39 protein-coding genes and 1 tRNA gene (1 of these 40 only partly in view) are annotated in these 42503 nt (G+C 27.9%); 27 read left to right on the top strand and 13 right to left on the bottom strand.

From position 1 onward, the window contains the following. The 6 genes from ABIN73_02270 to ABIN73_02245 form a co-directional block, all read left to right on the top strand. The coding region (locus ABIN73_02270; GenBank protein MEO0268550.1) for a hypothetical protein at positions 1–1546 on the top strand (1546 nt) is incomplete at its 5' end. Positions 1547–1779: 233 nt separating this feature from the next. Beyond that, positions 1780–2196: a hypothetical protein gene (locus ABIN73_02265; GenBank protein ID MEO0268549.1), complete on the top strand. Its 417-nt coding sequence runs from the start codon at positions 1780–1782 to the stop codon at positions 2194–2196. A 2-nt stretch (positions 2197–2198) separates the two neighbouring features. Next, positions 2199–3293 carry a M20/M25/M40 family metallo-hydrolase gene (locus ABIN73_02260; GenBank protein MEO0268548.1) on the top strand — a complete coding sequence of 365 codons (1095 nt, stop codon included), beginning with the start codon at positions 2199–2201 and terminating at the stop codon, positions 3291–3293. After that, positions 3290–4126: a nitrilase-related carbon-nitrogen hydrolase gene (locus tag ABIN73_02255; GenBank protein MEO0268547.1), complete on the top strand. Its 837-nt coding sequence runs from the start codon at positions 3290–3292 to the stop codon at positions 4124–4126. Before ABIN73_02260 ends, ABIN73_02255 begins: the two co-directional genes overlap by 4 nt. Beyond that, on the top strand, positions 4113–4955 hold the full coding sequence (locus tag ABIN73_02250) for an NAD+ synthase (protein ID MEO0268546.1): 843 nt from the start codon (positions 4113–4115) through the stop codon (positions 4953–4955). Before ABIN73_02255 ends, ABIN73_02250 begins: the two co-directional genes overlap by 14 nt. Then, on the top strand, positions 4942–6063 hold the full coding sequence (locus tag ABIN73_02245) for a radical SAM protein (protein MEO0268545.1): 1122 nt from the start codon (positions 4942–4944) through the stop codon (positions 6061–6063). The genes ABIN73_02250 and ABIN73_02245 overlap by 14 nt, the downstream gene beginning before the upstream one ends. On the opposite strand, the gene ABIN73_02240 is transcribed toward ABIN73_02245, so the two are convergent. Beyond that, a complete protein-coding gene (locus ABIN73_02240; protein MEO0268544.1) occupies positions 6060–6473 on the bottom strand; it encodes a CPBP family intramembrane glutamic endopeptidase in 414 nt (137 codons plus the stop codon). The genes ABIN73_02245 and ABIN73_02240 overlap by 4 nt on opposite strands. A 230-nt stretch (positions 6474–6703) precedes the next feature. Between ABIN73_02240 and rpsP the strand changes: the two genes are divergently transcribed. The 16 genes from rpsP to lnt all read left to right on the top strand — a co-directional run bounded on the left by rpsP (position 6704) and on the right by lnt (position 21156). Further along, complete coding sequence (rpsP, locus tag ABIN73_02235; protein ID MEO0268543.1) at positions 6704–6958, top strand: 30S ribosomal protein S16; 255 nt, start codon at positions 6704–6706, stop codon at positions 6956–6958. 56 nt (positions 6959–7014) lie between these two features. After that, positions 7015–7287: a KH domain-containing protein gene (locus tag ABIN73_02230; protein MEO0268542.1), complete on the top strand. Its 273-nt coding sequence runs from the start codon at positions 7015–7017 to the stop codon at positions 7285–7287. A 5-nt stretch (positions 7288–7292) separates the two neighbouring features. Continuing rightward, a complete protein-coding gene (locus ABIN73_02225; GenBank protein ID MEO0268541.1) occupies positions 7293–7775 on the top strand; it encodes a hypothetical protein in 483 nt (160 codons plus the stop codon). Positions 7776–7778: 3 nt separating this feature from the next. Continuing rightward, complete coding sequence (gene trmD, locus ABIN73_02220) at positions 7779–8507, top strand: tRNA (guanosine(37)-N1)-methyltransferase TrmD (GenBank protein MEO0268540.1); 729 nt, start codon at positions 7779–7781, stop codon at positions 8505–8507. Positions 8508–8569: 62 nt separating this feature from the next. After that, positions 8570–8944, top strand: coding sequence for a 50S ribosomal protein L19 (gene rplS / locus ABIN73_02215; GenBank protein MEO0268539.1), 375 nt, complete (start codon positions 8570–8572; stop codon positions 8942–8944). 1 nt (position 8945) lies between these two features. Further along, entirely contained in the window at positions 8946–9566 is a 621-nt protein-coding gene (locus tag ABIN73_02210) for a ribonuclease HII (GenBank protein ID MEO0268538.1), read from the top strand. Further along, the gene (gene tpiA, locus ABIN73_02205; GenBank protein ID MEO0268537.1) at positions 9563–10318 is read left to right on the top strand and encodes a triose-phosphate isomerase; all 756 of its coding nucleotides are present in this window, start codon (positions 9563–9565) and stop codon (positions 10316–10318) included. Before ABIN73_02210 ends, tpiA begins: the two co-directional genes overlap by 4 nt. Next, a complete protein-coding gene (gene secG, locus ABIN73_02200; protein ID MEO0268536.1) occupies positions 10315–10677 on the top strand; it encodes a preprotein translocase subunit SecG in 363 nt (120 codons plus the stop codon). Before tpiA ends, secG begins: the two co-directional genes overlap by 4 nt. 37 nt (positions 10678–10714) lie before the next feature. Further along, entirely contained in the window at positions 10715–11026 is a 312-nt protein-coding gene (locus ABIN73_02195; protein ID MEO0268535.1) for an MTH1187 family thiamine-binding protein, read from the top strand. Positions 11027–11061: 35 nt separating this feature from the next. Next, complete coding sequence (locus ABIN73_02190; protein MEO0268534.1) at positions 11062–12255, top strand: pyridoxal phosphate-dependent aminotransferase; 1194 nt, start codon at positions 11062–11064, stop codon at positions 12253–12255. Continuing rightward, positions 12256–13404 carry a glycosyltransferase family 4 protein gene (locus tag ABIN73_02185; GenBank protein ID MEO0268533.1) on the top strand — a complete coding sequence of 383 codons (1149 nt, stop codon included), beginning with the start codon at positions 12256–12258 and terminating at the stop codon, positions 13402–13404. Next, entirely contained in the window at positions 13394–14659 is a 1266-nt protein-coding gene (locus ABIN73_02180; GenBank protein MEO0268532.1) for an MFS transporter, read from the top strand. The genes ABIN73_02185 and ABIN73_02180 overlap by 11 nt, the downstream gene beginning before the upstream one ends. Continuing rightward, the gene (gene topA, locus ABIN73_02175; protein ID MEO0268531.1) at positions 14656–16701 is read left to right on the top strand and encodes a type I DNA topoisomerase; all 2046 of its coding nucleotides are present in this window, start codon (positions 14656–14658) and stop codon (positions 16699–16701) included. The genes ABIN73_02180 and topA overlap by 4 nt, the downstream gene beginning before the upstream one ends. Positions 16702–16717: 16 nt before the next feature. Further along, the gene (locus tag ABIN73_02170; protein MEO0268530.1) at positions 16718–18715 is read left to right on the top strand and encodes a methyl-accepting chemotaxis protein; all 1998 of its coding nucleotides are present in this window, start codon (positions 16718–16720) and stop codon (positions 18713–18715) included. Further along, entirely contained in the window at positions 18708–19688 is a 981-nt protein-coding gene (locus tag ABIN73_02165; protein MEO0268529.1) for a Gfo/Idh/MocA family oxidoreductase, read from the top strand. Before ABIN73_02170 ends, ABIN73_02165 begins: the two co-directional genes overlap by 8 nt. Continuing rightward, positions 19660–21156: an apolipoprotein N-acyltransferase gene (lnt, locus tag ABIN73_02160; GenBank protein MEO0268528.1), complete on the top strand. Its 1497-nt coding sequence runs from the start codon at positions 19660–19662 to the stop codon at positions 21154–21156. The genes ABIN73_02165 and lnt overlap by 29 nt, the downstream gene beginning before the upstream one ends. Here the strand turns inward: lnt and ABIN73_02155 are convergent. Beyond that, positions 21089–22075 (bottom strand): glycosyltransferase family 9 protein, encoded by a 987-nt coding sequence (locus ABIN73_02155; GenBank protein MEO0268527.1) that lies wholly within the window; start codon positions 22073–22075, stop codon positions 21089–21091. The genes lnt and ABIN73_02155 overlap by 68 nt on opposite strands. Positions 22076–22101: 26 nt before the next feature. Between ABIN73_02155 and ABIN73_02150 the strand changes: the two genes are divergently transcribed. Continuing rightward, positions 22102–23622: a hypothetical protein gene (locus ABIN73_02150; GenBank protein MEO0268526.1), complete on the top strand. Its 1521-nt coding sequence runs from the start codon at positions 22102–22104 to the stop codon at positions 23620–23622. Here the strand turns inward: ABIN73_02150 and ABIN73_02145 are convergent, their stop codons facing one another. Further along, positions 23623–23769 carry a hypothetical protein gene (locus ABIN73_02145; GenBank protein ID MEO0268525.1) on the bottom strand — a complete coding sequence of 49 codons (147 nt, stop codon included), beginning with the start codon at positions 23767–23769 and terminating at the stop codon, positions 23623–23625. It lies immediately after the preceding gene. A gap of 868 nt (positions 23770–24637) precedes the next feature. On the opposite strand from ABIN73_02145, the gene ABIN73_02140 reads away from it, so the two are divergent. From ABIN73_02140 to asnB, 4 genes are read left to right on the top strand one after another with little or no spacing between them, the layout of a single operon-like run. Further along, positions 24638–26173: a hypothetical protein gene (locus ABIN73_02140; GenBank protein MEO0268524.1), complete on the top strand. Its 1536-nt coding sequence runs from the start codon at positions 24638–24640 to the stop codon at positions 26171–26173. Positions 26174–26190: 17 nt separating this feature from the next. Beyond that, positions 26191–27144 carry an NAD-dependent epimerase/dehydratase family protein gene (locus tag ABIN73_02135; protein MEO0268523.1) on the top strand — a complete coding sequence of 318 codons (954 nt, stop codon included), beginning with the start codon at positions 26191–26193 and terminating at the stop codon, positions 27142–27144. After that, entirely contained in the window at positions 27145–28095 is a 951-nt protein-coding gene (locus ABIN73_02130) for a glycosyltransferase family 2 protein (GenBank protein ID MEO0268522.1), read from the top strand. Positions 28096–28098: 3 nt separating this feature from the next. Beyond that, positions 28099–29949, top strand: coding sequence for an asparagine synthase (glutamine-hydrolyzing) (gene asnB / locus ABIN73_02125; protein MEO0268521.1), 1851 nt, complete (start codon positions 28099–28101; stop codon positions 29947–29949). Here asnB and ABIN73_02120 read toward each other — a convergent pair. The 10 genes from ABIN73_02120 to ABIN73_02075 all read right to left on the bottom strand — a co-directional run. Then, positions 29939–32656 carry a T9SS type A sorting domain-containing protein gene (locus ABIN73_02120; protein MEO0268520.1) on the bottom strand — a complete coding sequence of 906 codons (2718 nt, stop codon included), beginning with the start codon at positions 32654–32656 and terminating at the stop codon, positions 29939–29941. The two genes, asnB and ABIN73_02120, sit on opposite strands and share 11 nt — an antisense overlap. Positions 32657–32688: 32 nt before the next feature. After that, complete coding sequence (locus ABIN73_02115) at positions 32689–33714, bottom strand: glycosyltransferase family 4 protein (GenBank protein MEO0268519.1); 1026 nt, start codon at positions 33712–33714, stop codon at positions 32689–32691. Beyond that, positions 33692–34297: an FkbM family methyltransferase gene (locus ABIN73_02110; GenBank protein ID MEO0268518.1), complete on the bottom strand. Its 606-nt coding sequence runs from the start codon at positions 34295–34297 to the stop codon at positions 33692–33694. The genes ABIN73_02115 and ABIN73_02110 overlap by 23 nt, the downstream gene beginning before the upstream one ends. A gap of 123 nt (positions 34298–34420) precedes the next feature. Further along, positions 34421–34492, bottom strand: a tRNA-Gly gene (locus tag ABIN73_02105). A gap of 51 nt (positions 34493–34543) precedes the next feature. Then, on the bottom strand, positions 34544–35980 hold the full coding sequence (locus ABIN73_02100) for a hypothetical protein (GenBank protein ID MEO0268517.1): 1437 nt from the start codon (positions 35978–35980) through the stop codon (positions 34544–34546). Positions 35981–37301: 1321 nt separating this feature from the next. Beyond that, positions 37302–38780: a hypothetical protein gene (locus ABIN73_02095; protein MEO0268516.1), complete on the bottom strand. Its 1479-nt coding sequence runs from the start codon at positions 38778–38780 to the stop codon at positions 37302–37304. Further along, the gene (locus ABIN73_02090) at positions 38753–40174 is read right to left on the bottom strand and encodes a hypothetical protein (protein MEO0268515.1); all 1422 of its coding nucleotides are present in this window, start codon (positions 40172–40174) and stop codon (positions 38753–38755) included. Before ABIN73_02090 ends, ABIN73_02095 begins: the two co-directional genes overlap by 28 nt. Then, positions 40153–41238 carry a glycosyltransferase family 4 protein gene (locus ABIN73_02085; protein ID MEO0268514.1) on the bottom strand — a complete coding sequence of 362 codons (1086 nt, stop codon included), beginning with the start codon at positions 41236–41238 and terminating at the stop codon, positions 40153–40155. The genes ABIN73_02090 and ABIN73_02085 overlap by 22 nt, the downstream gene beginning before the upstream one ends. After that, positions 41235–42368, bottom strand: coding sequence for an FAD-binding oxidoreductase (locus ABIN73_02080; GenBank protein ID MEO0268513.1), 1134 nt, complete (start codon positions 42366–42368; stop codon positions 41235–41237). The genes ABIN73_02085 and ABIN73_02080 overlap by 4 nt, the downstream gene beginning before the upstream one ends. After that, positions 42365–42503, bottom strand: the end of a protein-coding gene (locus ABIN73_02075; GenBank protein ID MEO0268512.1) for an aminotransferase class I/II-fold pyridoxal phosphate-dependent enzyme. Its footprint extends 1043 nt past the window's final position; only the last 139 of its 1182 coding nucleotides appear in the window; its start codon lies off the right edge, out of view; the stop codon is at positions 42365–42367. Before ABIN73_02075 ends, ABIN73_02080 begins: the two co-directional genes overlap by 4 nt.

Here is a 42503-nt window from a genome sequence, read left to right as displayed (position 1 = left end):
TGAAAGAATTTATTCAAAAGAAAAAAGAAATGATTTTATTCCCTATTTGATTAGTTCTCAAACTGGAATAAGGGATAGCATAAATTACAAAAATGAAAATGTTAGATTTAATCTTGGTTTATCTGGAAAAACAAGGATTTATCAGAATTTAGTTTTAGATTATGCATTAAATCCTGATTTTGCCCAAATTGAAACAGATATTCCTCAGATAGATATAAATACAACTTATGCACTATATTATCCTGAAAAAAGACCTTTATTTATGGAAGGTTCCCAGTATATCAATATGCCGATAAATTTATTTTACACAAGGATGATAAATAATCCACTTTATGCATTAAAATTAACAGGTGAAATTTCAATTTTTGACATTTATTTTCTTTCTTCTTATGATGAAAATACTCCATTTATTTTACCTTTTGAAGATGCAAGTTTTAGTTTTGGAAGTGATAAAAAAAGTTTTATAAATCTTTTAAGGGTTCGTTCTGATTTTTTAAATAAAGAATCATATATAGGATTTTTAATAGGGGATAGAGAGTTAAAAAGAGATAATTTTGATAATGGTTATGGAAGGATTTTTGGGTTAGATGCTGGAATAAAATTTTTTAAACATTTTTTAATAAATTATCAAGGAGGATATTCTATTATAAAAGAGCCTGAGGATACAAATTTATTCAGAGGGATAGGGATAAATTTTAAAGATTATACAGACAGGTTTGATGGTGAAAAGTTCTCTGGATATGCAAATAGATTAAGTTTTTCCTATTATATTAGAAATTTAAGTTTAGATTTATTTTACAAAGAAAATTCAGAGGGTTTTCGTTCTGATATTGGGTATATAGGGAGAAATAATTTTAAAAAGAGGGGGTTTGGGGTAACACCTATTTTTTATCCAAACAAATTTGGGGTGTCGCAATTTTCTTTTCATATAGATTATTCAAAAGAAACTAATTTTGAAGGGATATTTAAGGAAGAGTGGATAGGTGGCTTTTCAAATATCAATTTTTCTTTCGCTCAACTTTCTTTAGGAGCAAGTTATTCCCTTTCAAATACAAATACATTTAACTTTTATTTTCAACATTATTCAAGATTTAATGGCATTTATCATTATTCTTTCTGGTTAATGGCAAATCCTTATAAATTCCTGTATTTCAATGTAACTTATGCAGGAGGTAAAAGCATATTCTATCAATATGACACCCTAGCTTATCAAACTTCTATATTCGGCTCTTTGAGTTTAATTTTTACAAAACTAACTTTAAATTTTTGGTTTAACAAAGCAATATATCATTTAGAAAAAGAAAATATTGAAGCCACAGTTTTCAGCCATACCTTGCAATACAGTTTTACAGATAAAATTTCTTCAAGAGTAATGATTACTTATTATAAAAAACAAGTTGGCATTTATCCTTTATTTTCTTACGAATTAACTCCCTTTACAGTTTTTTATCTTGGAGCAAATATAAATACAATGAAATATCCTGATAAAATGGAGGGTAAAGATCATCAAGTATTTTTAAAGTTTCAGTATGTTTTTAAAATTTAAATAAATATTCCAAATTTCAAAAATTTATGCAAATTTAATTAAGTGGATATTTATATTCTGGGTAGGACAAATAGGTGTTATAACTGTCATACTTTTTATTTTTTTAAAATTTGTAAGATAAATTTTTACCCTGAAAAATTGGTTCTATCCCGAACACAGGGATAAATTCAAAAGGAGTTAAAATGAATTAAAAACTTGATTTTTTTATTACTTTTAATTAAAATTTTTAAACAATGAAAAAAATTTTTCTCTTAATTTTCATCTTTTTCTATTTCTGTGAAAGGAAAGTTGAAACAATAAGAGAAATTGTTTTTCCTGAAGGGCCATTTATAGTTGAAAGTGTTTTATGCACTAAGGTTGTTGATGGAAATCCCTACGGTATTACAAATCAATTTTTTATCGGTGATACAGTAAACTTATGGATTTACTGGATGGGAATGAAAGGTAAGCATAAAATAAGTTGTTTCTGGGTCAAGCCTGATGGACAGGATTTTGCCCGTGATTCCATTCTTGTTGATTCTGATTCTACAAAACTTATTACTGTATTTTCTGTGGTTACAAGGAGTTATGACCCTATAGGGGAGTGGTCCTGTGAAATTTACCTTGATAAAAAATTTCAGAGGAGCTTATTATTTTATCTTTCTCAATAAATTTGGAAAGTTTAAAAAATATACTTTTTGATTTGATAAGGATACCTTCAGAAAGTAACAATTTAAAGGCTCTTAAAGAAATAGTCGATTATGTTGAAAATATTTTCAAGTATAAACCCATTTTTATAGAGAGAATTGAGGTTAATAATAAACCTTCAATTTATTTATCTTTTGAGAAAAATTATAATCCTTCAGTTTTATTTTCAGGTCATCTTGATGTTGTTCCCCCTGATTCTCCAGAACAGTTTGTCCCTTATGAAAAGGATGGAAAAATTTATGGAAGGGGTTCTTTTGATATGAAAGGTTCCTGTGCTTCAATGATTGTTCTTTTACTTGAACTTATTGAGAAAAAAATTAAAAAAAATATTGCTTTTCTTTTTACAACAGATGAAGAGGTTGGTTCAAAGGATGGTGTTGAATACTGGGTGAAAAATAAAAATTTACTTCCAGATTTTGCAATAATCCCTGATGGTGGTTTTAATTTCAAGATAATGAATGAGGGTAAGGGGGTATTGCATGTTAAATTTAAGGCATTTGGAAAATCAGCTCATGGTTCAACACCATGGGAAGGAGAAAATGCTGCTGATAAATTAATCAATCTATATAAAGAGTATAAACTCTGGGTTGATTCTGAAAAAGGTCCACCTGAGGAACCAACCTGGAAAATTACCCTATCCCTTGGAAAGTTTAATGCAGGAAAAGCAGTTAATATTGTTCCAAGTGAGGCAGAAATGGAGCTTGATTTCAGATTTCCTCCACCCTGGAGGGCAAAGGATTTTGAGAATAAATTAAAAGAATTTTTGAAGGATAAAAAGGGTATAGAAATGGAAGTTAAAAGTTATGGAGAGCCTGTTTATACTGATAGGGAAAATCCTTACTTAAAAAAATTTGCAGAATCTGTTAAGAAAATAAAGGGAAAGGTGGAATATGGAAGGATATATGGTGCTACTGATGGAAGATTTTTTGCAGAAAAAGGGGTTCCGGTTCTTATGATTTATGGAATTGGTGATGGAATACATGGAAGAGATGAATGGGTTGATTTAAAATCCCTTTATGATTTAAAGGAAATATTTTTGGACTTTTTAAATAGAATATGAAGAAAGTAAAAGTTTTTCTTGCTCAACTTTCAACTCAACTTGGTGATGTTAAGGGAAATGAGGAAAAGATTTTGAAGGCAATAGAAATGGCGAAAAAGGAAAAGGCATATATTTTTGTTACTCCAGAACTTTCAACTCTCGGTTACGGAAGCGGTGATATATACCTTGATAAGGTGGATGAAAATTTAATTTCCCTTGATAGAATAAGGAAAGAAGTTGATGATTTTTATGCAATAATAGGTTATGTTGAAAAGGATAGTTACGGTTTCTTTTACAACTCAGCTTGTTTGATACATGATAAAAAAATTATAGGAAATTACAGAAAGGTTCAACTTGTGAATTACAGATTGTTTGATGAAAAAAGATACTTTAAAAGAGGAACAAAATTAGATGTATTTAATATAGGGGGGATAAAGATAGGGATTCTTATATGTGAGGATGTTTGGTTTCCTGAGCCTTCAAGAGCAATGGCTTTAAGGGGAGCTGATTTACTCATTGTTCTTGGGGCTTCACCCTATGAAAGATTTAAAAAGGAAATATGGGAAGATTTTTTAGTTCAAAGGGCAAGGGATAATATAATTCCCCTTGTATTCTGCAATCAGGCAGGATGTCAGGATGGAGTTACATATCTTGGATATTCAATGTATGTTTCAGCATCTGGAAATATTTTAAAAACAGGAAAATTACTTGAAGAGGATTATGTTATAGCCATAGTTGATCTTGAAGAAGCAAAAAGGTTGAGAAGGAGAGATACAAGGTTGAGGGAATTAAGAAAGGATATTCTTGAGGAATTGTTAAAAGCGTACGAGGAGATGGAAAATGGTGGAAGTTAAATTTAAGGAGGAAGAGTTAGAACTTGTAAAGAAAGCAATTGTAAATTCAATAAGGGAAAGGGTTAAAAAATTTAATTTTAAAGGTGCTGTTATAAATCTTTCAGGTGGTGTTGATTCTTCTCTTGTTTTAAAATTGGTAAGTCTTGCTATTGGGAATAAAAAGACCTATGCCCTTATATTGCCTGAGGAAGGTATTACTCCAAAAGAAGATGTTGAAGATGCTTTAAAACTCTGTAAGGAACTTAAAGTTAATTATGAAATTATACCTATAAATAAGCCTCTTTCAGCCTTTAAGGAGACTTTAAAGGATATAAAAGGGGATATAGATTGGGGTTTAACAAATTTAAAACCAAGAGTCAGAATGATCTATGCTTATTTTTATGCAAATGCAAAAAAATTGCTTGTGGTAGGGACTTCAAATAAAACTGAGCTTCTTTTAGGTTATGGAACAAAGTATGGAGATCTTGGTGCTGATATTTACCCTATAGGAGACCTTTATAAAACCCAGGTCTGGCAACTTGCTGAATATATAAGTATTCCAACTGATATTGTTAAAAAAACGCCCTCTGCAGGCCTCTGGAAAGGTCAAACTGATGAGGAAGAGCTTGGTTTTACATATTATCAGATAGATAGAGTTTTATACTGTCTTGTTGATCTTGAGTTATCTGTTAGAGAAACATCTGAACTTTTAAATATTAGTGAAAATGCTGTAATGGATTTATATGAAAGGATAGTTAAAAATGAGCATAAAAGGAGACCGCCAACAATAACAAAAATTTCAAGAATGTGTCTTGATAAGGATTGGCGTTATCCTGTTGAGAGATTTTAAATTAGTGGAAAGTTTTCCAGGGCTTAATATTAAAAAAGAGGGTATAGTATTAACAGGAAGTGATAAGAGTCTTTTTTTTATTGATAAAGAGGGAAGAATTCTTTATGTTTTTTTAGAAGATAAGGGTTATAGGATTGGACTTTCAGGTGAGATTATAGAGAAAAAGAGAAAAAATGGAGAAAAAGTAATAAATAGATTTAAATCTTTAAGGTTTTTAAAAAAAATTTATGAAAGGGCAGAAAATATTCTTGAAGATGAATTTTTTAAAGAAAACAGAGATTTTTTAAAGGATTTTTTGAAAAAGGGTTATGAAAATTTTAAAAGCACAATAAATAGTTTTAAAGAAGTTTATGGAAAGGTTCCAATAGTTCCACCTGATATGTATTTATCTCTTTATATTCAAGTAACAAGGGGTTGTTCTTATAATAAATGCACTTTCTGTAATTTCTATAAAGGAGAAAAATTTAGAATTTTGAGCAAGGAGGAATTAATTTTACATATTAATAAGGTAAAAAAATTTTTTGGTAAAGGTATAAAAACAAGAAAAAACATTTTTCTTGGTGATGCTGATGCTCTTTTATTGACAGAGGATAGGATTTTTGAGTATGTTAAATTAATAAAGGATAGTTTTAAGGAGGAAAGTTTGAGTAAAATTTCTTCTTTTTTAGATGTTTGGACAGGAAAGAAAAAAAATTTAAGCTTCTGGCAAACTTTAAAGGAATTTTCCCTTTTCAGGGTATATATAGGTCTTGAATCAGGAAGTGAAAATTTATTAAAGAGACTTAATAAACCCTTTAATCCTGAGGAGTTTATTTTTTTAGTGGAAAATTTGAAAAAGGCGGGTATTTCAGTGGGTGTAATTATTCTTCTTGGTATAGCGGGTGATTTAGAGGAAGAGCATAAATCAAAAACTTATGATTTATTAAAAAATTTAAGTCTTGATAAAAGTGACATTTTATATCTTTCTCCTTATTATCCCTTTAAGGGTTTGTACCCTGAGAAAGCTAGTTATGAGGAAATAAAAAGGGAGATAGATTTTTTTAAATTACTTTTCTCTGAGAAAAAAATCAGGGTTTCAGTTTATGATATCAGGGAATTTGTTTATTAAATTTTATTTACCTCTAAAAACCTTATAAGATCAAGGGTAAAGGCACAGGAAAAGTGGAGTAGTGTTGGGGTAAAAATGGATTTATCTTTATAGGCAATATATCCAAGAACTAATCCGGCAATGAAGGAACCGTATATTTCAGGGACAGGTTTTCCAAAATGGACGAGAACATAAGGAAAATTACTTATTAATATTGATTTTATTCCAAAAAATCTTGAAAGCCCGATAACAAGAACACCTCTAAAGAAAACTTCAGTTGATAAATATGTGAAAAAATTTATAATTTCATAAATTGTAAAAATTCTTAAAGATAAAAGTGCTTTTTTATATTCTGGATAATATTTTTTAAAATCAGGTCTTTCAGATGCATAGATTAAAAGGGGAAGCATTAAAAGGTAACCTAAAACCATAATCAGAGAATTTTGTTTTAAAAATTAAAATTAGGAGAAAGGGAAAAAGAAAATCAGGAAGATAGATTAGAATTTCTTTCAAGAAATAGGATTTAGCCATAAGATTGTTGATGAACTCAAAGGAAATACCCATATACCGGGTAAATGTTAAAATAAGAGGGGCAAAAATAAGTATAAATACATCTTCCATAGGACTTGAAAAATAAAATTAAATCTCTTATAATTATTACATGCTGAAAATAAGACTTGCAAGATTTGGTAAAAATAAAGAACCCAGGTACCGAATTGTGGTTATGGATTCAAGAAATAAAAGGGAAGGAAGGGTTATTGATATAATTGGACATTATGACCCGAAAAGAGATTCTGATTTCAAGATTGATTTACAAAAAATTGAGGAATGGACTTCTAAAGGTGCTAAAATGACTGAAAGGGTTATTTCCCTTGTTAAGAGAGCAAAAAGAGAATCCCCCGCGTCTTCAAACTGAAAAATTAAACTTGTGGGTTCAAGTCCCTCAAATGCCTAAACCTGTGGAGGTAAAAAATGAAAGGAGAACAGGTTGAACTCAAAGACCTAATAGAATATATCGTAAAACATCTTGTGGATGAACCTAATGCTGTAGAGGTTAAAGAGGTTTCAGGAGAAAGAGCTGTTATATATGAACTCAGAGTTAGACCCACAGATGTGGGAAAGATAATTGGAAAGGGTGGTAGAACTGCCCAGGCTCTAAGAACCCTTGTTAGTGCTGTTGGAGCTAAAAAGGGTAAAAGAGCTCTTCTTGACATTATAGAACCTGGTTCAAGTGGTAGTTTTTAATTTGAGTGCAAAATTTTTATATCTTAAAAATTCTAAAGAGTTATGGAAAAGAAGGAAGAGTTTTAGCGAAACTTCTTATAGATAATGAAAAAATTTTGCAAAGAGGTAAAAAGTTATTTTTCTATTATAAAGGTGAAGAAAGATTCTTCTTTTTAAAAGGGTTTGAAAGACGCGGGGGAAAATCTTATATAATAACTTTAAGTTCCATTGACTCAAAAGAAAAAGCTGATTCTTTAAAGGGAACTTATCTTTATATAAAAAAAAGAGAAAAAAGAGATGAAGAAAATATAACGGGTTACAGGGTTTATGATGTTAAAAGGGGGTACTTAGGTAAAATTGATTTTGTTGAAAAAACATTTTTTCTAAAAAGACTATATATTAAAACAGAAGAGGGCAAAGAAATTATTTTACCATGGGTAGAGGATTTTGTTAAAGGTATTGATAAAAAAAAGAAATTAATAAAAGTTAATGCAGAAAATTTAATTTAAAAAATGAATATCTATTGTATCACACTTTTCCCTGATTTTTTTGAAAAGATTAAAGAATTTGGTCCAATAAAAAGGGCAATAATATCGGGTTCGCTTTTACTTAAAGCAATTGATTTAAGAAAATTTGCAGAAGGTCCAAAGGAGGTAGACGATAGACCCTACGGTGGGGGAGGAGGAATGGTTATAAGGGTTGATGTTACTGTAAAGGCTTTGAAAAGTATAAAGGAAAATACTTATAAAATTCTACTTGATCCAAGAGGCAGGGTTCTGAATCAAAAAATAGTTCACGATTTATCAAAAAAAGAAAGTATAACAATTATATGTGGAAGATATAAGGGAATTGATGAAAGGATAAGAGATTATGTGGATGATGAAATTTCCATTGGTGATTATGTTATATCAGGAGGGGAACCAGCAGCATATGTTCTCATTGACGCAGTTTCAAGACTTTTACCCGGCTCAATGGGAGATAAGGATTCAAGAGAAGAAGATTCTTTTGAGAAGGGAATCCTTGGCTACCCTGTTTACACAAAGCCAAGAGAATTTGAAGGAAAAAAAGTTCCAGAAATTTTGATTTCAGGGAATCATGAAGAAGTAAGAAAGTATTTAAAAAAAGAAGCTCTTAAAGAAACACTTCTGAAGAGAAAAGACCTTATTGAAAAGGCAAATTTAGAGGAAGAGGATAAAATTCTCTTAAAAGAGATTGAAAAGGAATTAAAAGAAAAGGTATAATTAATTTTTCAAAGAGTTTATCCCAGGGAGTTCAATTCTCCTTTTAAAAATTTTTTTAAGAAATGGAGACTCTCATAAAAAAAGTTGAAGAGAAATTTATGAAAAAGGATATTCCTGATTTCAGGGCAGGTGATACTGTAAGGGTTCATGTTAAGATTACAGAATTAAAGGAAGATCCAAAAACAAAGAAGCTTATAGAGAAGACAAGAATTCAGCCTTTTGAAGGTATTGTTCTTGAAAGAAGAGGGAGTGGATTATCAGAAACTTTTACGGTTAGAAGAGTTACTCAGGGAATTGGTGTTGAAAGGACATTTCCTCTCCATTCACCTTTTATTGAAAAAATAGAAGTTGTTAGAAGGGGTAAGGTAAGAAAGGCGAAAATTTTCTGGATAAGGGAGAAAAAAGGTAAAAAGGCAAGAATTAAGGAGTTAAAGTAATTTGGAGAGTGTTTACAGGTTTTTAGATTATATTAATATAAAGGCAAAAAAACCAGTTGGAGTAGACGAAGCAGGAAGAGGTCCACTTGCAGGTCCGATAGTTGCTTGTGCCTTATATGTTCCAGAAGGAGAAAATATTTCTTTTGTAAGGGATTCAAAAATTTTAACTTATGAGAAAAGAAGAGAGTTTTTAGAAAGGTTATTAGAAAAAAATATTAAATTTGGTTTAGGATTTGTTTTTCCAGAAGAGATTGATAGGATTGGTATTCAGGAAGCAAATTATCTTGCTATGAAAAGAGCGATAAGAAATTTAAGAATAAAGCCTGACCTTGTTCTTGTTGATGGATTTAAAATAAGGTCTTTAAAAAAGAGACAGGTGGTAGTTATAAAAGGTGATAAAAGAATTGATGTAATAGCAGGAGCAAGTATAATAGCAAAGGTAACAAGGGATATGTGGATGGAGGCTATGCATGAAATTTTTCCTGATTATAGATTTGATATAAATAAAGGATATTATTCTGATTTTCATGTTGAAATGATAAGGAAAAAGGGGATTTCTCCTTTACACAGGAAAACTTTTGAACCTGTTAAAACAATTTTAAAAGAAAGGGGGATTTTATGAAAAAATTTATATTTGGAAACTGGAAAATGAATATGTTAAAGGAAGATATTAAAAAGTGGAGAGAGGATTTTTTGAAGGAGTATAGTGATAAAAATGAAAAAATTGAAATAGCAGTTTTTGTTCCTTTTACTCACATAAGTTATGCAAAAAGGATTCTGTCAAAAATAAATGTTGAAGTTGGTGCTCAAAATGTGTATTTTGAGGAAAAGGGTGCTTTTACAGGTGAGATTTCTCCTTTACATCTTAAAGATTTAAAAGTAAAAAGAGTAATAATAGGGCATTCAGAAAGGAGAAAAATTTTTAAAGAAGATGATGATTTACTGGCAAAAAAATTAAAAAAGGCAATTGAATTTGGATTTAAACCCGTTTTCTGTGTTGGTGAAACTCTTGAAGAAAGAGAAAAAGGAGAAATAGAGAAAGTTCTTGAAAAACAGATAAGGGAAGGTTTTAAGCTTCTTCAAAAAGAAGAAATAAAAAAAATAATAATAGCCTATGAACCAGTTTGGGCAATAGGAACAGGAAGGGTAGCAACTCCTGATGAAGCACTTTTAGCTCATAAGTTTATAATTGAATTTATGGAAAAAAATTTTGGTGTAAAAGTTCCTGTATTATATGGAGGAAGTATAACCCCTGAGAATTTTGACCCTCTTATTTCAAAGGAAGAGATTTCAGGTGGTCTTGTTGGAGGAACCTCCTTGAAAGGAGATTTATTTGCAAAACTGATAAAAATTGCTTTAAATTATACTCTATGATAGGGCTTTTAATTTTTTTACATGTATTCTTTGTAATAATTTTAATTGCAGTTATTCTTGTTCAGCAGCCAAGGGGAAGGGGGCTTGGTGCTTTTTTTGGCGGAGGTGCTCAGGACCTTCTTGGTGTTAGGGGTACTCCAACTTTTTTCCAGAAATTGACCTGGGGACTTGCTGCTTTTATAGGGCTTCTTGCTATTTTAATTGCAATTTTCTCAAAATCCAGTTCACCTGAAAATAGAGCTCGTATTAGAGAAAGTCCTGGTATTTATAATATTATTCCATTATTTTCAGAAGAATCAAAAGGAGAAAGTTCACCTCTTCCCTTACAAGAAGAGAAGGGAAAGGAAGAGAAAAAATAATTTACTTTTAAAATCTTTTAAAAGTATAATCATAAATATGAAAAAAGTAATTGTTGCTGTTAGTATTACACCTATTGGCACAGGAAGCGCCTCAGTTTCAGAGTTTATAGCAGAAAGTTTGAAAGTTCTTGATAAATATCCTGATATAAAGTATGAGATAGATCCAATGTTTACAATTCTTTATGGTGATAAAGAAAAAATTTTTAAGGCTATAATTAAAATGCAGGAGGCTATGTTTAAAAAGGGAGCAATGAGAGTTTCAACGGTAATAAAGATTGATGAAAGGAGGGATAAAGAGCAGAGTCCTCTCGATAAGATTGAGTCCCTTAAAAAACATTTTAAAAAATAAATATGGTTCAAACCCAATTTTTTAAAATTTAAAAAATGAAAATATCAAAAAGAATTCAAGAGGCTCAATATTCTCCTATAAGAAAGTTTTATACCTTTGCTAATGAAGCAAAAAAGAAGGGTATAGAAGTTTTTCATCTTAACATTGGAGAACCTGATGTTAAACCACCTGAAACCTTTTTTAGAGCAATAAGGGAATTTAATAAAGAGATAATTGGATATGGACCCTCTGATGGTATTCCTGAACTCAAAGATGCCTGGTACAGATATTATTTAAGAAGAGGATATAAAATTGAACCAGAAGATGTCCTTGTAACAATAGCAGGCAGTGAAGCACTTATTTTTTCTTTTTTCAGCACTGCTGATGAAGGAGAAGAAATAATTGTATTTGAGCCCTTTTATACAAATTATAATACTTTTGCCAAAATTGCAGGTGTTAAACTTGTTCCAATTCCGACCTCTATAAAGAACAATTTCTTACTACCTCCTGAAAAGGAAATAGAGAAATATATTAATAAGAAAACAAGGGCTATTGTTTACGCAAATCCCAACAATCCAACTGGAAAAGTTTACTCTAAGGAGGAAATAGAGGTTTTAATCAGGTTAGCAAAAAAACACAATCTTTTTATAATAGCCGATGAAGTATACAGGGAATTTGTATATGGAGATTATAAACATTATTCAATTCTTGAATTTGAGGATATTTATGATTTAGCAATTGTGGCTGACTCAGTATCCAAAAGGTATTCTCTCTGTGGAGCAAGAATTGGTGCCATTGTTACACGAAATAAAAAATTAAGGGAAAATATTTTAAAACTAATGCAGGCAAGGCTTTCTCCTCCCCTTGTTGAACAGTATGCCTGTGCAGAAGTTATTAATAAGGAGGATAAATTTATAGAAGAATGTAGGAAAGAGTATGAAAAGAGAATAAAACTGGGAATGAAAATATTAATGAGTTCAAATTATATTTTTTCCTTTGAACCACACGGTGCCTTTTATACGATGGTTGATTTAAAGGATATTAACAGTGAAAAGTATACAGAGTTTTTATTAAGGGATTTTGAAATAGAAAGGAAAACTGTAATGGTGGCACCTGGAAATGGATTTTATGTTTCAAAAGGAAAAGGTGAAAATGAAGTAAGAATAGCTTTTGTTTTAAATTCAAATAAACTGAAAATTGCACTAAACATATTTTTAGAGGGAATTAAGAAATTTAAAGAAAAAAAATAAATGAAAAATTTAAAGATTCTATTTGCCTCTGATTTTTATTATCCTTATGTAGGAGGAATTTCCGAGCATATTTATCATTTAAAAAAAGAGTTAGAAAAAAGGGGTCACGATGTTTATGTTTTAACATGTGGTTATAGTAAAGATGATTTTCCTGATTACAAAGATGATGAGAAGACAATAAGGATAGGAAAATCAATTCCGATTCTTTTTAATAAATCCGTTGGCAGAGTTACTTTTTCAGCAAGAGGTGGAAAAAAAATAAAGGAAATAATTGAAAAAGGTAAATTTGATATTATTCATACTCATGGTCCCCTTGCCCCCATGATGCCCTATTATGCTTTAAAGTATTCCAATACTTTAAATTTTTCTACATTTCACGCTGCTCACGACCCTTCAAAACTTTATGAAATATTTAAAAGACATTTGATTAAAATTTTTGAAAAAATTCACGGGAAGATCGCAGTTTCTCCAGTTGCAAGAGACTCAATAAAGAGACATTTCGGAGGTGAATATAGGATTATCCCGAATGGAGTAGATGTTGAAAGATTCAGTCCTTCAAACAGAGGAAAAAGCATTTTACCGAAGGATAAAAAAATTGTTCTCTTTGTTGGAAGGTTTGAACAGAGAAAGGGTTTTAAATATTTAAGAAAAGCTTTTAAAAAGGTATTGAAAGAAGTGAAGGATGCTCATCTTGTGGCTGTTGGAACAGGTCCTCTTTTAAGAATTGAAAAAGAAAAAGCAAAATTTGAATTGAAGGATAATGTTACATTTCTTGGGAGAGTTTCCTTTGAAGATTTACCTAAAATTTACGCTAATTCACATGTTTTTTGTTCCCCTGCTATAGGTTACGAATCTCAGGGGATTGTTTTACTTGAAGCAATGGCATCATCTGTTCCTGTTGTAGCTTCAAATATAGAGGGGTATAGATTCGTTTTGGAAGATGGGAAAGAAGGTTTTCTTGTGGAGCCCAAGAATCCTGAGGATATTGCTGATAAGTTAATTTATCTTTTAAAAAATGAGGATTTAAGATTAAGTATGGGTAATAGGGGTAGAAAAAAGGCTATAGAAGAATTTTCATGGGATAAGATTGCTTCTGAAGTTGAGTCCTATTATTTTGAAATTAAGGAGAAAATAAAAATTGAAAGATAAGGGAATTACAAAAGTTTTTAAAAACAGGAATTTTCTTTTATATTCCCTTGCTCAAACAATTTCCCTTATAGGAGATAAACTTGACCATATGGCTTTAATAGCACTTGTTAGAGCTTACGCTTATGGACATTCGGTTGCCTTTTCACATCTTGCTTTCTTTTTTACCATTCCAGGTGTTATTTTCGGACCAATTGCAGGTATAATTGCTGACAGGATGAATAGAAAAAAAATACTTATTTTTGGTGATTTTGCAAGAGCTTTACTTGTTATTATGATACCTCTTCTCGTTTTATACTTCAGACATATATTCCCTATGTATTTTATAGTGTTTTTTGTTTTCCTTATTGGTGTTCTTTATAATGCAACAAAAATGGCTATAATACCAGGGCTTTTAAAATCAAGTGATGAAATTTTAGCAGCTAATTCAACTATAACTTTAGCTGGAAGACTTGCAACAGTTCTTGGACTTTTTTTTGGAGGACTTATTGTGGACTGGGAAATATGGAAAAATTTTGGTATTGAAGGATGGCAAGCGGGTTTTTATCTTGATGGAATCACTTTTTTCATTTCGGGCTTTTTTTTAATTTTTATTTTTATTCCTGACCACAGAACACATAAAAAAGAAGAACTTGCAAAATTAATAATTGAGGAGGAAAAAAATTATTTTCAAAAAACTGTTTCTGATTTAAAAGACGCCCTCTCATTGATAAAGAAAGATAAAAATGTATCCTTTGTTCTTTTTTCAATTTTATTTCTTGTATTTGTAGGTGCAAATGTATATGTTTTAATTGTTATTTTAGTTCAACAGTTTCTTGGATATGGAACGACTGGAGTGGGAAAACTTGGAGCTTTAACTGCTTTTGGAATGGCTTCAGGTGCTTTTATACTGGGTTTTCTTGGTGATAAATGGGACAGAAAAAATGTTATCATATATTCCTTTCTTATAATTTCAGCTTTACTTATAATTTTTCCCTTTTTTAAAAAATTTGCCTATATAGGTCTTTTCTCCTTTTTAGGTGGTCTTTTACTTTCACCTGTTATGATTTCTCAGGATACACTTTTACATGAAAATGTTCCCTCAGAATTCAGGGGAAGAATATTTGCAAGTAAGGAGTTAATTATAAATGGTATATTTCTTATTTTATCCTATATTTTTGGGATTCTTGCTGAATGGATTTATCCAGCCAAAATTATATTTTTTAACGGTTTAATTTTACTGTTTTTTACTGTATTTTTTCTTTTAAAAACAAAATGAAAAAGAAAAATATTCTTATAGTGGAATCTCCGTCAAAGGCAAAGACAATTGAAAAATATCTAAAAGGTGAATTTAAAGTTCTTGCCTCAAGGGGTCATGTTAAGGATTTACCAGAAAATAAGTTTGGCGTTGATATAAAAAAAGATTTTGAGCCAGAATTTGAAATAATAAAAAATAAGAAAAAGATTTTAGAAGAGTTAAAAAAAGAAGCAAAAGATGCTGAAAAAATTTTATTGGGCTTAGATCCTGATAGAGAAGGGGAGGCAATTGCTTTTCATATAAAGGAGATAATTAAAAGAAGTGATGCCAAAAGAGTGCTTTTTTACGAAATAACAGAAGAGGAAGTTAAAAAAGGAATAGAGAATCCTATTGAAATTGATATGAATAAAGTGGAATCACAATTTTCAAGAAGAATCCTTGATAGAATTGTAGGTTATAAGGTTTCTCCTTTACTTTGGAAATTGATAAAAAGGGGACTATCTGCAGGGAGAGTTCAGACTGTTGCTTTGAGATTATTGGTAGAAAGAGAAAGGGAAATAGAGAATTTTATTCCAGAAAAATATTTTAAGGTTGAGGTTATTTTTTTAAAAGATGGAGTAGAGTTTAAAGGTGAGATAAAAAAATATAAGGGGAAGGATGTAAGCAAAATAAAGGAAAGAGATCTTGCAGAAGAAATAAAAAATAAAGTTTTAAATTCTCTTATAAAGGTAGAAAATGTAGAAAGTAAAATTAGAGAAATAACTCCACCTGAACCTTTCAAAACAAGCACTTTACAGGAAAGTGCTTCTAAGACTCTTTCTTTTTCACCTGGCAAAACAATGCAGATAGCACAGAGATTATTTGAAGGACTTGAAACTCCTGAAGGAAGAATAGGGCTTATAACATATCACAGAACAGATTCTGTTAGAATAAGTGAGAAAGTAATACCTGAGATTAAAAAGAAGATAAAAGAAATTTTTGGTGAGGAATACGTTAGAAAAAAGGAAAGAGTATTTAAGGAAAAAGGGAAAATTCAAGGAGCACATGAGGGAATAAGACCTACAAAGTTAAACTTAAAACCAGAAGATCTTTTAAATTATTTAAATGAGGATGAACTTAAACTTTATGAAATTATATATTTAAGAACCCTTTCATCTTTTTCTGAAAATGCAAAAGTTGAGGATAAAAAAATAAAGTTTATAAATGGCGAAGTTGAAGGAGAAATAAAGGGTAAGAAGATAGTTTTTGATGGGTTTATGAAAATAATAGGAAAAGATTTTGAGGAAATCTATATTCCTCAGCTTTTAAAAGGGGAAACATTAAAAATAAAGGATGTAAATATTTTAGAGAAAGAAACAAATCCACCTGAAAGATATACAGAGGCTGAACTTATTAAGACTTTAGAAAAACTCGGAATTGGTAGACCTTCAACATATGCGCCGATAATTGAAATTCTCTATCAGAGAAATTATGTGGAAAAAAGAGGTAAAACTCTATTTCCTACTGAACTTGGTAAAAAAGTTTGTGATATACTTGTAAAAGAATTTCCTGAAATTTTTAATGTTGAATTTACTAAGAAAATGGAAGATTTGCTTGATGAAATTGAAGAAGGAAATTTAAAGAGGAGGGAATTTCTCAAAAATTTCTGGGAAGAATTTAGTAAAGTTCTATTTAAAGTAGAGGAAAATCTTTATGGTTTGAAAAAGGAATATCTTGAGGAATATCTTGAGGAGCGATGTCCTGAGTGTGGAGAAAGGCTTTTAGTAAAATGGGGTAAATATGGTAAATTTATTTCCTGTTCAAACTTTCCTGAATGTAAATATAAAAGGGACTATATTGAAAAGAAATTTTTGTGTCCTGAATGTAAAGAGGGTTATTTAGTTAAAAGAAAAAGCAAAAAAATTTTTTATGGTTGTTCCCGTTATCCAGAATGTAAATTTGTATCAACTTTTCCTCCTGTTGAAAAAAAGTGTCCCTATTGTTCTTTTGATTTTTCTTTTAAAATTTATAAAAATAAAAAGACTTTTTATAGATGTCCCTCTTGTGGAAAATTTTTTAAATGATAACTTAAAATAATTTATGGTTTTATTAAGTATTATTCATTTAATTTTAAGTTTATTTTTTTCTTTCTTGCATTACAGGTTATTAACATTTTCAGGAGAAAAGTTTTTTTCCCTTCCTTTTTTTGTTATAACTTTTCTTCTTATGTTTTTTTTTAGATTTTTCAGATTTCCAATAAGAAACTTTTATTTTTTTTCCTTTTGTCCAGTAATATCTGCTTTTTTTTCTTACCTATCACCCTTTTCAGGAGCTTTTGCTTCATTCTTTTCAGTATTTTTATTTGGATATTTCATTTTAAAGGATAGTATAGAGAGTGCCCTTTATGGTTCTTCTTCCTATCTATCAGGAGCATTATTTTTAAGTCTTATTAGATATCTAAATTTTTCGATTAATTTAAAATTGCTTATTTTTCTTATAATTACCTCTTTTTTATATCCTCTTTTTTTCTATTTTCCTCTAATATTAAATTCAAGATTTTCATTTAAGAAACATTTATATATTCTTTCAAGAGAGATTGTTTTTCTTTTCTTTTATACTTCTTTAATTTTCTTTATTTTTAATTTCTTAAGGGATAAGAACATTTATGGTTTTATTATACTTATTCCTGTTATTTTTATAAGTGTATTGATTCTCAGAGATTCTCTAAAACTTGATAGACTTTCTCTTTTACATAAAATAGAGGAAAGTCTTTCCGGTGTTTTTTCCCTTGAGAAAGCCTTTCAAAATGTTAAGAACATACTTCTTGATTATATTCCTTTTGATTACATGAAAGTTTTTGTTAAAGAGAATGAAAATTTTAAGTGTATTTTTTCTGATGATAAAGATTATGCTGGGGAGATTTTTTCTTTTAATCTCTTTAATGATTTATTAAAAAAGGAAAGAATTTATATTAAAAAAAAGGAAAAGGATTATAAATTTATTTCAAAAGATACTCTTTCCTTTTATGCGATATCTCTTTACAGGGATAATAAATTATCAGGTTTGATTATATTTGAATCTAAACTAGAAGATAATTTTTCTGAAGATGATAGAGAAAGGCTTTTAACTGTTTCTTATTTAGTGAGCAGAATAATTGGAAGTTATCTTTCAATTCAGGAATTACCCAATCTTTCTGAAACTATTATGGAGAGAACATCAAGAGTTATAGAAATGTTAAAGAATTTTGCTTCATATACGTCAAGATTTGGTCTTTCCCTTTCTCATGTTGAGGGTTCTTTTAGGGATATACAGGATAAAATAAGTAAAAATTTTGATATTCTTGAAAATATAGCTCGTGAATTTGAAAAAGGCTCTTCTGAACTTTCTTCTTTTGTTTCCTTCTTTAGAAGTAAAAGATCTTTAGTAGAGATGATGATTTATTCCTTGAAAATTGCTGAGGAAAGTTTTGAAAAGTTAATGGGTGAATTTAAAAAGTTAAAGGATAACATTTTTATGGTTGTATCTTTACTTGAAAAAATACAGGGTTTTGTTGAATTTATGAAAGATTATGCTTCTAAGACAAGACTTTTATCCCTTAATGCCTCTATTGAAGCAACAAGGATGGGTGAGGAAGCGAAGGGATTTTCCATAATAGCAGAAGAAATCGGAACACTTGCTCAATCAGTGGAAAATGTTATTGCAAAATTGACCCATGAATTTTCTTCTACAAGCGAAATACTTGAAAATACCAAAAACTTTATTGTTGAATATGAAAAATTAATTGAAAGTTATAAAGGAAAATTTATTGAATCTGGTGAAAAGGAAAAAGAACTTTTGATTAATACTCTTGATCTATTACCAAAAATTGAGAATTTACCTTTGTTTTTTGAAACTACTGTATTCAAGCTTACAGAAGTTATAAAGCTGATAGGTGAGGAATTACAGGAAACTGAAACCGGTAATCAGAAAATGAAAGAGATATTAGATGAACTCAAAGAAATTAATTATCTACTTGAAAAAATTGAGAATGGAATAAATGAATGTAAGCTTATCTCTGATAGAATGAAAATTCTTGAGGAAGAGATAAGAAGTGGTTGATAACAAAAGAATAAACATTGGAATAATAGGTGTTGGTCATATTTCCCAGATAGGGTATATTCCCTCAATTAAAAGATTAAGAGATAAAATAAAATTATATGCCTTATGTGATCTTGATGAAGCAAAGTTATATAAAGCAAAGGAAATATATGGTGCTGAAGCAATTTATACTGATTTTGAAGATTTACTTTCTGATAAAAATGTTGATGCTGTTATTATAACAACTCCAAATCATCTTCATTATCCAATTGCACTTGCTGCTCTTACTTATGGAAAACATATTCTCTGTGAATTACCTGTATCAATAAGACTGGAAGAGGCTTATGAGTTAAAAAAGAAAATTGTTGATACTCAAAGAATTTATATGCCTGCGATGAATTATTCTTTAAGGCCTGATATTTTAAAAATAAAGGAAATTGTTTTTGATAAAAAAGTTCTGGGTAATATCATTCATGTTAAATTTATAAGGAGAAGGAAAAGATTTGAATTCTCAGGTCCTCTATGGATGCAGGATCCAAATTCAGCTGGTTCAATTTTTCATTCAACTCTCATTCATATTTTTGAAATATATTATACATATTTTAAAACTGAACCCTTAAAGTTTTTAAAAGTTTTCAAAAAAAACGAGAATGGGATTGAATGGGAGGGGACCCTTTATTTAGAACTAAAAGATAATATCGGTGTTTTAATAGAAATTTTATGGGATCCTTTTATTGATAGTGATAAATTTCAGATTGAAATATACTGTGAAAAGGGAAATGCTTATCTTTCACCTTTTAAAATAGTTCAGAAACATTTTGGACAACTTATAGATATAACACCAAGAATAACAGAGGAAAAAAGTTTTTATAGACTTTCCTTTGATTTACTCCTTGAACATTTTGTTAACTCTATAACAGGAACTGAAACCCCTAAATTCAGAATCGATGAAGGAATCAGGATTCTTGAAATTATTGAAAAAATCAGAAGTTAAAAATATTTTTTTATTTATTTTATCCTTAATTTTGCTTTTATTTTCCTTTCCTCCTTTTTATTTTTTCCCTTTTGCTTTTTTCTCCTTTATTCCCCTTTTCATTTTATTAAAAAGGATTAAAAGAAGTTTTCTGACAGGCTTTTTATATGGCACTATTTTTTCTTTTTGCGAGTTGAACTGGATTTTTAACTTAACTCAGATTGAAAAGGAAGCAAGTTTTTGGATAACTCTTGGAACCTTTTTAATATTTTTAGCCCATGGAGTTTATTTTGGTGTCTTTACTTATTTTTTTAAAAAATTTTATAAAGAAAATTTTTCTTTTCTTTTAGTGCCCTTAATCTATACCCTTCTTGAAATAATCCGTTCGAAATCAGAGATAGGTTTTCCCTGGGTAGTTCTTTTTTTATCACAGAAAAATAATTTACCTTTAATTCAGATAATTGAAATTACAGGTCCATTTTTTATAACTTTCTTGATTGTTTTTTTTAATTTTTTAATTTTCACTTTAAAAAAATCATACTTAGCTTTTTCTATTTTTTTAATTCTTTTAATTCATATTTTCGGATTTTATCTTTTGAAAAAAGAAAATAGGGAATTTAGAAAAATTGATATAGCTATTTATCAACCTCACATACCTCTCAATTATTCTCAGAAAGAGGAATTTAAAATAGCAGAGAAAATATATGATTCTCTTTCTGTTAAAGGGGTTTTAATTTCTATATTCCCTGAATCTTCTATTCCTTCTTTTGCAAGATATGATACAAATGTATTGAAAATTGTAAGTAATTTTACAAAAAAGACTGAAAGTTATCTTATTTTTGGTAATGCTGATGCAATAAAAATTAAAGGAAAATACAGATTTTTTAATACTGCTTTTCTTGTAAATAAAAAAGGAGAGCTTATTGATTATTACCATAAAACCCATCTTACACCTTTTGGTGAGGCTTTACCCTATGATGAGATTTTTCCTGTTTTAAGAAAACTTGATTTCGGACAGGGAAATTATTCAAGGGGGAAAACTTTGAGGTTGTTTAGAATTGAAGACTTTTTAGTATTTGTTCCGATATGTTTTGAATCAATTTTTACAGAAATTTCAAGGGAAGCTGTTAAGAAAGGTGCTAATTTACTTGTCAATATAACAAGTGATGGTTGGTTTGGAAAATCGCTTGGTCCGAAAGTTCATAAGGACCTTGCAATCTTCAGGGCAATAGAAACAAGAAGGTATCTTGTAAGGTCAGCAAGAAGCGGGATAAGTTGTGTTATTGATGAAAAGGGAAGAATTCTAAAGGAACTTCCGCTCTTTAAAAGGGGTGTTATAAAAAGTGAAGTTAAAATTTTTACTCATAAGACTTTTTATGTTAAATATGGTTATTTAATTGATGTTCTATATTTTGTTTTATTTATTTTTTTAATAATTCTAAGGAGATTTCAAAAATTTTTTCAGGTTCAAAAAGACTTAAACATTTAAAATCTTTTCTTTTACAGTAATTTAAATTTTTTATTTCACAGGGATGACATTCAATAGGAGGTGTTATAAACTTATGATTTTCAAAATCAGGTGGTGTCCAGTTTAAGGGATTTGTATGTGTAAAAAGTGTTAAGGTTTTAGTTTTCTGTGATACTGCTATATGTTTAGGACCTGTATCAGGACCTATATAAAGTTTTGAGTGCTTTAATATAAAAATGAGTTCCCTTAAATTTGGTGAAAATATAAATTCTGGTTCTATTTTACATAATTTTTTAATTTCTAAAAATTTATTTTCTCCCATTCTATCAAATATAAAAAAAACATTAAATCCTTTCTCTTTAAATCTATCATTTAAAAAGGAAAAAATGTAGGAGGGAAAATCTCTTACCTTGCCTCTTGCGTAAGGGAAAATGGTGATATAATCTTTTTTTAATAAGTCTTTGAATTTCTTTTTAAAAACTTCCTCTTCCTCCTTATAAAGATAGGTTTCTGGCAATGGATTTTCAGGCTCGTTTTCTATATTTAAAAGTTTTAAAAGTTTTAATCTATGTTTAACTGTATAAGTAGGTGAGGGATCAAAGGGTATTTTCAAATTTAAAAAAGGTATTTTCTTTTTAAAGCCCATTCTATATTTTGGTCTTAAAAGAGCAAAAAGAATAATTGTCATAGAATTTCCCATCATATCAATAAAGAGGTCACATTTTTTAAAGGAAAGTTCTAAAAGATTTTTTTTAGGAAGGATTTCATCTATATAAGGGTTTGCTATGAGTACATCTTTATTTGAAGGTGATGTTAAGACTTTTAAATTTACATTTTTAAAATTTTCTTTTATTATTCTAAAAAGAGGTGTGTCAAGAATAAGGTCTCCAAGTCCTTTCCATCTGAAAAAGATAATGTTTTCAAAATATATATTTGTCATTAAGATTTTTATTTTATAATAAAGTTATGAAAAATAGAAATTTTTTTATCTTTATTTTCCTTTTTATTCTTTTTTCCTTTTTTTCTCTTTTTGCACCAATAACAGACGATGAGGGTATTCCTCTCAATGGCTCAATTCTTTTGCTTGAAGGGAAAGATATTTATAAGGATCTTGTTAAAATAGAAGGACCCTTCACTTTTTTGGTAAATTTACCTCTTCTTAAATTTTTTCCTCAGAACCTTCTTTTTCCGAGGATTTTTACATCACTTTTAGTTTCAATTTCTTTTCTTTTTATTTTTCTTTTGTCAAAGGAAATTCTAAATAAAAAATTTTCCTTATTATTTATTTTTTTATTTTCAATTAGTACTTTAATATTAACAGGTATTGTTCCTTCACATAAGTGGTATTCTTTTATTTTAAATGTTTTTTCAGTTTATTTTATTTTAATTTTTTTAAAAAATGAAAATAATATTTTTTTATTTCTATCAGGGTTTCTGACAGGTCTTAATTTACTTACAATGATAAATAATGGTTTGTTTAATTTTTTAAGTTTAGTAATATTTTTTTTGATAAAATATAAAAAAGATTTCTTTAAAATTTTAATGATATTTTGTTATGGTTTTTTATTACCTCTTATATTATGGTTTTCCTGTGCATTTTATAAAGGTATCCTTGATGATTATTTTAGAAGCATTTACATTTATGTAATTAAGGGAAGTTATACAAAGGCTCAGTGGAATTATAACAATGACTGGTTCAATTATTTCAATACCTTTAAAGATTTTTATCTTAATTTAATAAAATTAAAGATTAATCTGATTTACAGAAATTTTATTACATTTTTTGTGAATATACTTCCCCCTTTTATATATTTTATTTCTTTTATAAATTTAAAAAAGGAAAAGAACTCTTATTACTTTCTATTTCTTATAACAGGGTTTTTTCAGTTTATTTCAATGTTTATTCAGGGACCAAATGTGATGAGGGGTATTTACAGTTTTGGGATGGGTTTTTTGCTGATGTGTTATTTTTTAGAGAGAATGTATAAATCAGGATTAAAAAAATTCTTCTATATATTTTTACCTTTTTTTATTTATTTTCCTTTGAAATTTTTAACTCATGCAGAGTTTTTGATAAGGGGTAAGGTTTTTTTTAGTGATAAGAGGTTTTTAGTTTTTGTAAAGGAGGAAGAAAAGAGGGGGTATATGGAATTAAAGAAGTTTTTAAAAGAGAATACGGAGGGAAAAGGTGAGGTTTTTTTTCTTGATAATGGAACGATATTTTATTTTCTTTATGAAAAAGAAATACCGGTAAGGTATGATTTTATTGAGCCATATCTTTTGCCCTTTGAGTCAGAATTTGAGGTAGTTCAAAATTTAAATTTAAAGAAAATTAAGTATGTTATTCATACAGAAAATATTTTTTATCCAAAGGATTGGGAAAAAAGTTATATATATAATTTTGTAATTAATAGGTATGAGAAAATTGGAGAAATTGATTTTGGAGGAGGTAAAATTGCAAGGATCTATAGAATTAAAAGTATTTAGTTATTTTATTTTGTATATTTCAATATTATCGCATTCAAAAATTTTATCAAAGAATTCTTTATTTTTTAACAAGTTTAAAGTATAGGGACTTGCTTTATTTTTGAAATTTTCTGCAACGACAATAAGGTTAAAGCCTCTTTTTTTCATTTCATTAATATCAAGGCTATCAAGCCACTTTTTATATATAAGGGTATCCTTATCAGGTCTATGAGTGTTTAGATACCAATTATAACCTGGTGAACCTTCTGTATAAAAACTATAATAAATTATGAAACATTCAGTTTCTTTTTCAAATATTTTTGTATTTTCTATGTTGAAATTATGCCTTATAAAATTATATCACCATTTTCAGGAACTTACTTTCCAATTAATTTTTAAAATATTTTTTAAAGGTAAATATATAAAGTGTATCTTCTAAATTCCTATTAAGCTTGAATATTTAATTGTAAAATGTGTTTTTCAACATGGAAAAAATGGAGAATTGAAAATAGTGCATAAGAAAAGTGTGTGATAGTATAAGTGTAATTTTTTAATATAAAAAAGCAATCAGATATAACAGAAGCAGAAATAAAAAACATAAAAAGGGTAATCTAAATAAATAAAGAGTTTTGGTTCGAAAGATTAATAGTTAAGGTCGGTAAGCCTGAAGAGAGAAAGAAACTATGATATATTCATTTAAGATTAAAATAAAAAAGTAGTTATGAACGTTCTAAGAGTTACAATTTTATAATATTTGGGATTAAAAAGATGAAGTAATAAAGATTGAGATTGATAGAAAGTAAGTAAAATTGCGAAAGATAGAAAAGAAAATAATATACCTGAATCAAAGAAAACCCATAATATTTGCAGGATGTAAGCTTAAAAAAAAAGATAATAAGAAAATACTCATATTTTCGAGAAAGGAAATTCCAAACATAAAAAATAAAGAAACATAATCAAAAGAAGAGCTCTTTAAAAATTAATTTAGATTAAAGATAATTGAGAATATTTTAAAATATGTATATTAAAATATTATATGTCAAAAAAGGGGTATTTTCTATTATTTATATCTATTTTTTTTATGTTTTCCTTATATTCCATTTTTGCTCCAATAACCGCTGATGAGGGTATACCCATTAATGGTTCTCTTATTTTACTTCAGGGTAAGGATATTTATAAAGATTTAATTAAAGTGGAGGGTCCTGTTACTTTCTTAATTAATCTTCCTATTCTTTACTTTTTTCCACAGAATCTTCTTTTTCCGCGACTTTTTACATCTCTTATAGTTTCATTTTCATTTCTATTTATTTTCCTTTTATCCATTGAAATTTTGGATAAAAAATTTTCTTTATTATTTATTTTTTTATTTACAATAAGCACTTTGATATTAAATATTATAGTTCCTTCCCATAGATGGTATTCCTTTATTTTATGTATTTTTTCCGTTTATTTAATTTTAAATTTTATAAAGTATAACAATTTTATTTTTTTATTTTTGTCAGGTTTTTTAGCGGGTCTTAATTTACTTACTATGATAAATAATGGTTTATTTAATTTTTTAAGTTTATCATTTTTCTTTTTAATAAAATACCGGAAAGATTTTTTTGAAATTTTCATTAAATTTTTATGTGGCTTTTTGATACCCTTATTGCTGTTTTTATTATATGCTTTTTTAAAAGGAATACTTATTGATTATTTTTATAGCGTTTATATTTACATAATCAAAGGTGGGTATTTAAAAGGTCAATATATATTTTATAATTTTTGGTATACTTATTTTAGATTTTTTAAAGATTTTTTTCTTGAAATTATTAGATTTGAGATTAATCTTGTTTACCGTGATTTTATTAAATTTTTTATAAATGTAATTCAGCCTCTTATATATTTTATTTCTTTCATAAATTTAAAAAGTGAAAAAAATTCTTATTACTTTTTATTTTTTATTACAGGATTTTTTCAATTTGTTTCTGGATGTATTCAAGGACCAGATTCTTTAAGGTGGCTTTTTAGTTTAGCGATGGTTTATTTATTGATGTTTTATTTTATTGAAAAGATATACAAGACAAAAAGGAAATTAATTTATTTTTTTATTCTTTTTTTATTTTACTTTCCTTTAAAATTTATTACACACACGGAATTCATTATAAAGGGGAAGGAATTTTATTCTGAGAAAAGATTCTGGGTTTTTGTTTCAAGAGAATGGAAAAAGGGATTTGAAGAAATAAAAGATTTTTTAGAAAAAAATAAAGTAGGTAAAAGTGATATCTTTGTATTAACTTTTGATTTTGGACCGATACTCTATTTCCTTTATGATAAGGAAATACCTGTAAAATACGATGTTATTCTTCCATATCTTTTACCTTTAGAATTAGAAATAGAAGTAGTTGAAACTTTGAGATTTAAGAAGATTAAATATGTTCTTATAACTAAATCAGATAGGTCTATGCCTAGAGTTAAACACTGGAATAAGAGTTATATATTTAATTTTACAATTGAGAATTTTGAGAAGGTAAAAGTAATAGATTTTGGGGGCGATATAATTCTCGAAATTTATAGATTTAAAGGTATTTAATCCTTTAAAATTTAAAATTGAAAATTTTAATAACAGGAGCTATCGGTTTTATAGGTAAAAATCTTGCCCTTAAATGTCTTCAAAAAAATTATGAAATAGTAGGTATAGATAATTTTGACCCATATTACGATATAAATTTAAAAAAGAAAAATCTTGAAGAACTTAAAGATTTCAAAAATTTTAAATTCTTTAATATTGATATACTTGATATAGAAAATTTTAAAAAAATAATTTTAAATGAGGAACCAGAAACTATTATTCATCTCGCAGCAAGACCCGGTGTGAGGGCTTCCATAAAAGACCCATTTACATATTTTGAAATTAATATTAAAGGCACACTTAACATACTTGAATCCATTAAGAATAATAAAATTAGATTGATCTTCGCTTCCTCCTCTTCTGTTTACGGAAATAAAAAGGGTAAGTTTTCTGAAAATGACCCCAAAATTACCCCTGTTTCTCCATATGGTTTTTCAAAAAGAGCAGGAGAATTGCTCTGCGAGACCTACAATAAACTTTACGGTATAAAAACTATTGTTCTCAGATTTTTTACAGTATACGGTCCTTCCCAGAGACCAGATATGGCCATTCATCTTTTTACTAAAAAAATTTTAAAAAATGAAGAAATTGAAATCTTTGGTGAAGGAAAAACAAAAAGGGATTATACCTATATTGATGATATTACAGATGGTATAATTAATGCCATAGAATTAAAAGATTACGATTTTGAAATTATAAACCTCGGAAATTCAAAACCTGTCTCTATATTCAAGGTTATAAAAATTCTTGAAAAACTGTTAGGTAAAAAAGCTAAAATTAAATTAGCTCCTTTACCAAAAGGAGATGTGATAAAAACTTATGCTGATATAAGAAAAGCAAAAAATATTTTAAAATATAATCCAGTGACTCCACTTGAAAAAGGAATTGAAAATTTTTTAAAATGGCATGAAGCTAATTGCCCCTGTATTTAAATGGAAAACAAAAATTTAATCTCAATTGTTATACCCCTCTATAATGAGGAAGAAAATTTAGAAGAACTTTATACAAAATTAAAAGAATCCCTCTTAAAAAACAAAATAGAAAACTTTGAGATAATACTAATTGATGATGGCAGTAAAGATAATTCTTGGGAAATAATAAAGAAATTGAAGGAAAAAGATGAAAGAGTAAGGGGAATAAGATTTTCAAGAAATTTTGGTCAGACACTTGCTATATATGCGGGATTTCAGGAGGCAAAGGGTAATATTATTATTACTATGGATGCAGACCTTCAAAATGACCCTGAGGATATTAAGAAACTTATTGAAGAAATGGAAAGAGGGTATGATGTGGTAAGTGGATGGAGAAAGGAGAGAAAGGATCCTTTTTTTACAAAGGTTTTACCTTCAAGGATTGCGAATTTTATGATTTCTTTTATTACAGGTGTTAAATTGAAAGATTACGGTTGTACATTAAAAGCATATAAAAGTGAAGTTGTAAAAAATTTAAGGCTTTATGGAGAAATGCATCGCTTTTTACCTGCATTATGTGCTTTTGAAGGAGCGAAAATAAAGGAAATCCCTGTAAAGCATAATAAGAGATTAAAGGGCAAAAGTAAATACGGACTAAAAAGGGTTTTTAAAGTATTGCTTGACCTTTTAACTGTAAAATTTATGGGTAGTTATTTACTTAAACCAATTTACTTTTTTGGTTCAATAGGTATAATTTTTCTTTTTCTAAGTTTTATATTTACAGTATGGACAATTTATGATAAATTATTTTTGAAAGTATGGGTTCATAGAAACCCTAAAATTTTAATTGCCTTTATGTTTTTTCCTGTTGGAATCCAATTTATTTTAATGGGTCTTTTAATGGAGATATTGATAAGAAATTATTTTGAATCCCAGGGAAAAACCCCTTATGTAATAAAAGAAAAAATTTAAAAAATGTGCGGAATCTGCGGGATTTTAAATAAAAAGGAAGAAAAAATTAATTTTGAAATTTTAAAAAAAATGAATGAAACATTAAAAAGAAGAGGACCTGATGATGAAGGTTTTTATATAGAAGATAATATAGGATTAGCAATGAGGAGACTTTCAATAATTGACCTTGAAGGTGGAAAGCAGCCTATTTTCAATGAGGATAAATCAATATGCGTTATTTTTAACGGTGAAATATATAATTTTGTTGAGTTAAGGGAGGAACTTATAAAAAAGGGTCATTTTTTTAAAACTAAAAGCGATACAGAAGTAATAGTTCATCTTTATGAAGAAAAAGGTGAAAATTTTCCAGAATATCTTAATGGAATGTTTGCAATTGCATTATGGGATAAAAGGAAAAAAAAACTTATATTAACAAGGGATATTGCAGGAGAAAAACCCCTTTATTACGGAGATTTTAATGATTTTTTTATATTTGCTTCAGAATTAAAGGCAATTCTTGCAAATCCCCTTATAAAAAGGGAAATAGATTTAAAAGTTCTTAACCTTTATTTTACTCTTGAATATGTCCCTTCACCCTATTCAATTATTAAAAATATAAAAAAATTAAAACCGGGCCATACTCTTATATACGAAAATGAAAAAATTAAAATTAAACCCTACTTTAAATTTGAAAAAAAGAAAATAGAGAAAAAAGATTTATTAGATTACCTTGATGAGATAATTTCAGATTCTGTAAAAATTAGATTGAGAAGTGATGTTCCTCTTGGGATCTTTCTATCAGGAGGAATTGATTCTTCTACTGTTACCTACTATGCAAGAAAACACAGTGATTTGGTAAAAACCTTTAATATCTCCTTTAAAGAACCCTCTTTTGATGAATCAAGATTTGCAAAAAAAGTTGCCTTTTATTTAAAAACAGAACATTTTGAAGAAGCTTTTGATGAGAATAAAATGTTAGAGATTTTACCAGAAGTTTTTGATTTTTTAGATGAACCTTTCGCTGATGCATCTATTTTACCAACCTATTTGCTTTCAAAATATACAAGAAATTTTGTGAAGGTTGCACTGGGAGGTGATGGTGGAGATGAATTATTTGGGGGTTACCCAACTTACTTTTCTCATAAAATTATGGAAATTTATAAATTTTTACCTTTTTATTTAAAAATTTTTTTCTCTTTTATTGGAAAAAATTTACCTGTTTCTTATTCAAATTTCAGTTTAGATTTTGTGGTTAAGAAATTTCTTGAAGGTGAAGGTTTTAATATATGGAAAAGACACCTTGTATGGATGGGAGCCTTTAGTGAAGAAGAGAAAAGAAAACTTTTTAAGGATTTTCTTTATCCTGATTCATTTTTTAATCTCGAAGAATTTGTTGAAAATACAGTTTCCTTTTATCCTAAAAATTTAAATGATTTATTGAAATTTGATTTTAAAACCTATTTATCAGAGGATGTTCTTTTTAAGGTGGATAGAGCCAGTATGGCAGCCTCTCTCGAAGTAAGGGCACCTTTTCTTGATAAAAGAATTATTGAATTTGCCTTCAGTATTGATAGTGATAAAAAATTAAAATATTTTAAAACAAAGGTAATTTTAAAAAAACTTATGAAAGATAGACTTCCTCCTGAAATAATTAAAAGGGGAAAAAAGGGGTTTGGAATTCCTGTTGCGAAATGGATTAAAGGACCATTAAAAGGTGAATTTATGGATATAATTGAGAAAGAAGACGAAATTTTAAATAAAAAATTTGTAAAAAAATTGTTTGATGAGCATATAAAGGGAAAAAAAGATAATAGGAAAAAATTATGGACAATTTATGTTTTTTTAAAATGGAAGAAAAATTACATTAATTCTTAATTATGAAAATCTTTTTCTTTAAGATTTCCTTATCTTTCTTCCTTATGCTTAAAAAATAAATTCCCTTTTTAAGATTTAAATAAAAATTTTTCATTCCACTTTCGTAAGAACCTTCAAATATTTTTCTTCCGGAAAGGTCAAAAATATTTAAATAAAAAGGAAAATCAGAGTTTATAGAAATTATATTTTTGTTTATATTGAAAGAAAAAGAAAAATCTCTTTTTAATATTTCCTCTATTTCAAGAAATCTTTCAAGAATTATCTTACCTTTTATTTTATTTTTGTTTCTGTCAACAAAGAATAGGGAATCGACAAGTATTGTATCACCTTCTCTTACTGTTGGATTTCCTCCATCTGTTGAGAATTGAATTATAAATATTGTGTCATTTAAAAGTTCTAATCTTTCAGCATTCCCATTACCACTTAACCAGGAATGATTAAAGGATAATTTAAAAACTGAGTCAATATTTGTTCTATTAATTATTCTTGTTAATATAACAGGTTCAGAAAATTTTATAATAGTATGGTCAAAATTAGAATTTGGATTGGGAGAAAAGGGTTTATAATCATAAAAAATTGCTGAAGAAATATATGGATTTTTATTATCAAGAGAACCTGTTGTTTTTATTTTCTGAGGAATTATTTTGTTACCACCAAGGTCTTTAATTTTGTTGTTATTTGAAACATACACTGAATCATCTCTTAATAGTGGTTCTTTTCCAAAACCGTTGAATAAAATCAAAAAAGTATCCTGTGATTTCCATAAAGTCTGAATCAAATATCCAGAATTTAGCCATGAATTTTTTATTGGGAACCATGAATCAAGAGATTCAGGAGGAATTGGTGGTGTATTGGTTTTTTCTGAAAATATCATGATGACCGTATCACCTGTTCCAGCACCATTATCAGGTATATTTCCATCAGTTAAAATTACTTTCTTTAATTTTGGAGGATTTAAGTCATCGTATGTTCCACCTATTAAGGAATAAGAAAGGGAGGAATTCTTCCAAATATCCTTTATAAATTTCTTTAAAATTTTTATTGTATCACCAGGCTGGGGTGGTGAAAGTGCATGGTATAAATAAATATAAAGAGTATCATCACTTTTCCATCTAACAGAATCAGATCCAAGTAATGTTCTTCCACCTGATATATAAAACAATGTATCAATACCCGCTAAGCTTATATAGGGTTTATTTGTTTTTTCATTAAAAACTATGATAAGCCTATCGTCAATATCTATTCCTGATTGTGAAATATTCCCATCACTTATGAAGCAGTTAGTGATAAGAGGTCCTGTTGTATCAAGGTCATAGGTAAAATAGATTCTGTCAACTCTTGGACTTTTGTTGGAGGATGTTTTATTAATAAAAATTCTATACTGGAAGTATCTTGAATAAGGATTAAGGTGAGTAATAGTATCTCCATTATTCAAATAGGGTAAAGAACCCCATGGAGGAGCATTTTGAAGTGAGTCAAGGGTATCACCTCTTATCTGGACTCTTACATAATTTAAGTTTTCACCTTCAATAAAAACTCTTTTAAAAAAAGTTGCCCCTTCTTTTTTGTTCCTTGAAATAAAAACTGATGATTCAAGGTAACCTGATGAAAAGTAATCTGCCTTAAAAATTTTAGCAGGACCATATGTTCCGACAAGGAGTTCATAATCAGATGTTTGATATATATAGTAAGCTCCGGGTAATAACCCTATAATTTCAAAATTTTTTCTATCAATACTTCTATATACTTTTGAAAAAGTTGCTGCATAAATATTTTTATCCTTTCCAAGAGTTAAACCGTTAAATATCTGTGAATTGTCAAGGTATATTGTGGTATCAATGGTTTTAGTTTCTATATTGAAAACTCTTATTACACTTGATTCTGCCTTAACAACAGGAATATAAACACAATTTTTAATTGAATCAAAAACAATTTCTCCTGCTTCAAAGGATCTATAGGAAGGATAAACATTAAACCAGCTCCCCTGAGGAGGATTGTAATCGGAATAGTAAATATTTCTAAGTCCATTGTAATAAAAAATTCCAAGGAGAAAAGTATCGGAAATAGAGTAATGGGGCACTATACAGCTTTTCTCCAGAAGTATGTTATTAGCAATCTGATGTGTTGAGTAACTTGAAAAAAGGTCATTTGATTTTATCCACTGATACTGTCTTCCTGAAGCTGCACTTATATAAATACCTGGGAAATTTTTATATAATTTAACAATGTTATGTATACCAGAAAATGTAATTGGTGGCCATACAAAGGAGTTAGAATTTATATCAAATTTATATATATATCCAAGGTCTTGACCATACCTTTTTCCACAGGAGAGGAAAATATTTCCCTTTTTTAAAATATCATTCACTGTTTCAGGAGGGAATTCCTGAAAATTTGGATAGGATGGAAATTCATTTAAATCAGTTAAGTTATTAGAATAAAAAATTTTTGCATAGGGATAGGATTTTAAAAAATATAAAACTCCCTCAATTTCAGTTATTTTTGATACTCTTGATAGGGATGAAGTATCAAGTTCAAAAAGAGGTATAAATCCTGAATATTTTAAGGATAAACTTCTTCCTGGTTTAAAATTATCAAGATTATTTATGTTTAAGAATTTTGTTGTATCATAAAAATAGAATTGATCTTTACCTCCTGTCCATGTGCTCTGGGACCAGATATAGACAATAATGAAATTTAAAATCATATTTAAATCTTAAAGTAAAATAAATTCTTAACTCAATAAAAATCTTCTTTTAAGTTATAAAAATAAATTAGATTTTCTATATATTTATCCATATTGAATTTTTCTTTAACTCTCTCTCTTGCTTTTTTACCAATTTCTTTTCTCAAATTTTTGTTATTGATTAGAATTTCAATTTTTTCTTTTAAATCTTTAAGGTCTTTATTTCTCACTAAAAATCCAGATTCACTATCTTCAATAATTTCTGGGATTGCTCTTTCAGCAAAGGCAATACATGGTAATTCAGAACTCATTGCTTCAATTAATGAAAATCCTAAAGCTTCAGAATAAGATGGAAAAACATAAATGTCAGAGGCACAAAGTAGAGGTTTTGTATCCAGGGAAAAATTAAGGAAATAAACATTTTCTGGTGCAATTCTTTTAAGTTCTCTAAAGTATTTTATATCCTGAACTGCACCCTGAAGAAACAGTTTTAAATTTTTATACTTTTTTGATAGCTCTTTGAAAACAATTATTAATTCTTTTTGCCCCTTTTTTTCCTCAAATCTTGAAGTGTTTGAAATTACAATTTCTTCTTCACCTATTCCAAATTTTTCTCTAAAATTTTTCCTTAAACTTTCATCCCTTTTGAAATAATTTACATCCACTCCTGGGTAAAGTAAAACTATTTTATCTTTTTCTATAGGTAAATTTTCTTCAAGTTCTTTTTTAACACTTTCAGAGATTGCGAAAATTTTATCAATTTTTTTATATAAGAATTTGTGATAGAGATCCTTTTTGGAAACATTAAGACCCATCATATTTGTGAAGAAAATTTTTTTTGCTCTCAGAAATCTTGAAAAAATAATATCAGAGGATCTAAAAAAATGGACTATATCCCAACTTTTAAATATTGCTTCCTTAATATTTATTTTACATAAATCTTTTATTTTTAGTTCTGATTTTTTGTTAAGGAACATTGTCACATTTAAGCCTTTTTCTCTCAATTTAATTGCTGTTTTTATGAAATAAATTTCAAGTCCCCCTTTAGATTTTGAGTTAAGGAATAATAGAATTTTCATGATGAAAAAATAGAACATCCTTTGAAATTATTTTTTCTTTGTATCCTATTTTTTTTAAGAAAAATAGAATTTCATTTTTTAGATTTTCACTATGAATACTTATTAGAATAAGAGGTTTTTTAAATTTCAATATTTTTTGTGAGCCCTTTAAAACCTCAAGTTCTGCACCCTCGACATCAATCTTTATAAAGTCTGGTTCATCAAATTTTTTTTCATAAATTAGATAGTCAAGTGTGAATGCATCTACTAAAAAGTTACCATAATTTTTTATTTTTCCTTCGGTTCTATCATCATTTAATTCAAAGAAAACTTTTTTATTTTCTGAATAAATTGCAAAATTAAAAGCATAAGTATTTTTAAGATTATTTAATTTTATATGCTCTTTTAAAAAATAGAAATTAAGGGGATGAGGTTCAAAGGAATAAACTTTTCTCCCAAATTTTGAAAATATAAAGGAATAATACCCTATATGAGCTCCTATATCATAATATATTTTGTTAGGTTTTAAATATTTTATTATTTTTTTAATTATATTTTTTTCATATATTCCTATCCATTGGGAAATGAGACCTGAACCATACAAAATTCTTATATTTTTTGCAGGACCAGTTAAGATTCTTAACTTTTTTCTTTTAGGAATTATTTTAAAAGGTATTCTGATTAGTTTACCGGGTAAAGTTTTATGGTGAAAAATGATTTTTTAAAAAGCGGGCGACGGGATTTGAACCCGCGGCATCCAGCTTGGGAAGCTGGCGCTCTTCCTCTGAGCTACGCCCGCATCTTGTTATATTATATTTAATCCTTTTTTAAAAATTCAAACCTATTTCTCTTAGTTTTTAAGTACTTTTCTTTCTCTTAAAAAGTTATTTTTCACAGTTTTTTTTGATATGTAAAAGGGTAAAATTAAAACAAAAAGGGTTAATAAATTTATGAAAATTTTTAAAATAAAAGGAAGTTTTATATATTCTTCAAGATTTATAAAAGTATAGTTTGTAAGCCCCTTTTTAAAAATAAGAAAAAATTTCAAAACTGTGGGACTATATTCAATTCCTGCATACATAACAATTGAGAGGTTGATAATAAAGGAAAGAATTAGTGAACTATAAAATAAGAAGTTTTTTTCGCATTTTAAGAGTAGTAAGTAAAGGAAAGGTATAGCTGGTAAGAAAAATTTTGGAATAGGGTATCCACCACCATAATTAATTTTACCCGTAAAAACACACACAAAGAAGGAAGTTAAAATTATAATTATTATAAATTTAAAATTTTCTATTTTTATTATTTTTTTGAAATTTATTAAAAGAGCAAGGATGAATAGATTATGAGGTATTATTCCATAATTTATGCTGAAAAGGGAAGGAAAAATTTCTTTAATATTTCTAAAATCAATACCCATATACCCTGATTCATGCCAGTGTTTTGTTACCTCGTATCTAAAATGATATGGGGTAAGATGAGGTGCACCGAAGACAAAGGTGTGGTAAAGAGATAAAGCTGTAATGGGCAATAAACTTCCAGTAATAAAAGGTAATATTTTTCTTTTATTTTTTAAAAAAAGATAGATTAAAAAAATTATGTAGTAAATAAAAGAGGGGTAATCGAAACCTATAGCAAGTCCTGAAAGAAAACCTGATAGTAAAAGGTTTTTTTCATAAAAAAGAAAATAAAAAGAAATAAAAATTAAGGAAGAAGAGATTCCCTGAGTTATTATAGTTGTAGATGAAAAAAATAGATTTGAAGTAATTGCAAATAAAAGAGGATATAAAAGGTCTAATCTTTCTTTCTCAAAATATACAATTTTTAAATAAAGATAATTTTGATAGAGAGAAAGAGGTATTATAAAACTTATTAAAAAAATTAAAGTGGTTAAAATTAAAATAAGCCTTAATTCAGGTTCAGGATAGGATAAAAAGAAATTACCGTATCTTCCTGGATTTTTAAGAAAAAACTGATTTTGTTTTTCTATAAGGTTATATATTTTAAACTTTAATTTTTCAGGGAAGATTTTGAAAAAAATTTTTGAAATTAAATATGAAGGTATAGCAAAAAAGGAAGTAAAAGGAGCAAGACCAGAATAAAAGTGCCCATCCTTATAACTTACATCGGTATGGATAACATATGGGTCAATATTAAAAGTTTTTCTATCTATAAGGGATTTGGTTAATAAAAGGGCAGGTATTTTCGAATGGAAGCTGTAATGATTTATAAAATAAACATAAAGAATAAAAAGTGAAATAAAAAAAATTACAATTTCCTTTTTAAACATATTTTTTGAAACCTTAAAATTTTTTTTATAATATTAAAAATGAATTTTAAAAGATTTTTGGTATTATTTTCAATTTTGGGTTATACTTTAATTTATTTTAAATTTTACCCTGCTTTTTACTCCTTTGCTGATGAAGGAACTTATGTAATACAGGCTGAATACTTATCAAGGGGCAAATTAAGATTTCCTGATTGGGTAAGGGGAATGGGAATTCATGAAGGTAGAATAGGTAATGTCTCAAAGTATCCACCCTTTTATCCCCTTATATTTTTATCTTTGCCTTTAAAAATTAATTTTTACTTTATTTTTTTTGTTTCTTTTTTAATTCATCTTTTTTCTTTTTTTATTTTATATAAAATATTAGTTTTTTTAAATATAGATCCCTTATTTTCCCTTTTGTATCTATTTCATCCTTCTTTTATTTTGTATTCAAGAACAGTTATGCCAGATTTTTATAATTCTTTCTTATTTTTGCTTACTTTTTATTTTCATTTTAAAGAAAAATATATTTCTTATATTACAAATTTTCTTTTTGTTCTTTTAAAACCCCCTAATTTATTTTATTCCTTTGTTTTTATTTATGACTCTTTCAAAAAGAGAAGAAAAATAAATTTAATTTTTTATATCTTATCTACATTTATTTCTATATTTTTTATTTTTATATACCTTTATTTTATATACGGCAGGTACCATCCTGATTTTAAATTTTCTTTAATTTATTTCTTTAAAAATTTTAAAGATTACTTTGTTTATTTAAATTTGAATTATCCTTTGCTTTTAATTTTTGGTCTTTTAGGAATTTTGAAAATAAAAATATTAAGAAATTTACTTATAGGATTTTTACCAGCTATTTTTCTTTATCTTCTTTACATATATCATGATAAAGTAGAAGGGAATCTGATTTTGTCCTCAGTTATAGGTATAAGATACCTTTTCCCCTTTTTGATTTTCCTTATAATAGGATATTCCTTTTTTTTGCAAAATCTCTTTAAGGAAAAATTGAAAAAAATTTTCTTTATTCTTTTTTTTCTTTCAGGTTTATTTTCTTCTTGTTTAATTATGAAAAAACATAATTTTTATTTAAAAATCTTTAAAGAAACAAAAGAGCTTGTATATAAATATACAGAAGAAAAAGACCTTCTTGTAACTCATTTTGAAATTACAAAACTTCTTTTACCAATATGGGGTAAAAGAGAAATCGTGCATTTTACAGACTGGAAAAGTTTTACTTTTTATGAGAATATTAAGAATATAAAAGTTTTTCCTGAATCTTTTGTTCTCGTATACACTTTAAAATCAGGAGAAAAAAATCTTTCTTTTATCAAAGTTTACGCTGATTCTGTTTTAAAGGTTTTTCCAGAACATATTCTTCTTTTTCAAAATAATTATCTTTATATCTATCGTGTTTATTCCCGTAGAAATTTTTTACCCATAACCCAATAGAACTCCAGAAAATTGCTCCTATAAGGTATTGAGTTAAAAGCTGTCCTATGGAAATTGAAATCATTAAAATGAGGGGTAATGATATTTTTTCTTTTATTTCTTTTTGACTTTTTATACTTTTAAAAATTATTGAAATTACAAGATAAAAGAGTAAAAAACCACCCAAGAATCCACAGGCAACAAACATTCCAAAAAAAGTAGATTCAACAGTAGGACCCGGGATGTAAAACCTTCGGGATGCCATTGTTATGATTCCGAGTCCTGAACCAAAGGGTCTTACAGTTATGGCATTAATTAAAAAACCAATCCATGCGTTTAACCTGATAAGGAAAGATGATCCCCTTCTTAAAGGGTCAAAAATTCCCTGTAAAAATCTACCCTGAAGGGTCCCTGTGTCAATGTCAGGCAGATTAATTATGTTTACTAAAATAACATAAGAAATAAATATTAATAAAAAAACATTTAACAATTTCCTGTAGTTTTTTGTCCTTTTAAAAATTAAATAAAAAATAATTGAAAAGAAAATCATGTAAAAAGATGACCTTACCCCTGAAATGTATATTCCGAAAATGAAAAGAAAGAAAAGTAAGAATTTTATTTTAGTTTTGAGAAAAAAGAGAGATAATACAGAGGATACTGCCATGAATTGTCCGAACTCTGATACACTTGAAAAAAAAGAAAAGGGTCTTACTTTTGAATTGAAAAACTCAAAGAGCGATCCATATTCGGCCTTAACATTTATAAGCCATGTTTTTTCAAAGGAAAAATAACTTTTTTCAACCTGTAAATAAGCATAAAAAAGGGAAATTATTCCAACGTATATAATGAAATTTTTTATTTTTTTAAAATATATATCTTTGTTAAAAAAAGCAATATAGGCTAAAAGGGAAGGAATTAAAAGAAATTTTGCACCACCAAAACCTACAATTAAAGGTCCCTGGATTGGATTGAATATTTCAAGAAACATCAAAATCTGTAAGAAAAATAAAACTTTAAATTCATTATAGGAAAGAATTTTTTTGAAATTTTCAATTTTTGAAAGGAAAATATAGCTGAACTGGAAGAGAATCAGAATATCAGGAACAAGATATAAAAGTTCAATTGGTGAGTATTTCTCATATAAAAGTAAAACTCTTCTTAAAAAAGGCATAAAAAGAAGGTAAGTAAGTATATAAAAAAAGGCAAATTCATTATTTAAAATAATTAAAACTATGCCGATAAAAAGAAAAAAAATAAATAAAAATTCCCTTATTCTTAAATTTAATAAAAAAATTATTTCAATTAAAGATAAAAAAAATAAAATAATGATTAAAATTGGATAAACTAATCTTAAAGTTCTTCCTTTAAATCTATCCATCTTAAAAGTATTCCCATTGAAAGCCAGAAAAAGGCTCCCTGAAAGTAGGTGACTATCCACTGACCCATAAATATTGAGACAAAACCGATCCATACCGCAAGAACTATTTTATCATATTTATGAGAAAGTGTTATAAAACCCTTAAAAATCGTATATAGTGTTAAAAACATTAAACTCAAAAAACCAAAAATTCCACAAGAATAAATCATTGAAATAAATGTGCTTTCCACATGCATGGGAGGTCCACCAAACCTGTTGGCTGCTAAAGTTGAAACACCTATACCATGTCCGATAGGATTTCTAAACATATATATAATAGCATTTTTCCATAAATTTAATCTATGAACAAAAGAGGAACCTTTCTGAGTTGGGTCAATAATACCTTGAAAAAAATGCTCAGTATAAACTGGATTCACACCCTTTAAATTTAAACTCAATTCAGAAAGAGATATACCTGAAATAAAAGTTATAATTCCAAATAAAATAAAGTAATATAAAGATAAAGTAGCAAGAGTTTTTTTAGTAATTTTAAAGGCTAAAATTAATGGGAAAAGAAATAGAAAAATAAATGGTCCTGCTCTTATATTAGTATAAAAGGATGCTATACCATAAATGATAAGTTTAAGAAAGGTTAAAATTATTCCCGGGGATAAGTTGCTCATGGCTAATTCAATAAGCGAAGCTGTCATTAAAAAACCTGATAGCTCTCCAGGGCTCGGAAAAAAAGAAAAGGGTCTCAATTTTTGACCTAAGAAAAGTGAAACCATTCCTGCATTTTTTGCCCAGAGTATTTCAAATTCAAAAAAACCCTTATGGAACTGATAGATTGCGTAAAGAGAAGAAATAACACCAAGCCAGGTGAGCATTTTTAGTAGATTCTTTAGGGTTTTTCTATCGATACCAAAACTTATATAACATAGAAGTGATGGAATAAGAAGAAACTTTGAACCTGCTATTCCAACCATTAAGTTTCCCTGAAGAGGGTTAAATATTTCTAAAAAAAAGATAATCTGAAGAAAAAGTAAAACCTTGAAGGTAAAACTATTTTTAATAGCATAGATAATTTTTTCTCTGTGCTTATTCCATACAACAAGAAACATGGTAATGATCACAATATCAGGAATTAAATAGGTAGGGTCGTAAAAAGTAAAACCCTGAAAGGAAAATAAAAATCTTTTTAAAAAGGCCATAAACACTATGTAAATAAATAGATAATATGTTCCGGTTTTTATAGAAGTAGCTAAGGCTATTGATAAAAAAGAAAGAAAAAGAAAAAGAGGCACCCTTATATTTCCCGTTGCAATAGATTTACCGGAATAGTAAACAAATATAAAACCTAAAAAAGTAATTAAAAATATTTGATAAATATATTTTAAATAATTTCTTTCAGACATTTTAAAACCCCTTCTATCATCCTTTCAGGTGTAAATAAATTTTTGTACCTTATAAATCCCCTTTCCCCCATTTCTTTTCTTAAATTTTCATCATTATAATATAAAAGAATTTTACTGCATATATCATCTAAATCTCCATTTCTTACAAGAAAACCTGCATCGTTTACAATTTCAGGTAAAGCTGCCACATTTGAAGCTATGACAGGTTTTTTCATCGCCATTGCTTCAACGATAACTCTTCCAAATCCTTCTCTTGCCCTCGGAATATGTAAAAAAACATCACATTCTTTATAAAAGGAAAAAACATCATCCCTTTTTCCCCATAAAATAACATTTTCAATTTTTTCTTCCTTTATTTTTTTGATTATTTTATCTTTAAATTTCTTTTCACCTGGATGAATTGCATCACCAATAATCCAGAAATCAAAATCTTTTAACCTTTTGGCACATTCAATTATTAGATCCTGTGCTTTCCAGTACTGGATGTTCCCAACACTCAGTATTGTAAACTTTTTCTTTTTTATATTATTTTCCTCAATCTTTTCAGGTATTTTTATGCCATTGTAAACAACTCTAATTTTCCTTTTAATAGGGAAAAATCTTTTAACACCTTCAGAAATAGCAATTATTCTGTCAGGAAAAATTGAAAAAAATTTAAATATAAATTTTGAACTCTCTTCTGGTATGTCCCTGAAATGCCATACAAGTTTTTTTTTCTTTTTTAAAAAGAAAAGGGAGAAAAATAAATGCATTTTCATTGAATGAGTATAAATAATATCGGGATTATAATCCTTAACAATTTTATTTAATCCCTTTAAAATTTTTGGAAATTCACTTTTAAATAAGGGTAAAAAAAATTTTCTTTTTGTTTTCCATATCAAAGAATCTTTAAAGGGCAATTTATAAATTTTTATTCCTTCCTTTTTAGCAATTTCATATAACTCACCCTCAGGAGCCAAAAGAGCAACATTAAAGTAGCTCTTTATACCTTTCAAAACATCCAACATACTTTTTTCTCCACCTATATAATAAGGAGAATGAGTAGCAAAAAGTATCTTCTTCATTCAGGATAAAAACCTTCTTTTATTTCAAAATCATTTATACCATCAAACCTCTTTAGGCTGAATTCCCCCGGAAGAGGAAGATTTTCAAGCACACATTCTGCAAGGATTTCAGAAAGTGCTGGTGATCTCATTATACCAAGTCCATTAAAACCACAGAATATATAAAAATTTTCAATATCTTTAATTTTTGAAACAATGGGTTTTCTGTCAGGTGTAGCAAGACAGAGGTATGCCCATCCTCCTTTTATCCCAAATTCTTCTGCACCCTGTATAATTTGGGGTAATTTTTCTGAAACACTGAAAAGGAAACTTTCATCATTAAAAGTTTTGAAATTATTAATATCCTGCTCCTTTCTTTCAGTTCCATCACCAAGTAAGATTTCTTTTTTTAATTCTTTCCTAAAATAAATACCGTGTTGAATGTCATTATATATAGGCAAATCAATCTCTTCTTTTAATTCTAAAATAACAGATTGTGTTCTATAAGGTTTCACTGGTATATTTATTCCTTCTCTTTTTAGTATTTCTTTACTCCATATACCTGTTGTAAGTATATATTTATCAAAATAAAATTTTCCTCTTTTGGTAATAAGTGCATTTACCTTGCCATTTTTTATCTCAAATCCCTTTATTTCATAAAAAAATTTAAATTCATGGTTTTTATTTTTTAAATAAGAATAAATTGAATACAATAACTCACCTACATCCACATAAAGACCATCCTTAGAAATAATATAGTATTTTTCTTCTTTAAAAACAGGATAAAATTTTTTTAGTTCATCAAGAGAAAAACTATCAAATTCAACAAATTTTTTTCTTAATAAATTTTCAAGTATAGTCTTTTTATCCTCATCCTGAATACCTGTTACTGTATAATATTTTTTTAAAAATTTAAATTTACTTTTTTTATTTATATCTTCAAGAATTTTTATTGTTCTCTTTGATAATTCAATGTCTATTTCATCAAAAAGATGGGTAACAACGATACCTGCACTTTTACCAGTTGTTCCAGAAGCAAGAACCTCTCTATCAAAAATAGTAATTCTTTTAGCACCAAACTTATCAAGAAAATAAGAAGTCATTATCCCAGCAATACCAGCACCAATAACGCAGATCCTATCTTCTCTCATGATTTCCTTAAAGCATTTTCTATGTCCATTATTATATCCTCAATATTTTCAATTCCAACTGAAATTCGAATAAGTCCAGGATGTATTCCTGCTTTTAAAAGTTCTTCCTCATTCATTGTAGAATGAGTCATTGAA

It is taken from the genome of candidate division WOR-3 bacterium (genome assembly GCA_039804025.1).
In the GTDB taxonomy this organism is placed as follows: Bacteria; Hydrothermota; Hydrothermia; order Hydrothermales; family JAJRUZ01; genus JBCNVI01.
The sequence above is the reverse complement of the archived record's forward strand: the minus strand, read 5'-3'. Positions and strand labels throughout refer to the sequence as shown.

What these genes read in the sequence shown, in the direction of transcription:
- topA (MEO0268531.1), top strand. Translation starts at nt 14,656, where the DNA reads ATGAAAAAGAAAAATATTCTTATAGTGGAATCTCCGTCAAAGGCAAAG.
- ABIN73_02195 (MEO0268535.1), top strand. Translation starts at nt 10,715, where the DNA reads ATGAAAAAAGTAATTGTTGCTGTTAGTATTACACCTATTGGCACAGGA.
- ABIN73_02150 (MEO0268526.1), top strand. Translation starts at nt 22,102, where the DNA reads ATGAAAAATAGAAATTTTTTTATCTTTATTTTCCTTTTTATTCTTTTT.
- rplS (MEO0268539.1), top strand. Translation starts at nt 8,570, where the DNA reads ATGGAGACTCTCATAAAAAAAGTTGAAGAGAAATTTATGAAAAAGGAT.
- ABIN73_02250 (MEO0268546.1), top strand. Translation starts at nt 4,113, where the DNA reads ATGGTGGAAGTTAAATTTAAGGAGGAAGAGTTAGAACTTGTAAAGAAA.
- ABIN73_02255 (MEO0268547.1), top strand. Translation starts at nt 3,290, where the DNA reads ATGAAGAAAGTAAAAGTTTTTCTTGCTCAACTTTCAACTCAACTTGGT.
- ABIN73_02155 (MEO0268527.1), bottom strand. Translation starts at nt 22,075, where the DNA reads ATGACAAATATATATTTTGAAAACATTATCTTTTTCAGATGGAAAGGA.
- trmD (MEO0268540.1), top strand. Translation starts at nt 7,779, where the DNA reads ATGAATATCTATTGTATCACACTTTTCCCTGATTTTTTTGAAAAGATT.
- ABIN73_02145 (MEO0268525.1), bottom strand. Translation starts at nt 23,769, where the DNA reads ATGAAAAAAAGAGGCTTTAACCTTATTGTCGTTGCAGAAAATTTCAAA.
- ABIN73_02090 (MEO0268515.1), bottom strand. Translation starts at nt 40,174, where the DNA reads ATGTCTGAAAGAAATTATTTAAAATATATTTATCAAATATTTTTAATT.
- ABIN73_02140 (MEO0268524.1), top strand. Translation starts at nt 24,638, where the DNA reads ATGTCAAAAAAGGGGTATTTTCTATTATTTATATCTATTTTTTTTATG.
- ABIN73_02230 (MEO0268542.1), top strand. Translation starts at nt 7,015, where the DNA reads ATGAAAGGAGAACAGGTTGAACTCAAAGACCTAATAGAATATATCGTA.
- ABIN73_02120 (MEO0268520.1), bottom strand. Translation starts at nt 32,656, where the DNA reads ATGATTTTAAATTTCATTATTGTCTATATCTGGTCCCAGAGCACATGG.
- tpiA (MEO0268537.1), top strand. Translation starts at nt 9,563, where the DNA reads ATGAAAAAATTTATATTTGGAAACTGGAAAATGAATATGTTAAAGGAA.
- ABIN73_02240 (MEO0268544.1), bottom strand. Translation starts at nt 6,473, where the DNA reads ATGGTTTTAGGTTACCTTTTAATGCTTCCCCTTTTAATCTATGCATCT.
- asnB (MEO0268521.1), top strand. Translation starts at nt 28,099, where the DNA reads ATGTGCGGAATCTGCGGGATTTTAAATAAAAAGGAAGAAAAAATTAAT.
- ABIN73_02265 (MEO0268549.1), top strand. Translation starts at nt 1,780, where the DNA reads ATGAAAAAAATTTTTCTCTTAATTTTCATCTTTTTCTATTTCTGTGAA.
- ABIN73_02185 (MEO0268533.1), top strand. Translation starts at nt 12,256, where the DNA reads ATGAAAAATTTAAAGATTCTATTTGCCTCTGATTTTTATTATCCTTAT.
- rpsP (MEO0268543.1), top strand. Translation starts at nt 6,704, where the DNA reads ATGCTGAAAATAAGACTTGCAAGATTTGGTAAAAATAAAGAACCCAGG.
- ABIN73_02095 (MEO0268516.1), bottom strand. Translation starts at nt 38,780, where the DNA reads ATGGATAGATTTAAAGGAAGAACTTTAAGATTAGTTTATCCAATTTTA.
- ABIN73_02115 (MEO0268519.1), bottom strand. Translation starts at nt 33,714, where the DNA reads ATGAAAATTCTATTATTCCTTAACTCAAAATCTAAAGGGGGACTTGAA.
- ABIN73_02190 (MEO0268534.1), top strand. Translation starts at nt 11,062, where the DNA reads ATGAAAATATCAAAAAGAATTCAAGAGGCTCAATATTCTCCTATAAGA.
- secG (MEO0268536.1), top strand. Translation starts at nt 10,315, where the DNA reads ATGATAGGGCTTTTAATTTTTTTACATGTATTCTTTGTAATAATTTTA.
- ABIN73_02085 (MEO0268514.1), bottom strand. Translation starts at nt 41,238, where the DNA reads ATGAAGAAGATACTTTTTGCTACTCATTCTCCTTATTATATAGGTGGA.
- ABIN73_02170 (MEO0268530.1), top strand. Translation starts at nt 16,718, where the DNA reads ATGGTTTTATTAAGTATTATTCATTTAATTTTAAGTTTATTTTTTTCT.
- ABIN73_02080 (MEO0268513.1), bottom strand. Translation starts at nt 42,368, where the DNA reads ATGAGAGAAGATAGGATCTGCGTTATTGGTGCTGGTATTGCTGGGATA.
- ABIN73_02100 (MEO0268517.1), bottom strand. Translation starts at nt 35,980, where the DNA reads ATGTTTAAAAAGGAAATTGTAATTTTTTTTATTTCACTTTTTATTCTT.
- ABIN73_02130 (MEO0268522.1), top strand. Translation starts at nt 27,145, where the DNA reads ATGGAAAACAAAAATTTAATCTCAATTGTTATACCCCTCTATAATGAG.